This window comes from Pseudoneobacillus rhizosphaerae (assembly GCF_917563885.1).
GTDB lineage: Bacteria > Bacillota > Bacilli > Bacillales > Cytobacillaceae > Pseudoneobacillus > Pseudoneobacillus rhizosphaerae.
Window position 1 is genome coordinate 1 of sequence record NZ_CAKJTG010000012.1, and the last position, 57,671, is coordinate 57,671.

Below are 57,671 nucleotides of genomic sequence, written 5' to 3' on the forward strand. Positions count from 1 at the left end.
CGACTTGCATGTATTAGGCACGCCGCCAGCGTTCGTCCTGAGCCAGGATCAAACTCTCCAATAAAGTGTTTGATTAGCTCATAAAGTTTACTCTGGCTTAGTTCCAACTTCCTAAAAGAAAGTTTTCACTTAATTTGTTATTGTTTGGTTGTTTAGTTTTCAAAGAGCAATTTGTTACAAAATCTATATTATTATATTTTTTCGTTTTTGTCAACTTCTACGAAATGACATTAAATTGTTTTTCCGTTATTTCGTCTCGGCGACATATATTAATATAACATCCAATTTCGCAGAAGTCAACTTCTTTTGAAATTATTTTTTAATAAATGTTTCTTCAATCTCCCTCCGAAAGATAATGGGAAGGTAGAAAAATAAGATACCATAATTATTGCTAGTACTTCAAATGTAAATTTCCCCAATCAGTAAGCTGATCTCTAGTACTATTCACTACATTTTTTCTGTTCACGCTTCACTTGAACATTTATACCTTTAAAAATTTGAAATCTAAACTCAACAAAGCGCCAGGAACCCCAGCGCTTTGAAGCATTAAACCATTATTTTGCAGATGTCGTTTGTAAATTCAACGGGATCGTTGATTGGAAGTCCTTCAATAAGTAATGCTTGGTTGTATAACAAAGTTGTGTATAGCGTTAATTTTTCTTTGTCATTTTCAAATGAGTTTTGTAATGATTTGAATACTTCATGATTTGGATTAATTTCTAAGATTTTGTCTGCCTTAATATTTTGATTGTCTGGCATCATGCTAAGAATTTTTTCCATTTCAATCGTTAATTCACCGTCAGTTGCAAGACAAACTGGATGGGTTTTTAATCTTTTTGACACTCGTACATCCTTTACTTTCCCTGCTAAAGTATTCTTCATATGGTCAAATAGGTCTTTATATTCTACAGAGTCCTTTTCTGTTTCGTTTTCGTCTGCTTCAATACCTAAGTCTCCACTTGAAACCGATTTGAATTCTTTTTCTTTATAGTTCATTAGCATGCGGATGGCGAACTCATCTATATCATCTGTAAAATATAAAATTTCAAAGCCTTTTTCAGAAACCAACTCTGTTTGTGGAAGCTTTTCAATTCTTTCAATGGACTCCCCAGAAGCATAATAAATATATTTTTGCTCCTCTGACATTCTAGATACATACTCATCCAATGTTACTAACTTGCCCTCTTTAGAAGAGTAAAACATTAATAAATCCTGCAGTTCATCTTTATGAGTTCCGTAATCACTATAAACTCCGTATTTTAATTGTCGACCAAATGAGTTGTAGAATTCCTCATATTTTTCGCGATCATTTCTTAATAGTGCTACTAATTCACTTTTGATTTTTTTATTAATGTTTTTCGCGATAAGCTTCAATTGACGATCGTGCTGTAAAATCTCCCGCGAAATATTAAGAGATAGATCTTCTGAGTCTACCATCCCTTTGACAAAACTAAAATAATCCGGAAGTAAGTCCGCACACTTATTCATAATTAAAACACCATTTGAATATAACTCTAACCCTTTTTCAAATTCCTTTGAATAGAAATCAAATGGAATTTTCTCAGGAATGTAAAGAATCGAATTATATCTTATCGTTCCATCGACTGAGATATGAACATGTTTAAGTGGCTTATCAAATCCATAATGCTTTTCCTCATAGAATTTTTGGTAATCCTCATCGGTAAGTTCATTTTTATTTTTTCTCCAGATTGGTACCATACTATTGATAATTTGCTCTTCTTGATAATCCTCAAATTCAGTCTCACTATCTTCTTTCGGTCTTCTACCGGAAATATCCATTTTAATTGGATAACGTATGAAATCAGAATATTTTTTGATAATCGATTTTAATCTATATTCATCTAAATACTCATCATAACTTTCATCTTCTGTAGTCTCTTTAATTTTTAAAATAATTTCGGTGCCGACTGAGTCTTTTTCTATTGGCTCGATTGTATATCCCTCAGCACCCTCAGATTCCCATTTATAAGCCTGATCACTGTTTAGAGCTTTACTTACAACCGTAACGACATCAGCAACCATAAATGCTGCATAGAATCCTACACCAAACTGACCGATAATATCGTAGCCATCTTTCAATTCATTTTCTTTTTTAAATGCTAATGATCCACTTTTAGCAATCGTTCCAAGATTGTTTTCTAACTCTTCCTTCGTCATTCCTATCCCAGAGTCCGTGATCGTTAATGTCCGGTTTTCTTTGTTCGGAACTACTTTTATGTAGTAATTTTCTTGTTCAAAATTTATAGAATCATCTGTTAACGCTTTATAATAGAGTTTATCAATGGCATCACTTGCATTCGATATTAACTCTCTTAGAAAAACTTCTTTGTGAGTATAAATAGAATTAATCATCATTTCAAGTAATCGTTTAGATTCTGCTTTAAACTGTATTTTTGACATAAAAAATCTCCTTTCCATGTTTATTAGCACTCCACCTATTCGAGTGCTAATTCAATATTATTTTAAACCATATTATATTATTCGTGTCAATACTATAATGATTTAAATACTATTAAACCAACCTATGCTCCTTTTGTTGTTGTTACAAAACTCTCGACTCTTCTGTTTGAAACATAACTATGCAAAATCATTCCAACGATAACAATAAAAATACCTATCCAAGAGAATGATGAAGGAAGTGGGATAGACAGAATAATCATTTCCCCCATTAAAGCAAAAACCACTTCAAATGATTGTGTTGCCTCAACCGCAGCTAACTTTTGCATATTTCCTCTTACCTTATCTGTGGCCATGAAAAATAAGACAGTAGCAATGACCCCAGAAAAAAGTGCCACTAACAAGGACTGAATACTTTGCCCTTTGCTTGGTAGTCCGACTGTAAACAAGCCATACAAGGAAAGTAAAAACCAGAATGGGAGACTCGCTAATGTCATTCCTAACACACGTTGATAAGCATCTAAACGCCCTTCACATATATCCATCATTTTACGATTTCCTAAAGGATAGGCAAATGAAGCTAGTAAAATGGGAACAGCTCCTAATAATAGAATTTCAAAAGAAAGTTCCTTTGCATGTTCCATTTGCATGAGGACAATACCTAACACTATGATCATGGACATGATTAGACCTCTATAGGGAATTTTCCCTCTTACTTTTAATGGTCCATTCTTTGTTTGTACCGTTTCAAAGAATAACGGTGCAAGTAATGCACCTGAAATAATGGTTATTTGCCATGTACCAGCAATCAGCCAACCAGGTGAATACGCAGCGGCAAAACATAATGGTGCGTAAAATAACCCGAAGCCAACGAAGCTCCATATCATCCATGGTCCTGGTTTTTCTCTCATTTCTTTTAAGAGTGGTCGCAAATTCTTTCTTATGATGACAATACACAAAAGAAAAGGGACCATAAAGATATAGCGGAGTGAGGCACTCCAAATCCAACTACCACCAGTCAACTCCATCGATGCATTAAGGACAAATGTAAAAGCAAAAAAGAAGGATGCACAAATCCCAATAATAATTGATTTCAACTTAGCTCACCACAATTCCTTCTGTCGTAAAATAGATAGCCAAGAATCAGGCTGTTTCATCTCATTGCGAAAATACTACTCCTTGAACCAAGGTATGTTCTGTTCTTTACCAAATTAAAGTTTTGCCATTTTTCTTATTTGTTCTTTTAGATGGTTCTCGTATTCTATTTCAAATGGAATATCGTAAATTCCATTTTCTTCATTTCGTAGGAAGAAGAGTTTCATAGATTTTATCGTAACATCATTTTTATTTTCATAGGCTAGTTTGTATAAATAGAGCTGTGGTTTGTAGTACTCTATTAGAGTATGGATATTGTCTTCGGTTATATAATTTGTCTTTAAATCTATCACATGATAACTGATTTCTGTTTTAACGACCTTATCAATTTCACCTATAATGGACACTCCATCAATATCCAAGGTAAATTTCCATTCATTGGCGATTGGATCTCCAAGCTTATCTTGACTCCTTTCATAATGCTGTAAAAACATCGATAGTTTATCTAAATACAACGGTTGTTCATCTTCACGAAGAGACATTTCTCTTAAAGCTAAGTTCATTGCGTCGTTATTTTGATATCCAAGATCAATAAGTTCGCATGCTCGATGAACGAGTGTTCCTAGAATAGCGGGACTATATTTAGGCGTTTCTTCGTCTAACCATTCATCATATTCCTTTTGGCCTTCCTCTTCATCTAAGTTAACATCTAGCTTTAATACATGCTTCCTATAATAGGAAGACGGATCATGAATAAAACTCGTTACTTCTGACACTGAGAAAGAAACAGGCAAATCCTCCCGCATTTGGTAATTCGGAAGCTCATATTCCTTTCGATTGAGGACAACTCTTTCTTCATTCTGGAACGTATCGATCATTTTTATTTTATTTTGTAACAGATTATCCATTTCCATGACCGTATTTAATTGATCTAACCAAGACCCTCTCCCCTGTCCATGAGCTGTTAAAACAAGATAGTCCCTTGCTCTTGTTACGGCTACATAGAACAGTCGTTTCCATTCCTCTTCCCCTTGCCTTTTACTAATTTCCTCGGTCTGGCTAAAACTCAATGGCTTAATTTCAATAGGACTCGCTAGTAAGTCTACCTCATTTTCTACTTTACACTTTGCGACAAGACCAATTGTTTCATCAAATCTAACATCTCCTGAATCTGCCCTTGGTGTTCCATTTAGATTTGTTACAAACACGATAGGAAATTCAAGCCCTTTTGAAGCATGCACGGTCATTATGTGAAGGGAATTCTCATCTGTAAGCTCAACCTCTGCATTTCCTTCTTTTTCGGAAAAATCCATCACAACCGTTAACCGATTAATCATTTCTTCGAGTGAAAAGGTGTTAAAGCTAGCCAAAATATCAATTAATTTCTCTACGTTACGGACTCGCTGTACATTGTTTTTCTGAAGTAAACAAATTGATTCCAAACCACTTTTTTGAAAAAGTTGCCGTAAACTTGTTTTGATACCGGCACTTGGAATAAAAGGGATATACTCTAAAAAAAATCGGCTGAATTTCATTAATGCTTGTTTAGCATTATCGCTTAGTGAGTGATCGTTGATAAAGTGATGTTGATATAAATAGCTTGCTACATCCTTTTTACTAGATTGTTTTATTTTATATAAATCATCGAGTGTTAGGCTGATTAATGGGCTCTTTAGAAATGCAAAAATATAAAGCTCTTCATACGGACGGTTTAACCATTGCAATAACATGATCATATCACGCACTTCTGGCTGATCATAAAAACCTAATCCACCGTAAACCGTATAAGGAATATTTTTAATCTGAAGCTCTCTTTCAAGCTTTAATAAATTTGTTCTCGTTGGAATAAGGATGGCTATGTCATGCCAATCCAAATTTCTCCATACTTTTGTATCCTTATCATATATTTCTTGTTTCGTTTTCTTCATTTCAACAATTCGATTAGCAATAAATTGATATTCAGAATCTTTATCAGATGCCACGTACAATTCAACTCGGTTCTCTTGTTCCCTATCTCCAGTACGAGCACTTTCTAACTTTTCATACTGAATTTTATAAGGAATTTGTACTTCTGACAGATCCACCTTCATTAGCTGCTCAAATGTTAAGTTAACAAAATCAATAATACTCGCACATGTTCTGTAATTAATATACAGGTTTATATACTCTCCATTTTCACTGTCCTTTTTTGCTAGCTCAGACATTTGCTTAATTAAGCCAACATCCGCTCCTCTGAATCGATAAATAGACTGTTTACCATCACCCACAATGAATCGATAGGTTGGGTTAATTCTCTCTAGTAAACTCATTTGCAAATGGTTCGTATCTTGAACTTCATCTAGCAAAAAATGCTTATATTGCTTTCGACAAAGTTCTTGAATATGCTCGTTTTCCAATAACGAAATGGCTTTTTGTTGTAAATCGGAAAAGTCCAAAACATTCAACGCACGTTTTTCACGAGTGTAAACCTGATCAAAATGGAGGAGAATATCCGCAAATACCTTCATGATTTCATTCATGATTCCTATTTGATCATTTGATAATAACTGTTTTTTGAAAACGGCTATTTGCATAAGTTGACGATTGATTTCCTCTTTAAAAGGGAGTAACTCGTGTTTATAAAATTGATAAAGAGCTGGTGCATGTTTTTCTGCTGTATTTGGTACATTGATTTTGATGATAGATTGATACCAGTTTAACGCCCCAGTAAAGGGAGAATCTAAGATATCGATTATTTCTTTTAATCTAGCTTGCACAGCGCTTGCTCTTGTAATCGATTCAGGAGCGGGAAATCCACTGCGATACTCAATAGCCACTAACATAAATTGTTCAATTTGGTTAATGATACTAGCTTCTACATTTAACACTTCTTGTTCCAGAACACTTTGGTCCAGGACAGTTGCCTCAGACAACCAATGTTGTATAGGCGTTTCAAATTCTCTCATTTTCCCATAAACCGAAATAACTAAATCTTTAATTTTACTTCGTGGATAATATACATATATAGACTGCCATTTTTCTAGATAGTTAGCTTCTTCCAGTAAATCGTTGATCACCTGCTTTTTCAGTTGAGAGGATTGAAGGTCATCCATCAACGAAAAATCAGGATACACATCCGCTTCAAACGAATATTCCTTTAACAGCTTCATACAAAAACTATGAAAGGTAGAAATGGTTGCCTGTTCAAAATCTTGAAGCTGTGTCATCCAGAATTGTTTAGAGGCACCATTAGTGGATTCTACCATTTTCTCAATTTGGGACCGAATTCGATTTCTCATTTCTCGAGCTGCTTTTTCAGTGAAGGTTAATGCGACGATTTCTTTCACATTTGCCCCAAATGAATTGGAGTGTAAGCATTCTTCAAGGATAAAACGATAACGCTCTGTTAAAACACTTGTCTTCCCAGATCCAGCTCCAGCTGAAACAGTAACGAATGGTTTTTTACTAAAAATAGCCGCTCTTTGTTGTATATTTCTTTCCATTTTATCCTCACTCCCCTTCAAACGTTTCTGGCGTTACTCGACACACAGCATGGTATGTACAAAATTGGCAAGACTTTGTCCCATATGGATTCACTCTAAATTGCTGTTTAGAATCCTTTACAAGCTCATTTAATTTTGTATGTAAACCAAATCGATTAAGATGTTCCCCATCCTTCATTTCCACCTTCATCGCTTTAGAATGGACATTGAATCTTTTTTGAGTGCTTTCGTTAGCTTCCCACATACTATTAGAGGCACGGCTCTTTGGATTATCTATATTAATATAGCTTGCTCCATAAGGTCTAAGTGGTCTTCCTACTTTTTCTTTCAAAATATCCTCTAATGCGTAAAGATAAAGTGGTAGTTGAAGAACTTTTCCATCCATCACTTCGTTTTCTTTAATCATTTTATTACTTGACTTATAATCGTAAATGACAAAGCCATCTTCATCAATATCCACTCGGTCTGCCTTAATATTGATCTCAAGGTCATTATTTAACGTGAACGATAACCCCTTTTCCATCATATAAATTTGCATGTTCTGTAGTTGGCCATTTTGGAAAAGAAGCTTCTCTGAAGCCCACCATCTTTTTATTTTTTTCATCCAGGAAAGCTTTTCTTCCTTTACCACTACTTCCGAAAGTTCGATTAATAATTCTTTTTCTAAGCCAGCCCATTCTTGTTCAAAAATTTCAAGAAGAATCCTATCTTTTTCCTCAGTCAATTCTCTCGCACAATCCAAAAAGGATTTCTCGATAAATCCAATTTTTTTATAAAACTTTTCAATCACATTATGAAGGAGAATACCTGTTTTTCGGCGATCAACAGAAGTAACTCTCTCCATTACTGGTTTTACTTTTAACACATAATCCATTGCAAACTTAAAGGAACAATCCACATAGCTTTCAATGGCCGTTACCGAGCGCCTTACACCACTTAATGGTTCACTCAAAGAATGATTACCAATGGCAAGCGTGATTAGTAGATTTTGTTTCTCCATTAGCTCTTCCGGTGCATTCTTTACTAGATAGTCCCTCCCGATATGGTAAGCTACTTTATTCATGAGCTCTTGTTTTTCTTCGTAAAAAGGAATTTGAATTCTGTTTTGAAAAGAGGCTTGGATCTTTTCTACTCTATTTATTAAAGGTGCAATATACTTTGACGGGAGTAATGGCTCGTGTGAATCAACACCAATACAATAGGAATAGGAAATCGTCTCGGCAAGTACTTCTAGCTGATTGAAAAGAGCTTCGGCTTTTTTTTCAAAAATCTCAACGGTGGGAGCGCCATAACGAATCTCTAAATTCTCTAAATGCTGAGGTTGAAAATACCCAGATAGCGAATAAGCTGGCGGGTATACACCTTCATTTAAACCTAAAACAAAAATTTCACTTCCTTTAAATAAAGCAATGTCTCGAAACGTATAGATTCCAACTCCATCTTGTGGAGTTCGTTTCAAATACAATTCTTCTCCTTCTAATTTAGTAAAGAACCATAAGAGAAAGTGCGTTCCTTCCATCTTAATGGAAGGAAGATTCTCTAGGTCTACTATCCATTTTTGTAAAAATGACAAAATCGTTTCAAACGTTCGCCACTCAAAACTAATCTGCAAGCTCGATTCCCGATGAAGATTCTCTGAAAGCATGTTCTTCCATCTCGATAATAAAGGTAGAGTTTGTAAAAATCCAATAAAGTTTTGGCAGTGTTTAACAACTGTTTGTCCACTAAAGATTGTTTCTATAAAAAGCTGAAATTGGTTATGTATTTGCTCCACTTCTTCAATGCAAATTAGTTCTTTTTCGATGAATATTTGTTTCAACTTCGTATATTCAGTCGCTTCCAAAAAAAGCAATTTACTGATAGATGAAATTTCTTCTAGCCTGTCCCATTTGGTTGATGATTTCTTTTCTACTAATAATTGTTTGAGAGTTTGAATGATTAATGTATGCGAAAGCGACTTTTTCTTCGCTCTTTTTATCGGAATCTTTTTTTCCTCTGCAATTGACATTAGCTCTTCTAAGCTTGCTTCATTTGCTAAAACAATGGCAATTTGATTATACCTACCTAATGATTGTTTTTTTTCATAAATCAAATCTAAAATTCGATGGATTTCTTCCTCAGGACTTACCGCTTGTATGATGAATTGTTTCTCCACTCTCTTGAATGGTTCGGGACCATATTCTTGAATATGAAAGCCGATTTCATCTAAATCCTTTGTTGTATGCTGAATTAACGATGCGTTTATTTTTGGTAAATAAACAGTTATTGGAATGTCTTGGTTAAATAACGCTATAAGAAGTTCATATTGTAAAGGTGTGAAATCTAAGTAGCCTTCGATGACAATATTTATACTTGGAAATGTATACTTTTCTCTAAGCAATTTGATAGCGGTAATTAGTTTATTTTCTGAATCTAAATACTTCTTTTTTATGAAATTATCCTCGTATTTTTCAAAGGATGCTTGTAGTGACTGTAATGTTTCAGGTAATTGTTGAACCGTTAATCCTAATCGCTTTAATTGACCATATGTATCACCATAGGTTTTAGCTTGGTAAGGTATTTCACGTACATCCGATACGGTAGGATTTTTTTGCAAATCATCCTGAAAAAATAAATACCGGTAGTCATTAGGTAATACTGAATACTCTATAGACAATTCTCTTAAAATAACATCTGCCAGGTCATCAAACGTCATGAAGCTTAGTCCTGGCTGATTTGCCCTTGCCGTTGTTAGCCACTTTGCTGAAGGTAATAAATAGACTACCTTTTTCCTATGATTGACTTGATATTTATACCATTCATCTAGCTTCTCGTCTGACACTATTTCATTCACATTACTGAACATGACTTGATGATGCCCCACACCAATCCCCCCTTAATGTTTCGTCCCATTACAACTATATTCTAGGTAAAACCGCCCAATCCCTGTTATTATCTAACTTTGGAGCAAAAGTTTTATGTACGTCATTTGATATTAAAATAACTCATCTCTATCTCCTCACAACCTACACGATCGGCTTACTCCTTCCTTTATTTTCTAAAAAAACTATACTATACATAGAAAAAGTCAGGTGCTTCGCACCTGACTTTGCTTAAGCTAAATACGCTTCCTTAATTTGATCGTCTCTAAGTAGAACGGAACTTTGTCCACTCATCAGAATTTCTCCCGTTTGGATGACATACCCTCTGTTAGCTATTTGTAAAGCTTGATAAGCATTTTGCTCTACTAAAAGAATCGTCATCCCTGATTCGTTTAGTTCTTTAATGATTGAAAAAATTTGTTCGACAATAATTGGAGCTAGACCCATAGAAGGCTCATCAAGCATTAACACATTAGGGCCACTCATTAATGCACGACCCATGGCCAGCATTTGTTGCTCCCCACCACTCATTGTTCCTCCACGTTGACTAAGGCGCTCTTTGATTCTAGGAAAGTAGTGAAATACTTTTTCCATTCTTTCCGCTACAACCTTTTTATTTTTTACCGAAAAAGCACCCATTTCTAGATTTTCCTTCACCGTTAATCGTGGGAAAATTCTTCTCCCTTCTGGAACTTGAGCAACTCCTGAAACGGCCGTCTCATGAGGTAATGCACTCGTTATATCCTTACCATTCAAAAAAATATTCCCTTGCTTTGGTTTTACTTGACCACTAATCGTTTTTAACGTGGTCGATTTTCCTGCACCATTGCTCCCGATTAAGGTAACGATTTCACCTTTATCTACATATAAATTAACGCCTTTTAATGCTTGGATTCCTCCATAAAACGCATGAATATCCCTTAACTCTAATATATGCACGCCTATACCCTCCTTACGATGCTGTCGAAGCAGCACCAGTACCTAAGTACGCTTCAATGACTTTAGGATTATGTCGAATTTCTTCAGGGTTTCCTTCGGCAATCTTCTCACCATGATCTAGAACAATAATATGCTCTGATATTTCCATTACTAGCTTCATATCATGCTCGATTAGGATAATCGTCAAATCTAGTTCTTCTCTCATTTTAAAAATAAGGTCCGTGAGCTCCTTCGTTTCCCTCGGATTCATACCTGCAGCAGGTTCGTCTAAAAGTAATATTTTAGGTTTAGTCGCAAGGGCTCTTGCAATTTCTAATCTTCGTTGAGCACCATAGGAAAGACTTTGTGCTTCATCGTTTAAAAATTCAGCTAAACCGACATATTCCAAAATACGATACGCCTCTTCCTGAGCAAAAGTTTCTTCTCTTTTACTAGAGGGAAGGCTAAGCATGATTCCAAGTAGACTTCCTTTTAAGTGATTATGCAAGCCAACCATCACATTTTCTAGAACCGATATGCTCCCAAACAGTCGAATATTTTGAAAGGTACGAGCAATTCCTTTTCTAGAAATCGTATGGGGCTTCAAGCCGACAAGGGATTGACCCTCCATCATAATCGAGCCTTCAGTTGGCTTATAAACACCAGTAACCATATTGAAGAAGGTTGTTTTCCCTGCGCCATTTGGACCAATTACAGCCGTAATCGAGCCCTTTGCGACATCAAAACTAATATCCTGGTTCGCGACAAGTCCATCAAATCGCTTCGTTAAATTTTTAACTGTCAAGATTGACATAACTTGCACTCTCCTTTTTAAGGCTAACTTCTTGTTTTTGTTTTTCCTGTCCTTTAGGTGTAGAACCATTTTTTAATTTAGCCGCATTAAAAATTGGATTTTTCGCAGGTATCAATCCTTGTGGTCGATAAAGGGCGAACAGAATTAAGATGGCTCCAAAAATAAATCGTTGCATTTTAGCAGGTGAAAGTGCATCAGGAATGCTAATAACATTATTCAAGCTCAGTTGGTTTAGCCAGTTGGTCAATTCAGTGAGAACTTGCATATTCAAAATCGTCATAATAGCTGCTCCCAAAATAACACCTGGTACTGATCCCATTCCACCTAAAAGCACCATTACTAATATTGTAATAGATTCTAATAATGTGAAGCTGGTTGGATCGACAAAGGTTTGTTTTGCCGCAAAGACGACACCCATCATTCCTGAGAACGAAGCACCAATAGCAAAAGCAGTCAGTTTAGTTCGAACTAGATGAATGCCCATCGATTGAGCAGCAATATCATTTTCACGTACCGCTTTCCAGGCACGACCAATTTTAGAGTATTCTAATCTTCTTACTACAAATATAGTAAGAACTAAAATAACTAAAGCAATATAATAAAATTGACTTGGAAAAGTAAAGGTTAGACCGAATAATTTTGGAGGTGTAATAGATGATAATCCCATTGCCCCGTTTGTAATGTTGATAGGTCTGTCCAAATTATTAAAAACAATCCGAATAATTTCCCCGAACCCTAAGGTTACGATGGCTAAATAATCCCCTTTCACACGGAGCACGGGTATCCCAAGTAGGATTCCAAATATTGCCGCGACAAAGCCTCCTATTAGGATAAATACCCAAAAGTATTCCCCACCAAGTGGAAAGGTTCCAAAGCTAAGGAAATTGGCTGCCTGAGGTGTTGCGAATATACTATATGTATAGGCACCTACCGCAAAGAAGGCAACAAAACCTAAGTCAAGTAGTCCAGCTAACCCAACTACGATATTGAGCCCAAGTGCCATCGCTACATATATCCCAACTAGGGTTCCTACCTCCATATACGATTGGTAAGCATCTCCTTGGCTAGCTGATAGAGGTAATAGTACAACCAAGACTAAAGCCGCAATTCCCCATTTCGTATTTCGACCAAGCTTAGTAAAATGTAGTAACAATAAAGAAGCTAGTAAAAGCAAAAAGGCAATAACTGACTTACCTGATAAATAAAGGCTAAGTGTAGTGACTAAAATATATGTGCCAAGCAAGATACCTTGTGCTAATTTATTATCTTTTACTTTGTCGGTATAACTTTTCATTAGATCGATGTATTTTTTCATCCCATATCACCTACACCTTCTCCATTACGACTTTCCCAAAGATGCCCTCTGGTTTGAATAATAATACAAGAATTAAGATAGCAAATGCGAAAACATCCTTATATTCAGCACCAAATACTCCGTTTGTCATTAGTGTTAAATTGGCTGATGCAAACATTTCCAGTACTCCTAATAAAATTCCTCCAAACATTGCTCCCCTTATATTTCCTATTCCACCTAATACAGCTGCTGTAAAGGCTTTCAATCCTAGAATAAAACCAATGTAAGGATCAATCGTGCCATATTGTATCGCAAATAATACACCTGTAGCTCCACCTAATGCGGAACCAAGGAAAAAAACCAGTCCAATGACTTTATTAACATTCACGCCCATTAACGCTGACGTATCACGGTCCTGAGCAACTGCACGCATCGCAGTACCCCATTTTGTTTTATTAATAAAGAAATCTAGGGTAATCATCATGATTGCGGCTACTACGAAAACAATGATAAAAGACTCCTTAAAAGAGGCATCATTAAACACAGATAATACCGAGGAGGTTTTTACTTCAACTCGATCAGTAAACATGCTCGGACCAGTTAGAATATAGTTACCACGTTTAACCTCTGTAATGAAACGAACAAGATCTTGAAGTAAAAACGAGACCCCAATTGCCGTAATTAAGGTAATTAATTTTGGCGCCTTTCTCAGGGGGCGATAAGCAATTCTTTCAATCCCCATTCCAATAAATCCTGTTAAAACAGACGTTATGACTAAAACTAACAAAAGAGCAAGTAACGCTGGCATAACTGCAATCCACCCTAATCCTGTTAACGTGATTAGAATCGCGGTTCCAATAAAAGCACCAGTCATGAATATCTCACCATGGGCAAAATTGATCAATTCTAGTATTCCATATACCATCGTATAGCCTAGTGCAACAATGGCATAAATAGCTCCAAGCGCTAAACCATCTATTAATACCTGTGGCAATGTGTGTAATATTTCTGCTAACATATTGTGCACCTTCACCTTCCTTTTTTTAAAAGCCGTTTTCTCAAAGATTGTAGTTTTCTAGAACAACATTGCTAACGAAAAGTACCTTTTTTAAAAAAGAGGGTATGAAAATGGTTCATACCCTCTTCCAACTTTAATTATTTGCTTATGACTGCATTTTGTTTTGGAGGATAAGCAACTTCAGTAAACTCATAAATGAAAACTTGAGCGTTTTCATTATCACCTTTATCATCAAAAGTAACCGTTGTAACTACACCTTGGAAATCAGTTACAGCACGTACAGCGTCTCTAACTTGCTCACGTGATGGTAGCTTTCCATCGTTTCCATTAATCGCATCTTCAATTCCTTTTAACACAACACCCATAGAGTCATAGCCGTATGCAGAATAAGATTCTACATTTTTTCCATACTTATCTTTATATTTTGCAGCGAACTCTTTACCAGCTTCAGTAGCCGTTGTGTCCCCAGCTACTGATGTGATGAACGTGTTTTTCACTGCATCACCAGCAATTTCAACTAATGTAGATGAATCAAGACCATCTCCACCCATGAAAGGTACATCAAGTCCTTTTTCACGGCCTTGTTTTATGATTAATCCCCCTTCAGAGTATAAGCCACCGAAATAAACTAGATCTGGAGCCTGAGCAACAACATGATTTAACACTCCGTTATAGTCTTTTTCGCCTACAGTAACACCTTCAAAACCAACAATTTCAGCACCTAACTCTTCAGCAGCCGCTTTGAATGCTTCTGCCAAACCAGTACCATATGCTGTTTTATCTTGAATGACAAAAATTTTCTTTGCTCCAAGTTTGTTTACTGCGAATTCTGCACCTGCAGGACCTTGGAAGTCATCTCTTGCAACAATTCGGTTTACAGCAGCTAATCCACGGTCTGTTACATCCGTAGCAGTGTTAGCTGGAGAAACCATTGGAATTTTGTACTTTTCATAGGTTACTGATGAAGGAATAGCTACACCTGAATTTAAGTGTCCAACAACTCCTAAAATTGCTTTATCTGCTCCAATTAACTCAGCGTTGGCAACCCCTTTTTTCGGGTCCCCTTGATCATCATATGGAACTAGCTGAATATCGAAGCCTAAATCTTTGAATTTGTCTTTTTGCTCGTTTAATGCTAATTGCGCTCCTAGTTTAATAGCTTCACCAAGAGTTGCACTTCCACCAGATAACGGAGACTGTGTCGCAATTTTTATAACACTTGCGCCACCATCACCTTTTTTGCCGTCATCCGTAGATGCCTTTTCCCCACTACATGCAGCAAGTAATCCCATTGCTAGAGTTGCAGTTGCAAAAAGCGATAATACTTTTTTTCTAATCATTCTTGACCCACCCCTACTTTTTTATTATATTTCTAATTTTTTGAATCTTAGGAATAATATAAATTCTTTACTAGCAATTGACAATATATTTATTTGAAAATTTAGAAAATATTTTTATTGACAAGTTGGTTTCTACTATATCTTTAGAACTATTGGTGAAATCCTCTTGCGAATCTGTTAGGTCTATTTTCATTCATAAAATTTCATGGAGTATATATTAATATGCCAGACTTTCTAACAATTCTTAAGGATTCGTACATTGGGCTAATGTAAGCCAGTAACTTTCTATAAAAGAATGTCACAAGATATTTTTATACATTTATTTATTAAACCTGATTATTTCCTATTAACTAGCATTTTTGGAATCGAAAAGTTGCAATATTTCTCTAACTTATTTCTTACATGTTTATTAGAGAATTTATATAGAGATGAAAATAAAAATATTCTTTCATGAAGGATTTAATAAGAATATCATCTAATGTATATTGTGAAATAATATGATTAATAGCCAAAAAAAATGCCTTTGGTTTCTAAACCAAGGCATTTTTTATATTATTCTAATTATATCGTTGTATTAACGCTTTAAACCAATAAAGATTCATGTTGAATTAATTCGTTTATTTGAAATTGATGCTCTAAAGCAATTTCCTGCATAATTTCAACAAGACGCGCATGGTGAGTAAAAAAGATGATTTGAGTTTGATTTGATAGTTCTAGTAAGATTTTCAGCGTTTCCTTCGAACGAATATCGTCGAAATGAACAAGTATATCATCGAGGATAAATGGAATTGGCTCATTATCACTCGAATATTTTTCAATACTCGCCACTCTTAGTGATAAATAGAGCTGATCCGTTGTACCATCACTCATGCCGTTTAATGGTACTTTATCTCCAGTTTCCCGAATCCCCATTAAAACGGGTTGGTCCTTCTCATCAAAATCAACCATAAGTCCCGTAAATGAATGTAGCGTTAGCCTTGCAAATAATTCGCTTGCACGTTTTAAGATTGGATCTTGATTTTGATTACGATAATGTTCAATTCCTTTTTGTAATAAAGTTGAAGCAAGTTTTAATTGGATATATTGATCAGTTAGATTGGCTATTTGTGCTAGTAAACTTTCCTTTTTTTGTTCAGCTAACACCGAAGCTGTGCTAGCCCCTTGAATTTTGTCTTCAAATTCCTTTTTGACAACACCGTGTTCCTGCTCTAACTGGGAGCGTTTAGGTTCGATTTCCTCTAGCTCCCGTTGTATTTCATCTAATTCTACCTGAATTGAATCTTGGTCGATTTGGTCCGCTTCTGCAATTAATTCTTGTATGGATCTGCCGCCTCCAAATATTAATAGCTCTTCTTCAGTCGCTCTAATGGTTGCTTCATAAACTTTCTTTTGGTAGAATGTTTTCTCGATATCGATTAACTCATCCATATCATTACAATTAGCTGCGTTCATTAGTGCATTAAGTGTAAATTCTGCCGATTCCATTTCAGAGATTGCTTCGATAATATTTTGATGAAGCTTTTTTAATTGAGACTGAATGCTAGTAATCAATCCTCTATCTTGTTTAGCCTGTACAAGTGCCGTATTTAGCCAATTTACTGCAACATCTACATTTTGTTCATCTAGGTTTAAGTTTATGTTTTGAAGAACGCCTACTACTCTATTTTCAAAAATAGTAATTTGTGCTTGGATTGCATCCTGCTCTTTTTCTTTAAATTTAAGTTCATCAAAAGCCTTTATACCAGATTCGTATTTGCTCAGTAAACTTTCTGCTACACTTGTCGGGGTCGTTCCTAATAAACTTGTACCTTGAATAGCACGTTTCCAATCATTTTTCCAGTTGATTATTTTATCTTCGATATCATTTAAGTTTAGCGCATTGTTTTTTAACTTTACTTTAATTTCAGTAATACTTACTTCAAGATTATCCCGCTTGTATAAATCTTCTCTAATCTTTTTTTGGTACTTCTCCGCCATATTCAATAGTTCTTCTAACGATATTTTTTCCGAAATCGTAACATATTGGGTCATAGCTCCACGGAGTAATTGGCTGTAATGTACCTTTTTTCCTTCTAACTCGTTAATGGTATCCTGCGATTTTACAAGTTCCTTTACGAAGGTTTTGATTTGACTGTATTTCACAAGCCATTCTTTCATTTCTTCAGGTGTTAAAGGTGTTATAGTTGAAGGTTTCCAAAGCTCTACCCAAGCTTCCTCCCATTTTAAAAACTGGGATTTTAAGCTGGCTTCCTCTAACTCTAGCTCATTTATTTTCTTCTTGCAGCTTTCGATATCAGATAATAGCTTATTTTTTTCACCAACTTTAGCAGCTTCCAATCTCATTTTATCTGCTATAGTATCTGCATCTCGAACACTATCCTCATAAACGTTCTCGAGTGCTTGACCCTTAGTATAGGATACAATTTGTTCATCTGAGCATTGATTTTGAAGCTTATTCCGAATGATTTGCCACCCTTGCTCCCGTCGATTTCTCACTTTAATCAACTTATCCTCAGATGGAATTTCGGCTAGTGAATCTAAAGTACGAATTCGCTCCTCATGTCTCTCAATGGCATCTTTTTGAGTATTTACTAGATCTTGCACTTTTTGTAAACTTTGATCAAGTAAACTACGTTCTTGTTCATATTTCTTAACGGTTTCCGCTAAACCTGGAACCGGTAATTGCATTAGCTCCTGATAGGTACCCTCCCATTGTGGTAAGAAAGCAATTTCATCTATTATTATTTGCTCCTTATGTTTACACTCTTTAATTAAGGATTTAAGAGATTCCTCAATTTGACCTGCACGCTTTACTGAATCTATTACAATTTCAAGATCTTGAATGTCAGGTAGCTCTGATAAAGTATCATATTCTTCTAATTTGTTTTTTAAATCTTCATTAATTTCTTTTTGTTCTTTTCGTAGAGTCTCATGGGCTTGATCTAACAATGGCTTTTGTTTTGAGAGCGCCCGAATCGTTTCCTTTTTTTCTGCAGATAAGCGATACCGATTGATATTGTCCAAATCAGACTGCGCCGTATCCATATCTTTCAAGAACGAAATGGCTCTATCACGCAGCTGTTGCTTTTCACCTTCAAGTCTTGGAATCTGCCTTACATAGTTCTGATAGCTTTGCAGTTCCCGATATAGGGCATCAATAAGGGTCTCCTGTTCTATCAGCCCCTCAGGTATTGTGATTGCATTTACTTCCATCTCTAATTCAGCAATGTTTTCTTCAGCTTTTTTCTTGTCTTTTTTTGCACTCTCAAGCTTCTGTTCAGTAGCTTTCCGTTGCTCTTCACTGTTATCAGCTAGATTGGGTACATTCCCTAGCTCATAAAGCTTTGTTTGTATATCCCTTAATTTAGCGATTTTCGGTAATGTCAATTTGATTCGCTGAAGCTTCTCTTGATGGCTGCGTAACGAACGTACTTGTTTAATTAAGTTCTCAATTTCTTCTTTTCCTTCATTATATTTTGCTTCAAGTTCTTTCCAGGCTTGAATTTTTAACTGGTATTCGGAAATTTGCTTTAATAATTCCTTCTCATCTTTCAATAATTTATTTAGCTTAGGATTTGATGCCTTTTTCTTATATATTTCTCCCGACTTTTTCTCCAAATCTTCGAAAACTTTTCGTAGTAGTGTAATTCCTGAAGCAGCCGAAAATAAGCTTTCTCCTAGATTTCCCCCACTTTGAAGCAGGCTCTCTCCACCTTCACGGAGGCGAACATGATCTAAGGCGAACATATTAATAAAATGACTCTCTGATATACCATTAATAAAATGATTGACTAGGTCTTCATTAAGCGCATTTCCATTTTCATCTAGTACGGTGTTTTTATTCCCTTTTCTCCGTGCAAATTGGAAGGTTTCTCCCTTTGAATTTTTTAGTTGACCTTCTATTCTAAGCTTGCTATTACTGTGTAGAAATGAATCAGACGTTTGAGTTGGGAATCCGTAAAGGAAATGAGTAATAGAACGCAAGGCAGTACTTTTTCCCGCTTCGTTTGGCCCATAAATAAGATGAAAGTTTTTCATTTGATCAAACTTAAGTTCATAATCCGTAAAGTGACCTACTGCCCGTAAATTTAAATAGTCAAATCTCATTACGCATTCACCTCCGTTTTCGTTAAAAAGTATAGAATTAAATCCTCCACATCTGTTAATCGCTTCTTGATCACTTCTGTATTATTAAAATTAAAGCCTTCTTCCCCATTTCGCATTTCAAAAGGAAGTGACTGCTGAATGTCCTGGAACTCAATAAGTAGTTCCCTTAACATTTCTTCATCCATTCCCACGTCTTTGATAAAATCTAATATGACGGCAATTGGGGTATGCTGCTCCTTCAATTCATCTATATTAATCATCCGAGTTGTTTCGATTTTAACCTTTTCAACCCATACGTCTCCAAGGCCAACCTCTAGAGATAAGGATCTAATATTATTAATAAAATGATCTTTATCAACAATAAGCTCTTGGTGAATCTTCGTTGCACCATAAATTCGAAATCTAACAGCTAGAAAACGACCATCAACATCCTGATATTTTTGCTCTAATACTTCACGAGCTTTATCCATTATTTCATCGAGACTTTCTAGCCCACTTGCATCTACTTCACAAAGCTCCCAGCGAAGTACATCTAGGGAAAGATGAGTTAGTGACTGGATGGATCCGTCCTCAACAGTAACTAGTGTACAGCCTTTGTCTCCTGTTTCCTTAATGTGACGACCCTGGATATTTCCTGGAAACAGGATAACAGGATCCATCTCATTTAATGCTTCACGTAGATGGATATGACCTAAAGCCCAATAGTCATATCCCTTTTCCTTCATATCGTCAATGCTACATGGTGCATAGTTTTCATGTCCTTCTCGGCCAGTGGCACTTGTGTGTAGAATTCCAATATTAAGGTAGCCATCTTTTCGTTTTGGGTAATTTTTCACAAGATTTTCTTCTACCGAGCGTGAAGCAAAGCCTTGTCCATGAATCGCCACTCCCAAGGAATCGATTACAAATGATTCGGGTTGTCGAATTGAAAACTCTATGACATTTTCAGGTAGCTTAAGCTCCTTAGTGATTAAACTTGCGGCATCGTGGTTCCCACGAATAAGAAACACTTTGATTAGTTCTTTCTGCAAACGAACCATTTGACTAGCAAAAAATAACCCAGTATTGTAATCCTTCCAGTCGCCATCATATAAATCACCTGCAATAATAACGAAGGCAACCTTTCGCTCTATCGCTGTATCTACTAAATTCTTAAATGCATCACGTGTTGCACTACGAATCTTGGCGACTGGCGCACCTTCATATTGCTCCAATCCGGTTAACGGACTATCAAGATGTATATCAGCAGCATGAATAAATGTATATGACAAAACTACCCCTCCTACATTTTGTTTAATAGAACAAATTCTAGTTATTTAAGTGAACTCCTTTAACGTTCACACAGATTTAATATTTATAAAAATAAAATAGATATAATCATTTTAATCTCCTATTCTATTTTATCTCTTTATTTAGCAGACATTCAAGTTCATCAAAATCGAACATGTTGATATATAAGGATTTGTGATGTTTAAAGAATTTACTGGAAGAAAAATGGATGGTACAAAGTGCACCATCCATTTTCTTCTATATAAATAGTAACAAGCTGATAGCCATTACCGCCATACCTGCAATCAATCCATAGATGGATAAATGAGTTTCATCATATCTTTTGGCTGCTGGTAATAATTCATCAAGCGATATAAATACCATGATTCCCGCCACAGCTGCAAAGATGATTCCGAACATAACATCGTTTAGAAATGGCATTAAGAATAACCATGCAACTATCGCTCCAACTGGCTCAGACAAACCCGATAAAAACGAGAGCTTAAAGGCTTTTTTCTTATCACCTGTTGCAAAGTATACTGGAACAGATACAGCAATTCCTTCAGGAATATTATGAATTGCTATCGCGACTGCAATGGCAATTCCAAGCCCTGGATCGTTTAAAGCTGCGGTGAAGGTTGCAATTCCTTCAGGAAAGTTGTGGATCCCGATAGCTAAGGCAGTAAACATCCCCATTTTTAGTAGGTCTGGCTGCTTTGTTCCTAAACCTGTTGAATTCATATCCTCAACCTTTTTCAGTTCATGTGGGTTCCCTTGTTTAGGAATAAATTTGTCAATCATCGCAATTAACAACATCCCAGCAAAAAAACCACCAACTGTTAACCAATTTCCTGCGACATTTCCAAGCGAATCAACTAATGCTACCTTCGCCTTGAAAAAAATTTCAATCATGGAAACGTAGATCATGACTCCCGCAGAAAATCCAAGACTAATAGATAAAAATTTTGTATTCGTTCTGGAGGTGAAAAAAGCAAGTATGCTTCCAATACCTGTTGCAAGACCTGCAAATAAAGTTAATCCAAACGCCAATAATAAATTTTCAGTCATATTCACAGCTCCTTAAATTAGGAAAATATTAATCGTTAAATTTTATGTGCTCTTAATCTATATTCAAAGCATAATATGCACCAAGTCAGAAATGTTTCCTTTGAGAAACATTTTACACCATCCGAAACAAAAAAGCAGTAAAGATGATTGAAAACTCAACAATAAAAAAAGCTTAAAATCCTCTGGGTCTCCAGAGAATTTCAAGCTTTTCCTGTTTAAAACAATTTTTCTTGTTTTGCCATTTCTATTATTTCTTTCAGTTCATTTGTAAACCCTTTTACAGCCTTATCTCCTGCAATGGTTACTGGAACACCTAAATATCCGTACTTTTCTACTTCTTTTTGATATTCGTGGTTTACCGAAATGTCCCTAACTTCAAATGGAATCCCCTCTTCAGTAAGAACCTGTTTGACCATCGTGCATTCAATACAGTCATTAGTTGTATAGACAATTATTTTTTTGCTCATGTTAACTTATGCTCCTCCTACCCTACCTGCCAGTAATCTAAGTAGTAATGATTTTAGGTTCTACCGAAAAATCTAAACTATTTCTTAACGTGTTAGAAATAAAACACTTTTCTTCTGCCCTAACCGCTAGCTCATGCAATTTTTCAACGGTGACATTCTTTTCTGAACCAATCGTAATGATTGGTCTATGAATAATTTGTTTAAATGTAAACTTACCTTCTTCTTTACCCAATACACCTTCTGATTCAACCTCTAATTTTTCAACCTGTATCTTCCGGTTACTTAACATCGCGGCAAGTGTAATCATGTAGCAAGTGTTAGCAGAGGAAATAAGCAATTCTTCTGGATTCGATCCAACTCCAGGTCCATCAAATTCCTTGGGAGCTGAAACAGCATTATTAAGTCCCCCATCTGATTTTATGAGGCCGGTTCCATTTCGGTCGCCTTCCCAAGTACCTTTAATAATAAAACCAAATTCTCCCATATACATCTCCACCTTTAAAATGAATGACTACTTATTTAAACCAACCTTTTCTCCATAACCAAATAATCATTGAAGAACCAACTACAAACATGACTGTTAACACAATATAATAACTCCATCGGTAAGATAGCTCTGGCATGTATTCAAAGTTCATTCCATAAATACTTGCGATAAAGGTTAGCGGAATAAACACAGATGTCAAAACAGTTAATGTTTTCATAATCGCATTCATGCGGTTTGAATTAATCGAAATGTAACTGTCTCTTATATCTGCCGTCATCTCACGATTTGACTCAATCATTTCAGACAGCTTTAACAAGTGATCATAAATATCCATAAAATAAACTCGGTCTTCCTTTGGTATAATGACCCTTTCCGAGTTTAATATTCGATATAGTAACTCTCTCATTGGAAAAATCGTTCTTCGTAATTTGAGCAGCTGACTTCTAATCGTATAAACCTCTTCAATTAAATTTTCATCTGCATCTTGTGCCTCTAATTCATTTAAACTATCCTCAATTCGATAAAGACTAGGGAAATACTCATCAACTATTTTGTCCATGATATGATAAAAAACTGACTTAGAGCCATTAGCTAAAGTCAATTTGTCTGATATGATTCTTTGTCGAACTAATTCCAATTCGGATGCTTCTAAATAGTGGAAGCTTACAAGAAAATTATGGCCAAGAAATATGTCAATCTCTTCTGGTAATAACGTATTTTGGTTGATATCATGAAGAACGAAAAAATCATATCCGTCATAGTAATCAAGCTTCGGTCGCTGAAGAAGGTGTAAACAATCCTCAATGGCCAGTGGATGAAAATGAAAATGAGACTTTAAAAGAGAAGCTTCTTCCTCAGTTGGGTCATCAAAATCTACCCAATACCAATGTATATCTGGATCTGATAAACGACTTAACGGTACATCTATTAACACATTTTGATCTTTTGTTACGATAAGAGTACGAATCATAATGGCTACATCCCTTTAATTTATAAATATACACTATTTTAATTCCAATCAGGAAAAATATGTATCGTACAAAATCCTTAGTGCGAATTAAGATAAAAAGAAGTAATCACCTTTACCTTTTATAAGGCTGTAGTGATTACTATCTATACACTTTGATCAATTTGACTCTAATACCTGTTCGACATCTTTAATAATTTCACTAGCGTGTTCATAGCATAAATCTAATTTAAGTAACTTCCTTATAATCCGTTTTGAATCGTTTCCAATATCTAGCTCTTCCTCCCAGCTTCTATTCTTCAATGAAGAAGCTTGATAATCAGAATAAAGAAGAAAAAGGACAAAATGGCCAAGGGCATAAAAATCACTTGCAAATGATATTTCTCTGAATAGCCTTTTTTCTAGAGGCATTGATTCGTACGGGATTGGGTCTTTTTCATCACAAAATACGGCAAGACCGAAATCAATGATAAATATTTGTTTATTCTTGATTAAAATATTTGGTAACCGCAAATCCCTATGAATAATGCCTTTCTCATGAAAATATTGAATAATCCGTAATACCTCCAAAAGAATTCGAAAACTAGCTCTTTCATTAAACCTTTCATTTTGATAAAAAATTAATTCTTCGATATTTTGGCCCTCTAAAAATTCCATAATGAGGAAAGATTGTTCTTTTTCCTCAAAAAAATCCAGACATTTAGGAATAGCCGGATGATCTAAAGCCTTGAGCATTTTAGCTTCGCGTTCAAGCAGACCTCTTCTTACTTTCCACTTTCGTTTCCTAAATTGCTTTACCAAAACCATTTGGTCGCTAAGTAAATCTATAGCTCGATACGCCAAACCATAGCTACCCTTGGCGATAAAATGAATAATTTTATAACGTCCTTTTAGGATACAACCAACTTTTATCGGCCTCTCAAGAATGTCTGTTAAATTAGCAAACATCTTGAATCAACTGCTGCTAAACGATTTAAAGAAACCAAAACCAGATTTATATTTCTTTTTAAAGTGATGATGTCCGTACTTTGATGGATGATGACCGTGGAGTTTTTTTTTATAAAAATCACTGCTGGAATAATGATGATGACTACTTTTCATTTTGCTTTTAATTAGTGCTTTTATAATTTTCTTTAACATTCTATCACCCTTTCAATGTTAAATTCCTTTATTTAAAAGAGGCCGAAAGACTTCTCTTTTAGATTATCACAAGAACTTTTAATTTAGAATTAATTTGGTAAGAATTGAAAATAATATAAAGTAATGACATTATTTTTACAAAGGTGATGCAATTTCATAGGAGTGTATAAGTTGAAAAATAATGCCCCAACTTACCGCAGAAATCGAGCATATATATCTCAATTTACAGTTCAACAATTACATTTAAGAAACCCGTATGTAGTTGCTTTTTTTTCATTCTCATATCCTGGATTTGGACACTTACTTCAAGAGAGATACTTATCTGCCTTCATCCTTATCCTATGGGAATTATTTATAAATAATTATGCCAATGTTAATACAGGTATTTATTATTCTTTAATAGGTGATTTTGACAAAGCCAAAGATGTTCTGGCAGAACGTTGGTTAATCCTATATGTCGGAATTTACATGTTAGGAATCTGGGATAGCTATCGTACAACCATTGACATGAATAAGCAATATATTCTTGCAGACAGGGAAGATGCTCCAATTGGTCCTTTAGTATTTGGATCATGGGATATCAATTTTTTAGATAAACGAATCCCTTGGGTGGCAGCCGTTTGGTCTGCCTTAGTTCCAGGACTCGGTCATTTATATTTACATAAAATCATCACTGGGTTCTTTATTTTCGGCTATACCGTGGCCATTTTATATTTTGGACATATTCCAATGGGGATTAAACATACGATGCTGGGTCATTTTGAAAAAGCTAAAGAAGTTATGGACGTCCAATGGTTGCTTTATCTCCCCTCCATTTATCTTTTTATTATATACGATGCCTATACATCAGCAGTTGAAAACAATAAATTATTCGAAAAAGAAATGTCCAAGCATTTGCGCCAAAGATATCAAAATCGTGAATTTAAGTTCCCTGTATAATACTTAGGAGTGAGTGAAAATGTTGGTCATTTCTACATTTGAAAATTCCCTTTTTATCGAAATGGCCATAAGTTCTTTAGAACAAAAAGGGATACCTAAAGAAAACATCTTTGCAGCACCTCTCGATAAACCAAAAGAACAAAGGCAGCTTTTCGATACAATTCACCGCGCTGATGGTATTAGTTTGTTTGATGTTGGCGCGATACTTGGTACTTGTTTGATGCTATTAGGGGCCATATATGGGTTTGTCCTAAACTGGGGTCCTATTATTTGGGGAATCATTGGTGCGTTAAGTGGGTTAATAATAGGAATACTTATAAAAATTTGGATAGTTAAAAAAAACAAAAACGGAAATAAAAAGATTTCTTCCGAGATTGTCCTCATGATACGATGCGAAGAATACCAGTGGGAATCCGTACAACAGATTCTATGGGATAATTTAGCTTTGGGAGTTACGCATGTCTAATAGATATAAAAATGAATGCCGGGATTTTAGGAATTTTCCTTAACCTGGCTTCCTTTGTTTTGAATCAATATTTACATTTGCACTTTAAATAAAATTCTATCATTTAATTTTTAGCCTTTTTCCTTTTTTTAATGACAGCAACTAAGTATAGAAAAGCAGGTAAAATAATCCCAAAAGTTGCAGTGAAAGGAATCCACGTTTTCACATCCCACTCCGCTTCATAGACGACATCTGGATAGACAATAAGGGAAACAGCAAGCAAGATCATGCCAAAAGGCAGGCTCAATATTCGATAATCTTTCAATGATAAGAGCTGAGCAAGTCCTTTAATGGATGCATAACAATAAATGGACGTTTTATAGTAAATAGTTATGAACCAAAGAATCGCCATAATCACCTCGATTCGTTCAACAACTCCTTTAATCCCAACCTTTTTAGCCAACGCAAAGCTAGGATATAAGTTTCGTGCCGTTAATCCTGGCCCAAGAACTAAAAGGGTAAGGAGGGTAATCGAAATTAATACAACCCCCCCTATCAAACTACCTAGGTAAAAAGCTTTATTTGTATCTTTTGATCGTTGGCCATTTGGAACAATCATATGAAAGATGATAAGCGGAAGTGTCGCCACACTTAAAAATGATAAAGCGCCTCTTAAGATTGGCTTTACCTCACTATCAAACATCGGTTGTATGTTCTCTAGATTACTATCCGATATCGGTAATAGTACTAGCAACAGAAAAAATATACCTACCCATGGCAAGAATATTTCTGCACTTCTTGCGATTGGCTCTAACCCTAATCGAACACCCATAATAACGATTAAAACAAAAAAAGCATGAATGGTAATGACTGGGCTCTCAGGCATGATTTGTGTAACTAAAAAATTGCCAATTAACCAGATAAGAGTTGTAGCACCTATAAAAGAAAAGAAAATAAAGCCAATAGAAACGGTAATTCCCATCCACTTACCGAGAATTTTTTCACAATATTCAACGAGTGTCATTTGTGGGAACATACCACCTAATGAATTATACAAGCTAATCACCACTAGACCTAATCCTACTCCTAGAATAGCGGGAATCCATGCATCTTGTTTTGCCTCACTAGCTAAACCTGCTGGAACAATCAGGATGGTTGTCCCAATCGTATTTAATAAAACTAATATGGCAAATTGGCTACTCGAAATTATAACCTTTTGATGCAAGATGATTTCACCCCTTATAACTAATTAATTAAATTGGTCCTTTTGTTTTATCCACTTTTTTCCTTTTTGAATAAGTAAAATCAATAATGGTAATAGAAGACCTATTTGTAACCCAACGAATGGCCAAATATTACTACTAAAATCATTTAAATAAACAACATCCTCACCTGAAATAATAGCTGTACAAAAAATAATAATACCAAGTGGAAAGGCAAGAATCTTTTCTTCCTCAACTTTTAACAACCTACCGATGCTTTTTGTTAAACAAAAAGAACATAACAACAATTTGTAAAAGATAGTAAGTATCCAAAATATAGCGATAATCACTTCCATTCTTTCAAACACATGGGGAATCCCCATTTTTTTAGCTAAAATATAGGTCACATAAGATTGTCTTGCTGTCATCTCAGGACCTAAAACCATAATGGATAAAAAAATTGTTATTAGTAAAATAATAGCTCCTGCAATGGTTCCAAGTATCCATGACTTTTTTGCCGATGTTAAGTGGTTACAGTAAGGGAGTAACATTAATAGTAACAAGCATTCCAAATAGGGAAATCCTAAATAGGAAAATGTCCCCTTTAAAATTGGTTTTATTCCATTATCTAATATCGGAAATATCCGTACAAACTCAATGTCTGGCAGAATCATACACACACCAAAAATAAAAAGGAAGATAATCCAAGGAAAAAATATTTCTGCGGTTCTTGCAAACACCTCTACCCCATATTTTTGTGCATGTATGACAAGGAAAATAAACAGACCCATTATGATTTCGATTGGTGTTTCAGGCATAATTTGAGTTAACATGAAATCGCCAATTCCTCTTAAAATAAGTGCGGCAATGATTAAACAGTAAAAACAAAAGAAAATGGTCAAAACTTTCCCAAAAATAAACCCAAACACCGAATCATACATTTGAATCAAGTCTTTTCCTTGTGAGGCTTCAGCCGTTTTTATATATAAGAACACGATTCCTACACCAAGGAGTCCGCCTATTACTCCTACAATCCACGCATCTTCCTTAGCAGAAGCAGCCAAAACGGAAGGAATATATAATACTGAACTTCCCACAACAAACATTAGGACTAAAATAAAGAATTGAAAAGATGAGATTTTTTCTATTTTTTTCAACCTTTTCACTTCCTTTCTATCTTAGGAGCTTTCCAGACTTTTTGGAGCCTCTATGACAGAAGGCTAAATAGTACATCACTAAAAGGCTTATAGATGATTCGAATTAGTTCTAAAGGAGAAGGTATTTTTACATTTAAAACCACTAGGCTAAGTAATGCTGTTGCTATGAATTGAAAAATGGAAAACATCCATATTTCCTTCTTTTTATTCTGTTTCTTCATTGGAGGAATCTCTATCCAAATGATTAATAAGGTAATGACTACAACCCCTAATACTTTTAACATTGAAATTCTCCTATTTTATAACTTTTTGAAATGAATTCGATATAGTGCCAATCCGTCTGATTTCATAATTCATATCAAAAGAAATCTCTAAATCTTGAAAAGTTTCATCCCAGTTCCCCTTCAATTTTTTCCATGCTTTAGGATGCTGACGATGTATCGTTTCTCCAAAGCCAAAAATATCGCTCTTCAAGTCCTCTTTCGCTTTTGTAATACTATGCTCCATTAAGGATTGAACTTGTTTAGCAGCATCCTCTTCAATTTGTTTTATGACTGACGTTTTACTTAAGTCCATATCGCATTGAATCTCACCCAAATCAGCTTCTATATTGGTTTTTATCGTAATAGAAGGCTTTCCACTCTTAACGTTTGTCTTTAAATCCGTTTTTATTTTTTTCACATCTAGAGCGATAATCCCACTATCTTCACAGGGTATCGATCCAACAGTGGATTTAATATTATTTATGATGTAGTTATATCCTTTACTTTCATTTTCCGTTAGCCAACCAACAAGCTTATCATTTCTAAAAGCTGCAAATCCCGTAATCTTTGTTACTGCAGCAGGTTTTATTTGCTCCAAACTAGACACAGTGTCACCTCTCTCTTTATCACCTCTTACTTCTACACCTGTTAATACTGGATGTTTTCCCTCTGATACTAGCGTATTTAATAGTTCATCCAAATGAACTCCTTTTGTAGGTGCCCATATTTTCTCAGAAACATTGATTGAAGAATAAAGACTAACGGATGGAGAAGCCTCTGTTGGTGTTAGAACATTTAAGACCTCTTCAGCTTTACCATTTTTTGAAACGAGAATAAAGAAGTCCGTTCGAAACTCATGATTTCTTGAAATAAAATCCAACGTCTTACCTATCCCTTCTTTAGCCAATTCCTCTCCAAAAATAACTAATTGAATGTGGGCTAAATACATCCTCCTCGGGACTTTTGTTGAGAATCTTCTCATCACTTCATATATACTTTCACCAGTTGTTTGATAGGTGGTAACTTCTAATCTCTCTGTCTTTGTCTGTGAGGCAATTTCACCTGGGTTTATGATTTGCACTGTTACCTTATATTCACCAGTATCAGAATCTCGATCTATCCCCATACCTGTTACAATCATTAATTCAGTAATTTCTTTACTGCTCCAACAACCAGAAAGCATTACTATACAGTTGCCGATCATTACCAAAAGAAGAATTTTCTTTATCATGATTGATACTCCTTAATTTTCGATGCGTTACTTCTTTTCTTCATATTGATCAACTGGGGTCTGACGTACGTTATTAGCTGTACCAATTAACTTTGGCCGAGTGAGCATTTTTTTCATTGGCAAACGAAATAGACTATCCTTCTGATCTTGCTTATTAAAAGGACCGAACGACTCCATGTAAGGTACTCCGAAAGAACGTAAGCTACACATATGGAGAACTAATGCCATAAGTCCAAGAATGATTCCATACAAACCAAATGTAGCTGCAAGTCCAATGTAAAGAAAACGAAGCATTCGTACCGCCATTGTAAAATTGTAAGATGGGATGACAAAGCTTGTAATCGCTGTGAAAGATACGACAATAACCATCGCAGATGAAACTAAACCTGCTTGAACAGCCGCTTCACCAATTACTAATGCCCCAACAATAGAAATCGCTGATCCTACTGCACGAGGGAGACGAACACCAGCTTCCCTTAATATTTCAAACGTTATTTCCATAATAAGGACTTCAACGATTGCAGGAAACGGTACACCTTCTCTTGCAGCCGCTAAACTGATTAACAACCTTGTTGGAAGCATCTCTTGATGAAAGGTGGTAACTGCAATGTAAGCTGCTGGAACTAGCAATGTTAATAAAAAGGAGCTTAATCGCAATATACGAACAAGTGTACTAAAGTCAGCCCTTTGATAATAATCTTCACTAGCATGGAAAAATTCCGTAAATATAGCAGGAACTGTTAAAGCAAATGGTGTACCATCAACAATAATCCCTACTCTGCCCTCTAATATATTTGCTATAATTACATCTGGACGTTCTGTACTATAAACGGTTGGAAATGGGGTATAGGTTTCATCTTGTATTAACTCCTCTATGTATCCACTTTCCAAAATCGCATCAATGTTAATCTTATCGATTCGTGAATGAACTTCTTTAACAATTTCAGGGTCGGCAATCCCTTCAATATACATAACGGCAATATCCGTTTTTGTTACTGTACCAACATTTTTTGAATCGACCCTTAAGTTTACATCTCTAATTCTTCTTCGAATTAATGCAGTATTTGTTCGTAACGTTTCGGAAAATCCGTCCTTTGGTCCACGGACAATGTTTTGAGAGGTCGGTTCTGTTACTCCCCTGTCCTGCCATCCCTTTGTTCCAGTAATGATTGCTACGGCATAACCGTCAATTAATACAGCTGAATCACCTGACATGATTGAATTTGAAACATCTTCCCATGTATTAACTGTCTTTATTTCACCGATTGTTATGGCAAAGTCTTTGATAATTGAAAACTCTTCTGCTCTTGGAGATTGTTGTAGTTTTTCCTCACATTTAAGCATCATCGATTCTAAAATAAAATGTTGAATCGATTTCGAGTCTGCAAGCCCATCTATATAGATGACCGCTAAGTGAATACTACGTTTTCCAGATAAAATGAAAGTTCGGGAAACTACGTCGGAGCTATTCCCTAGCAAGTTCTTTAATTTAGTTAAGTTGTCATCAAGGTTTGTTTGAATACTTTCTTTTAAAAAATCTTTCTGTTGATTATCTTGATTTTGGCTCGTTTGATTGGATTGGTTTTGTTGGCCTTGGCTTGGTTGTGATTTCGCTTTGAAAAACTTTCCAGATAAACTCACCTAATTAATCCTCCTAAATTCCCTTTTGAGAACATTATTTACCAATATAGCTATTAATAACCAAAAAAAGAGCAATGCTACACGCATTTGCTCCTTTCGTCGGATATTTTATTATTTTGTCTGTAAAGCCTCATAATTGGTGGAAAAAATCGGCTTTAATTCCTTACCTGGCTCAATAAATGCCTTTGCACTATTTACTGCAGTTGGACCTTCCGTAAACCCACCAGCAATTAAATGTAGTTTATTTTGATAGCTGGCGATATCCCCAACAGCAAATACCCCATTGATACTCGTACCCATTGAGCTATCAACTTTGATACTACCATTCTCAAATTCAAGTCCCCAGTCTTTAATCGGACCTAAATCGATGGAATATCCATGATTAACAAGAACTTCATCTATATCGATTTCTATATTTTCTTCTGTTTCTACATTTTTCAAACTTACACTTGTCATTCGTTCGTTTTTTCCGTGTAATGAATCTAATACGTATGGTGTCATGATTGATGCAGAGGATTTTCGTAAATTTGATAGGTTTCTTTCCAAACCGGAAAACTCATTTCGACGATGAACGACTGTAATCTTTTTAGCTATCGGTAACAGCTCATTTGCCCAATCTACAGCTGAATTTCCACCACCGGAGATTAACACATGTTTATCTTTAAAGTCATTTAATCTCTCAACTGTATAATGTAGGTTTTTCCCCTCATATTTTTTAGCATCAGCTAAATCTAACTTGCCACTTTTCAATGTACCAAAGCCAGTAGCTAAAATAATTGAACGGGTATGATGCCTTTCACCAGTGTGACTAATTAATAGGAACGTACCGTCCGATAATTTCTCCAAACCAACAATCTGTTGTTTTAAGACAATCGTTGGTTCAAAGGTGTTTGCCTGTTCTTCCAATTGTCGAACTAAATTTTCTCCTGAAATACTCGGAATACCACCGATATCACGAATCATTTTTTCAGGATAGAAATAACTGACCTTTCCACCCAAATAAGGTAAAAATTCAATGATTTTCGTTTCCATTTCTCTCATCCCACAATAAAAGGCCGTAAATAAACCAACAGGACCTCCGCCAATGATGGTTACATCGTAAAGTTTCATCATCATCATCTCCACTCATCCTGTTTCTAGAAATTCACTACTTTTTTATGATCCATCTTTTGGTCTTTTTGAATTAAATCATAGGATAAACATACTGGTTTCTTTGTTCGTGGATCCTTCACAATTTCTGCATCAATTTGAAAGACTTCTTTTAACACTTGATGTGTCATAACCTCTTCTGCAGTTCCTTCTTTTACTAACTTTCCACTACGAAGGGCAACCATATGATGGGAAAAACGTGCCGCATGATTTAAGTCATGGATGACCATTACTATGGTGCGTCCCTCTTCACGATTTAATTTTTCTAATAGTTTCAAAATTTCTAATTGGTGTGCCATATCTAAATAAGTCGTTGGTTCATCAAGTAGCAATAGTTCCGTCTCTTGGGCAATGGCCATCGCAATCCAAGCACGCTGTCTTTGTCCACCTGAAAGAGCATCGACCGCTTGGTTGGCAAAGCTAGTTAATCCTGTTACATCTAATGCCCAGTGAATTACTTGACGATCTTCATCAGTCAATCGACCAAAACCCCCTTGATGAGGAGAGCGTCCAAAAGAAATCAGTTCATACACGGTTAAACCGCTTGGTGCCTCAGGACTTTGGGGTAGGACTGCCATCTTTTTAGCAATTTCCTTCGTTGGAATTTTATGAATCATTTTCCCGTCTAGATATACCACCCCAGAATTGGCTGCATGTACACGTGCCATTGTTTTTAAAATCGTTGACTTTCCACAACCATTTGCGCCAATAATCGTGGTAATGTCCCCTTTATTGATTTGCAAATTTAAGTTATCAACAATAATTTTTTCACCATAGCCAATCTGTAAATTCTCAGTAGAAAGTGAAGCCAACTTCCTCTCCCCCTTTTATTTTGCTTTCATTAATAAGTAGATAAAATAAGGTGCACTTAGGATTGCCACGACGATTCCAACTGGAATTTCAGTTGGAGCGAGAATATTTTTACCGAGTGTATCAGCTACTAACAGTAGTAAAGAACCTAATAAAGCGGTGACAGGTAGAAACATTTGATGCTTTGGACCCATTAACCGTTTGGCAATGTGTGGTGCTACTAAACCTAAGAAAGCAATGCCTCCCCCTGCTGCAACACCAAAACCAGCGAGCGCAACAGCGACTAACAATAAAAAGCGTCTTTCCCGCTCGACTCTAATTCCAAGACCAATTGCCACTTGATCACCTAAGTTGAGAAGGTTTAACACATGTGATTTATAAAAGGCAAAAGGAAGCAATAGAAGGATTAAAGGAGAAATAATCGAGACAAATTTCCAATTTGCTCCCCAAATATCACCAGATAACCAGACTGCTGCTTGCATAAAATCCTGTGGATTCATTTTTAATTGAAAAATAATGATTACTGCTCCAAACCCTGAGTTTACACCAATCCCAACTAAAATTAAGCGTACAGGGTCAATCCCTTTTTTCCATGCTAAAGCGTAAATTAGAAATGCTGCTGTTACAGCTCCCATTAAGGCGAAAAGAGGCATAAGTAATATACCAAATGTGCTCACATTGTTCATTGAACCCTGAAAAAAATAAATAAAAAGAATGACTGCGAATCCAGCCCCCGTGTTAATCCCTAATATACCAGGGTCTGCAAGATCATTTTTGGATACACCTTGAAGAATCGCTCCTGAAACAGCCAATGCCGCACCAATTACTAATGCTAAAAGCATCCTTGGTAACCGAAAATCAACTAGCACAAGCTCATCACGCGGTGAGCCCATCCCAAACAACGTTTTAAATACATCCAACGGAGCGATTCGAACAACACCCATATTTAGACTAATAATAAATAGAATCAGTATTAAAATGGCTAATAAACTCATTGTGAAAGTAAATCTTTTTTGTTTTAATTTCTCATTATTCATTACAGCCCTCTCCTTTCCCCACGTGCTAGGTATAAGAAAAAGGGAACACCAATTACAGCCGTAATCGCTCCAACGGGAGTTTCAAATGGGGCATTCACTATTCTGGCTGCAATATCTGCCAGTACTAATAATAACGCCCCCAAAACAGCTGAAATAGGAATAATCCAGCGATAATCCGAACCAATTATAAATCGAGTAATATGAGGGATTACTAGTCCAATAAAACCAACTGCCCCTGCAACAGATACAGCAGCCCCAGTCAGTAGTAGAACCACAATAATACCAAGTACTTTTACTAAAAAAGTATTTTGTCCAAGTCCCTTTGAAACCTCTTCGCCGAGACTAAGGATTGTAATCGACTTTGAAATATACATGGCCAAAAGTAAACCGATTCCACCGGCTATTAATAAAATTTTAATGGATAACCAGTTGGTTGAAGTTAATCCACCTGCATACCAAAAGCTCATATTTTTCGCTACTTGAGTATGTAGGGCAATAGCAGAAGAAATCGCACTAAGCATGGAACCCACTGCCACCCCAGCTAAGGCAAGCTTTACCGGAGTTAACCCCCCTTTTGAAAAAGAACCAATCATAAACACAAGGATAACTCCTAAACCAGCTCCGATAAAGGAAGAAAAAGAAAGCCCTACAAGGCTAGCAGCGGGATAGAAAGCCAATGTCACTACAAGTGCAAATGCAGCTCCGTCTGTCACACCCATTATCGATGGCGAGGCAAGTGGATTACGGGTTAAACCTTGCATGACTGCTCCAGAAACTGCTAAAAAAGCTCCAACAAGTGAAGCCCCTATTGCTCTAGGCATCCGAATTTCTCGAATAATTTGATGTGACGCTACGTTAGCATCAAATTCTGAAAAAGCATCCCAAACTGTAGATATTTTTATATCTGCCGCACCGTAAGCAATAGATAATCCAACTGATACAATTAACGATAGCATTCCCACTATTAAGATAATTGCTCCACTAATCGATGTGTTTAAAATAGTTTTATTCGTATTATGTCCATGTTGAAATCCATTTTCACTCAAAAAAAACACCCTCTCCACCCATACGCAAAACAAGACATTTTATAAATTATAGTTCATTTTATGGAGACTTTAAGGAATGATAATGATTATCACTACTTCAGTATAGATTTATAGCCATGTTTTTTCAATATAAATACGCGAGAAATCTTTATTTCCAAAAATATCCTTCTGTATTTCTTCACAAAGTATAGTGAAAACCCAATTGACAGATTAAGTGAAAATGATTATCATTTGCATTATCACAAGTATTTACTTTCTCTAGGAGGAAAAAACTAATGTTACTAAAACGAACTTATTTATCAATTACACTTTTATTCATGGTTCTATTCACTGCAGCCTGTGGTAATACACAAAACGCTGATTCAGGTAAGGAACCGACGGGAAAAAATGCGGAAAAATCGGAGATTACAATAGAGGATGCAATGGGTGAAGTAGTGATTCCAGCGAATCCAGAGCGAATTATTGCTCCTTATTTAGAAGATTCACTAGTAGCATTAGGTGTAAAACCAGCTGCTCAGTGGTCCATTGGGGATACGGTGCTAGATTATTTACAGGCTGATTTAAGTGAAGTTCCAAAGATTGGTTGGGACATGCCATTAGAACAGGCTATTAACAATGATCCTGATTTAATTATTTTCAGTTCACCATCTGCTGTACAAAATGGTCAATATGAGGAATATAAAAAAATCGCTCCAACTTATGTGTATAAGGACGAAGTCTATGCTGATTGGCGTGCTCAGCTAACTCAGATGGGTGAAATATTAAACAAACAAAAAGAAGCTGAAGTGGCTCTTGCTGAATATGATGAAACTGTTCTAGATGCAAAAACCAAAGTTCAGGAAGCTATTGGTGATGAAACAGCTGCTATCATGTGGGTTATGGGCGAACAAATTTATCTTTTAGAAAACAATCGCTTCTCTGCTAAAGTTCTTTATGGAGATTTAGGAATTAAACAACCTGCTTTCATTGAAAATTTAGGTCCTTCCGGAGCAGCTTGGGATCCACTATCACTTGAGAAACTACCTGAAATCAAAGCAGATCACATCTTCCTTGTAGGCAAAAAAGGCGAAGCGGCATTTGACATTTTAGCAAAAAGCTCTATCTGGAATGGGTTAGATGCTGTGAAAAATGGTCAAGTTTATGAAATGAACGATCCGTCTTTCTGGACAATTAACGGGTTAATTGCAAGTGAAATGGCGGTTCAGGAAGTTGTAAATGCTTTAACTAAATAATTATTTTTAAAACAAGGTCTAGTTAATGGACCTTGTTTTTTTATTTTTCATATATTTTTGCTACAATAAGGCTTACATTAAGATGAGGAGACTAATTATATGTGCGGTAGATTTACCTTAACTGCAACCATTGATCAGCTTATGGATCGCTTTAATATTGAGTACTTTCTAGAGCAAGATAACTTTCAGCCATGCTATAACATAGCACCCTCTCAATCCGTTTTAGCGGTGATTAATAATGGTCGCCACAACAAAATGGGATTTTTAAGATGGGGATTAATTCCACCTTTTGCTAAAGACGTATCTATCGGAAATAAAATGATTAATGCCCGCTCTGAGACATTATTGGAAAAACCTAGCTTTCGAACTGCCTATAAGAAAAAGCGCTGTTTGATCATAGCCGATAGCTTTTACGAATGGAAAAAGCTAGATGATAAAAAGAAAGTACCTATGAGAATTAAACTGAAGTCTGAAGAGTTATTTGCAATGGCAGGATTGTGGGAGAATTGGAAATCGCCTGAAGGTAAATCGATTTTTTCATGCACTGTCATTACAACAACACCTAATCATTTAGTCGAGGATATTCATGATCGCATGCCCGTTATTTTACGACCAGAGGATGAAAAAATTTGGTTGGACCCTACGATTTCTGACACCCGTTTGTTGGACCCGTTACTAGTTCCACTTGATGAGAATTTAATGGAAGTATATGAAGTGAGCCCGCTTGTAAATTCGCCGAAAAATAATTCGATTGAGTTGATACAGAGGATTTGTTAAAGGAATACCTATATGAAGGACATTTTTGGTTTTACTCGGCCTCCTTTTGTCCTTCATACGCCTTATGAAGGACATTTATCGTGTTACTCGGCCTCCTTTTTGTCCTTCATACACCTTATGAAGGACATTTATCGTGTTACTCGACCTCCTTTTGTCCTTCATACGCCTTATGAAGGACATTTTTGGTATTACTCAGCCTTGTTTTGACCTTCATACATATATTAATGGTCTTTTAGTTTCAATTCCCAAGTTTCCCCTACTAGATCATGCCCAAAGCTATGATGAGGTTCTTCGGCAACTAGCTCAAATCCCTTTTTTTGATAGATATGGCGAGCTTCGAATAAGTTACTATTGGTCCACAAAACCAATTTCTTGTACCCTACCTTTTTGGCAAATTGAATACACTCTTCAACAAGTCGAGTCCCAAGACCAAGTCCACGTGCTTTTGGGTCCACTAAGAGCAATCGTAACTTTGCAACCTCTTCACTACCGTCCACAACGAAAATAGAACCGACAACTTCATCATTCATTTCAGCGATCCAGCACCGTTCTCTATCAGGATTAAAGTTCTTTACAAAATCTGCTACAATTTGTGCGACAAGTGCTTCAAAATACTCATCCCAGCCATACTCTTTATCATAAAGAGCTCCATGTTTATGAACAACCATTCCCATATCTCCAGGTTTGGGTTGACGAAGTATATATGTTTCATGCATTTGATATTCCCCCTAAAGTATATATATATTCTGACTTACATTACAATTCTATTTTTTGTATCTACTTTCCTTTAAATTGAGAACGAAAAAAGGTCAACCAGAAATTTCTGGCTGACTCTTCATTCTATTCAACAGGAGCTTGCTCCTTCAATTCAAAATAAGCTTTAATAATATCCTGCCCAATTAATTTATTAATTGGATGTTTATCCGATTTCACATAAGGAACAACAACTGAAAAAGCAACTTCTGGGTTATCAAATGGTGCATATCCTACTAAGGTTAAGTTAAAGGTAGGTTCATCCACATACAATTTTTTCTTTTCTGAATCATAGTAAAAGGATTGGGCCGTACCCGTCTTACCGGCCAAATTATAATCAGAATATGGCTTGGAGCCAAAGTACGAGGTTGCTGTTCCGCCACTTTCTTGATAAACCTGTCTGAATCCTTCTTGTACTCTCTTAATATATTCATCCTTCATATCCACTTGATTTAATATTACGGGTTCGAAGGAATGTTGAATTTGGCCTAAATCACTTTCTAAATTTGGTTCCCTAATTTCCTTTACCATCTGTAGCTTCGCACGGTACCCATCATTAGCAATCGTAGAGACATATTGAGCTAGTTGCATTGGGGTGTACGTATCATACTGTCCAATCGTGAAATCCAGTAAGAAGTTAGGACTATTCGAACCAGGTAGCCCAGCCGCTTCGCTTGGCAAGTCTATTCCTGTTCTAACACCTAAGCCGAACTGATTAAAGTAATATCGGTAGGTGTCAAAAGCATCGTAATTAAGAGGTATTTTCATCATATGATAGTATTCAGACCCTAAAGAACGTATCGCTGTTTTAAACATATAAACGTTAGATGAACGTCTAAGCGCTTCTAAATCATTAATTCGACCCATTGTACGCCAAGACTTTTTTATCGGTGTACTAGCCAATTGAATCGGTTCATCCACTAAATAGGTGTTAGGTTGGATAACTCCTGTTTGGTAGCCTGTTAAAATGGTAGCTCCTTTTACAACAGATCCCATTTCGTAAGAGGATGTAAAGGTACCTAATGCATAATCATCCACTTCATATTTACCATTCTTAAACGTTAATTTTTTTCCGGACATGGATAGAACTTCTCCTGTTTTAGGATTGGTCATTACAACAAAAGCTCTATCTAAAAACGGTCCGCCTCCGTTTTGTTTACCCGATACTAATTGTTTTTCAAGGATTTCTTCTACCTTTTTTTGTAATTCTAGGTCAATGGTCAGAACTAAATCTTTTCCTCTTTTACCTTCTGAAATCATTTTTGATTGTTCAATTTTACCTGATTGACCGACTTCATATTCCGTTTTTGCCTTTTGACCACTTAATACATCTTCATATTGGAGTTCAATTTGACTTTTGCCTACTCGATCATTACGGCTATAGTCTCTTGATAAATAATAATCTAATAAATTTGCTGGTAAGCCTTCTTCGTCGGTACTGATATTCCCTAAAATAGAACGAAATGTATCACCATTTGGATACATTCTTTTCCAATCAGTAAATACATCTACTCCTGGAAGACTTTCTAAATTCTCACTAACTCGTGCTATTTCGTCTACTTTTACATCATCATTTTTTACAATCTGAGGTGTTAAGGCATACCCCTTTGCCATTTCTCTAAAAATAGACGCTACTTGCTTCTCCTTCATTGAGATTTTCGAAAGATCGGCCGTACTAATTCTTTCTAGCTGTAGTTTATATAGATCTTTGCTTTCAAGCTTTTTATTAGATAGCTCAGCCTTTGTTAATTTAGCAACTGCCTCTTCTGGTCTAGTCAAAATCCAATAATCCTTTAGATCTCTTTCTGTCAGTTTATCTGTTTTAACTACTATCAATTGAGATAGTTTTTTCGCCACTTCTAAAATTTCATCTTGTTTTGTGTCCTTAGCCTTTGTATAGGAAATGGCATTTTTCCCATCATTATCAACGACGATTCGACCATTTCGATCATATATTTTTCCTCTTGGCACTGGTTCTCGAACAATATGATTCTCGGTTCTACTAATTTCTTTTCTAAAATCTTCACCTTTTACGATTTGTAAGGTACCTAATTTAATTACTAGAATACTAAAACAAATAAAGACAATCAAAAATAGTATATTTAAACGAAAAGGTAATGTTTTCTTAGTATTTTTTTGAGTTTCCAATATGTTCACCTAATTTCTTTAAATCTAATTCAATCACATAGTCCTAATTTTAACATGAATCTAACAAACTTACATCCTATAAAAAACCAAGAGCCTTACCCATTTGTTGGTAAGACTCTTCATTTAGGACTAATCTAAATGTGTAATTTTGTTATCAATCTTAGTGCGGTTTTTTACTAAAGGTATTTCTTCTGGATAACCTACTCCAAATATCCCAACTACCTCATAATCATCTGCAACATGTAACATTTTCCTAACGGATTGCGCAACACCGATAGATGACCATGAAGTTCCTACTCCATTTGACCAGGCTAAAAGCATAAAGTTCTGGATAAAGCACGATACTGCTACCATGTTTTCATTTTTTTCGATTTCTGTTGATCCATGTTTTGAAAGTATAGCTATCGCAATGGGTGCTTGACCAAAATTTGTCTTATGATTAAGTTTAGCTCTCGTATCTGGCCCTAAAAATAAAACTTCCCACGGCTCGGTCATTCGATGATTTGGAGCCCACGTTGCTACTTGTAACCAAGATTTTAACAAGTCTAAATCAACAGGATCCTGTTTGAATTTTTTTATGATACGACGATTTTCTATTATTTCTTTAATTTCCATCTACTATCCCTCCGATTTATTCCTATTTCATTTAAACAACGAATAAGAAGTTCTTTATCAATGTTATTTACTATGTAATATTTCTCATAATAGATAGTATGAATTATGTTCCTTACCTCTTCCTTATTTAGATAATCCTTTTCCTTTACCTTCATAAAGAGATTGAGGGGTATACTTTTATCATCATTATGTAAGGGAGGTTGAACATATTCCATTTCAAGGTATTGCTTATAGCCATTTTTTCGAAAAAATCCATTTCTCTTTAAACACTCTTCTCTATCTATTACTGTCTCTGCCCAGTTTGGTGATTCGGTTTCCAAAATCATTGCTCTTAACGACGAATTCCCTGCTAAAACTGCATCTTTATTTAATATTTCCTCTATTTTCAATAACGTCTTTGTTCCAATACCATTAGTACGGAATAGTGGATTGGTTGCAATATAAACAACAAACCCTGTGTTTACATCTGCTAAATAATGTCCAGTCGCGAATGATACAAGTGCTTTCCCACTTAATCCAACTAATAATCGGAAGTTATTCGGATAAGCCTTCGTCGCATACTTAAGACTTTGTAAGAAAATATCATGTGGTTCCCTCACTTCAAGTGGAAAGGATTGATCATATAGCTCAAAGACCTGGTCTAAATAAAATAAGTTATCGTTCGAAATTTCTTTCCAGCTGATTTCCACTTCCATCACCTCGTCTATAGAATTTATGCAAATTGTAGCATGATTCGTTGAAAAAGTTGCATTCAACCTAATCTACTGGCAAACTAATAAGAAGTACTTCAAAGAAAAAATACGAGAAGGTGACTAATATGATTGAAATCAAAACTTCAACACTTAGCGATGGAGAGTTTAATAGAGGAGTTTTTGCGAAAAGAGATATAGCTAAAGGGGAATTAATACACGAAGCACCCGTTATTTCATATCCAAATGCTGAGCATGTTCATATAGAAAAAACATTACTTGCTGATTATGCGTTTGAATATGGAATTAACCATACGGCGCTCCTTTTAGGATATGGTATGCTGTTTAACCATTCCTACACGCCAAATGCAACGTATGATATTAATTTCGATAACCACACTTTTGACTTTTATGCTTATAAGGATATTAAAGCTGGTGAAGAGATTCTAATTAACTATAATGGAGATGTCGATGACGAAGAACCATTGTGGTTTAATATGGAAAAAGAGGAATCTAAGAAGGATGAATCGAAATAATTTAGAGTTTATTTTGACTATAAATTGGACAAGAAAGGATGTGGAATCATGGCAGTCCTATTGCCTCATATAGAAGATTCCCATTTAACCACCTATCTTCCCCCTAAAGGTGAATTTGAACGATTTCAGGATCAAGCTCATTACGCTGAAAAAGTAAAAGAATGGGGACTTAGTGCAAAAAAAGAGTTCTGGTACAAGGAAAGAACCCATCAACGTCTCGTTAAAATTGTAGGATATGAAATTTTTGGAGTTAAATCTGAGTACAATACATTAGTGATTGAATTTCAGGACGGGAATCTAACTTGCATACACCCAGCCTATTTGAAGGAAATGCAATCATCCGGTTTTGGTAAAGAGCTCAAAGCGCCAGCTGGGGGCGACGTGGCCAAAGAAGTGGCAGTTGAAAACGCTGATACCACAGGAGCCACAGCAAATATAGAGCTTATTTCTGAGGATACATTCGAGGTTCAAGACATCCCTGCTCCAAAAGAAACAAAAGCAAAAACACCAAAGCCCAAAAAAGAGAAACCAGCAAAACTAGTTCTTCCTGAAGATAAAGTTCATTTTTCAGGAAGTGTCAAACAACTTGCACTTAGCTGGAATCATTTTAATGAAGAAAACGATGAAGTAATTGTGCTCGAAAACGTTAAAATTGAGCAAGATGACCCTGTCGAGATTGGATTAGCATGGTGTGCACATAGTAAAACACTGAAGAAATTTGAACTCTCACCTGGTGATCAGCTCGAATTCGACGGAAAAATCGTGAAAAAAAGTCTTCCTAAGGGTAAGGAAGTTGAGGATGAGGCATTCCTTTTAGAGGTATCTGTTCCTTATAAAATAAATAATCCTTCGAAATTGGTGAAGAAATAAAATAAAAAACTACTCCATCGCTTTGGAGTAGTTTTTTATTTTCGATAATAGCTCAATAAAATTAAAATTCAATTAAGAATGGGTGTAGTTTTTCATCTAAACAATACTCAATTCTTTGTCTGAAATTTTTCCAATTGACCATTTCCAAGGCTTTCTCGATCGGAAAAAAACCTACTTCCAAACTCTCTGGTGAAGTAGTTGGTATACCTCCGACAGGTCTAGCCAAAAACAGAGTGTTACAAATAGACGCACTAACATTTTGAAAAACTCCACAAAATTTAACTACTTCAATCTCTATTCCACTTTCTTCTAATGTTTCCCTGATTGCAGCGTCCTTCAATGACTCCCCTTCTTCGACCTGTCCACCAGGCATTTCCCAACCTCTCCGAGGACCTTTTATTAACAAAATTTCATTTTGATCATTAAGTACGATTGTTGCAGCAGAAACAATATGCTTTGGTGGTGACATTTCAATACCTCACATTCAATTTTAGGATTCATAATTTTTTCGCTACTGTTCTTTCATTCCCTTCTTTCAATAGCGTTTTATTTTGGAATTTCAACATCATTATTATCCTTTTACATAAATTAATTACCATTTTACCGTTAACTAAAATAGCTATTGTTCTAATTTCCTTCCTTTCCTAGGTAACAGCATAAAAAGGAAACTAATTAAATAGATAAGACTCAAGACTCCAAACAAAGCAAAAATCGAAGGTGTACCGATTAAATATAAACTAATTGGAAATGACCATAGAAAAGCAATTAACATTAAGAATTTTCTTGATGTAAATGAAGCAACGATGGCTAAACAAGAAGGAAGAAATAACATAAGGAATGTAATTACCGCAAATTCATAAGTTGGCGTAGAATAAGGATTATAAAAAATTAATACTAACCATAAAGAAATACTGAAGATACCTGCCATTATTCCTAAAAATAGTCCTGTTTTTCTAATTTACAACACCCCATTTATAACTTTTTTAGTTCACAAAAAAACCTCCCAATAAGAGGCAGCTGTTTTTTCTCACCTAACGAGCAAACTAACTACGAGGTGTTGCTAGATGAAGAAAAAAATCATGATAATACTTTTTTCAATCGTTTTTTTATATAGCCCCTCCAATAACGCTCAAGGAATTAAAAATGTAGAGCTTTTTGATATCCAAAAGGATACGGTTACTCAAGTGGTACCTTCAAATACTTTTTTTCAAAAAGCAGCTAAGGATTATCTAAATGGAATTAACGGTATTTTTGTGAAAGTTAAACCAATCCCAAATCAAGGTTACATGATTAAAATACCATTAGAACCTTCCGTTCAAATTAATAATGAATGGATCACTGAATTGGTAGATGAAGTCATCATTATCTTTACCAAAGATGAGACACCTTATTTAATGGTATTTGATGATGAAAATAATCCCCATTTCTTCCACTTTAAAGGTAATACAAATAAATTAGTCAAAACCTTCATTTTAACACACTAAAGCACTGAGGGACTGTCCCTCAGTGCTTTAGTGTGTTAAAATACTTTTAGTTTAAAAAACGTATTCCAGATGGCATAAAAGAAGATGCCTAATCCACCTAAAAATATTCGCAAACAGGCCCTGCTTAATATTTCTTTATTTTGGATATATTTCCTTCTAATTTTAATTACCTTTAGGAAATTCATTCTACATGTCCTCATAAATTCTAATTGCTTCTAGTAAAAATTCCTTCCTAAAACCTGTCATTTTATTAATCCTTTCTACCCATTCCTCTACTTTCCCTAAAGGTGAATCATGAAAAATCCCATCAGTTGTACTTAAAAAACTTTGCCAATTATAAAACTCCCAGTGTGCTATTTCATTTTTATAAGGCTTTCTGACTTCTAAAAGTGGTTTTTCATTTACATGATTTTGGCAGTATTCTGCTGCCTCTAAAAAGATATCCCTATCAATTGGTTCAATTACGTATACTTGCTTAGAAATCTTCCCATTCGGTCGATGATAGATGACTTCAATTTCCTTCTCTACTGGAACAATCTGCACTTCTGCAGCTGGAAAAAAGCCTCTGCACTTTTCATTAGAATAGTCTTCACTTTCAACATCAATTAATATCGGATTCAACCACTGATCTCCCAAATCACATAAATAACGCTGGCCATTTTCATCAAGAGCCATAACCGCTACATGTGCATCTTCTGTTCCAATGTCATGACCGATTGGATACGCCTGAATCCCATCCCGCTGAAATTCATCCAAAAGCCAGAGAGCCAAATCAAAACAATTACCACTAATGCCATATTGCATTCGGTGCTCCCTCATTTGAGAAACAGACCGTTGTCGAAGATTATCCGCTCTATGGTAAAACCAAGCCTTTGTTAAAGTTTCCATTGGAAATTCATCAAACTTACGCCATGTAGTAAGGATTGATTGTGGAGCCTTCATCCTTCCCCCTCCTTTATAAGTTCATATTGATTTTATCCTAACATCAATTTGAAAATATTTCTAATATTCTTTACAAGCCCAACATTTCCATTTACCATAAATAATGGAATGAAAAACATTCCTAATCTAAAAAGGAGGAGATGCACGATGAACACACCAAAAAATCAAATTACTTTTGACAAAAGGAACGAAGTCACGTAGTTGGAGGAGAAAAATAATGACTCATGTAAAAAATGCAATTGAAATCATCCAGTACAATGAAGGCTGGGCAAAAGAAGTTGCTAAAATGTGGAATTTAAGCCGTGACGGCTGGGGTGGCGATACCCGTGTCATGACAGAAGAACAAGTGAAAAAGAAGGAAGCTAATTCCGATAACATTGAGCTTTATTTGGCAATTGATGGTGAAGAGGTAGTGGGGTATTGCGGATTATCTGAATATAAAGAGGATTCAGGTTCTCTCTATATTCCCCTACTAAACGTACGATCGGACTACCATGGGAAAAAGATTGGAAAAATGCTTCTTTTACGTGCACTAGAAAAGACAATAGAACTAGGTTGGCCTCGTCTTGATTTATATACTTGGCCAGGTAATACGAAAGCAGTTCCACTTTACAAGAAATGTGGTTTCTTTTGGGAAGATCGTGATGACACGACACATCTGATGAACTTTATTCCACAGGTACTTAACACGCCTTTATTACGTCAGGTCTTTTCCGAGTTAGATTGGTATAATTCAAGTGATCGTATTATTGAAGTAAAGCCTGATGGCACGAAAGAAAATGGTTTTACTTTCTATGAGTACAGCTGGAAAAATGAAGATAAATTTGCCCGTGTTCAATTCGAACGAACAGGTCGTGGAATTAGTCTGATTGAAACGGATGAATTCATGTTACAACTGAGCTCCAAAGACCATGAATTAATTGAACAAGTTCAACAGACTTTCGAAATTAAATTCATTAATAAAACAGGTAATCCAGTTTCCTTTAAAGCTGCTGGTTCAAGTAATGAACGAGTTCAATATTCAGTAGAAACTGAAATAATGGTCGAAAAGGAAGCAGTCATTTCAGAAAACGTTTTGATCAAACCTGGCGAAGAGCCAAGTGCCTGGAGAACGCATCCTTTCGTAAATATAACAGTTTGGATTGATGGGCAGGAGTGTGAACTAAGACTAGGTGTCTTCCCTGTTCAACCTGCTAAAATTGAAGCATCCTATTCAGGGAATCTATGTTATTTAAATAAGGAAACTGACATTGAATTGGTTGTTAAGAACAATTTAAAGGAAGAAGCAGCGTTTGAAATCCTTTTTCCAACGAGTGACCAGGTTTCCCTATCAAGCAATCATATTTCCGCCCAAATTCCTGCAGGGGCACGAAAAAATATCAAGGTACCTCTCGTAGTTAAAAAGCATGGTTTTTTTCAACCGACACTTCAAATTAAAGCGCAACAACCCGATGGGACTGAGCTACAGTTTGACCAAGAAATCAGCATCGCATTTAAAGGGTTAGGTGAAAAATTCGGTGGCGAATCGAAAGATTATTGGCATATTTATAATGGCTTGCTCCAAGCGAATGTTCGAAAAAGGGATTTGCTCATGACTGTTGCAAAGAATTCTCTTAAAAAGCAGCCACTTGCCTTCTTCCCTCCTAAATTAGGTAAACCATATGCGAACGAATTTACAAAGAAAAAGCCAAACTCTGTATCTTGGGAGACTACCGAAACGTCTATTTTATTAAAAATGGAACTTGAGTCAGGTGAAATGGAAGGATTATTTTTAACTCAAATGGTCCAACTGTTTGGAGATGGAATTGTTCACAAATGGATTGAAATTGAAAACCGAGGATTGAATACTCATAATGATGTTGCGATTAGCATGCCACAATTTCATGAGCTAGGCACGACCTATTTTCCACTTGACGACCAGGTAGTTTATTTTTCCGAAAAAAGAATCATTGAATTTGGTGATTTGAAGCCAAACAGTTTAACTGGAAACTGGTATTTCTCAGAAAACACACCAGAAGCAATCGGAATAGCTTGGTCCGAGAACAGTAAAGGAACACCAGATGGCTGGCAATTTGTAATTGAGGATGAATTGGGTTCTCTTGCTCCGAATGAAAAGAACGAAACGGAAAAGGTTGTTTTGAGCATTGGTGCCTTTACGAAATGGGAAGACTTTAGAGCATTTGCTAATGAAGCTGATATTGTTGAAAAATCAGAAATAAGTTCTGAACACTGTTTTGAGAGTCAAGATTTGATTGTCAATTCAGACTTAAGTTTTTCGCTCAAAACACATCGAAATAGTTATTTAGATGGTCAGTTACATGTTACTTTAAATGACCATGAATTATTAAATGATACGATTTCTGCAGAGGCTGAAACAACAGACTATTCCTTTAAAATCCAATCCAATGTGTATCCTGTCACCATTATCGAAGGAGAATTTAAAGAGAAAAGTATGACAACTCAGTTTAAAGAGCTGATTTTGTCTCCTACAAATGAGACTGTTACAAGTAATACTTCTGTTGTAGATGGTTTTGAAATAATTGAAGTGAGGAACGGATCGATTTCTATTAAAGCTGCTCCTGATTTTTACCCTGGGATCTATTCACTAAACGTGAATGGCAAAGAATGGCTTGACCATTCGTTTCCAAACCTAACCGCTAAGAGCTGGTGGAACCCTTGGGCAGGTGGAATAAAAACAGCACCTACTGGAGCTAATACATTTTCACTCAAAAAGGAAAAACATACAGCTTTCTCAGTAGAGAAATTTGATCAACAAGGAAACAAATGGAGTGGTATTGCCATTCACACGGATATTCATGAGCATCCCCAGTGGAAAGGTGTTCGTTATATCCAATACTACCTTATGCTCCCTGGTATTCCAGTTCTAGCTTCTTATCTTGAAGTGAAAGACAGTGCGGGGAAAAATCTAAAAGAAGAAACATGGTCCACTGATTTCTTTATTGGCGGAGAAGACTTACCGAATTTATCGGTCAACGTTAACGGTGACCAACAGACAAAAAATTATGTTACTGGAATTCAAGAGCATCCTTTTCATTTTGATACCGATAGCTATATAGCTTCAGTAACAAAACCTGAAAAGCTTTATCTTGTTCCAAGCCTATACTCCCAGTATTCGGAAGCCTATACAAATAAGGATGCATTCCAATTGCTTGCTGTTCAATCTGCCATTCCTAATAAGAATGGAACGAAAACAGCTCCATTATTTTTGTTCTTTGACGAACGAGTGCTTTCTGCTACACTACTTAAGAAGCTTAGAAGAATTCAATTTTAATATTTGTGGTGGTGTGAACGATTTGTTCCCCCACCCTTTTTTTAAAAAAGGAGAAAAAATGAAAATTATCGATGCCCATATGCATTTATCCAATATTAAATCGTTTTATGAAACAGCTGAAAAGCTTTCATTTGTAGATTATTCGAACAAAGGGATTGTGAAGGAATATGATGAGGCAAACGTTGTCCTTGGAATTGGAATGGGTGTAACGGAAACAGATAAAATGGGATTTCCAGATTATGAAGCTATCACACCTATGGGTTTAGACCTTGAAGCGGATATTCCAGCAAATATTGTTTTTTGTGCGGGGGTAAATCCTTATGACCTAGGCACAGATGCATTAGCACGTTTGGAAAATGAAATTCAGAAACCAAATGTGGTTGGTATCAAAATCTATCTAGGCTATTACCCTTTTTATGCCTATGATGAAGTTTATGAGCCTGTCTATAGACTTGCAGCAAAATATCAACTGCCAGTCGTATTTCATACAGGTGACACTTATTCAGAGCGTGGTTTCCTGAAGTATTCCCATCCGCTCGCAATTGATGAAGTTGCCGTGAAAAACCGGGATGTCAATTTCATGATGGCTCATTTCGGTGATCCTTGGACAATTACAGGTGCTGAAATCATTTATAAGAATCCAAATGTGTACGCGGACCTATCAGGCTTAATCGTAGGAACAGAAGTGGATCTGAAACAAAAAAGTGAAGGTCGTTTTTTAGACCATTTGCGCCATGCGTTAGTATTTGCTGATTCTTACGATAAACTATTGTTCGGAACCGACTGGCCGCTTATTCCAATCGCTCCTTATATTGAGTTTATAAAAAAACTCATCCCAGAGGAATTTCATGAGCAAGTATTTTACAGTACAGCATTAAAGGTTTTTCCAAAAATCAAGCCATTTTTGAGTAGAGAATAACGGTTATAACTTCTGCAGGAAAACCGCAGAAGTTGTTTTTTACTAGCCTATTTAATTTCATATAACAAAAGAAGGTTTAAGCATATTTTTATCGAATTCTTAATAGTGTAATTATTGTGGAACTTTAACATAGAAAGGTAGCGATACATATGGAAACACTGCAATCATTTTTACAAGATTTTAATATCAAAATGCAATCATTATATAAGGATGCAACTCAAGCCAGCTGGATGGCACAAACAACTGGAGATCCTGAGTGGGCGGCTAAATTAAGTGATGCTGCAACCAAATTTAATTTGTTATTCTCTTCAAAGGATACATACGAAAAAACAAAGCAATTTCTAACTACTGAAAACTTATCGGAGATCGAAAAACGTCAGCTTCAACTACTTCTAAGTGAAATGGAAGGCAACCAACTTCCTGAAGAAGTGATTGCTGACTTATCAAAGCGCTCTTCAGAACTAAACTTATTATTTAACACATACTCGCCTGAAGTAGATGGCAAGAAGTATTCTGCCAATGAAATTCGCGACATTTTAATTAATAGTTTTGACCAAGAATTACGCAAAAAAGTTTGGTTTGCAAGTAAGGAAGTTGGAAAAGTCGTAGAAAAAGACCTGCTTGAGCTTGTGAAAAAGCGCAATGAAGCAGCACAACTTCTTGGTTATGATAACCATCATCAAATGGGCTTTGCCCTTCAAGAACTGGACCGTGATGAAGTATTCGCTATTTTCAACGAACTCATTGCTCAATCAGATGAATCCTACCGCTCGATGAAGAAAGAACTAGATGAGCGTTTAGCAACTAAATTTGGCATCAATACAGAAGACATTCGCCCTTGGCATTATGTCGACCCATTTTTCCAAGAGGCTCCACCATCTGATTCCACCAATTTAGATCCTTTTTACAAAGGGAAGGATATTGTTCAAATCACAACCGATACATTTAACTCATTAGGGATTGAAATTGATGATTTGTATGCAAAAAGTGATTTGTTCCCAAGAGAAAAGAAAAACCCAACGGCCTTCTGCTCGGATATTGACCGCGAAGGCGATGTTCGTGTCCTGTGTAACTTACAGGAAGATGCTTATTGGATGGAAACGAACCTACATGAATTTGGCCATGCGGCTTATTTCAAGTATGTAGATTCAGCCCTTCCATTCGGATTACGTACAGTAAGTCATACGTTAACAACTGAAGCAATCGCGATGTTATTTGGAAAAATGGGCAAAGACCCACGCTGGTTAAAGCGCTTCTTACAAGTAGATGAAGCAACCGTAAATGAACTTGCTCCTGAATTAGCAAAGTACCAACAGTTACAAATGCTGGTTTCAGCTAGATGGATTATTACTTTTGTATTTTTCGAAAAAGAGTTATACGAAAATCCTGATCAAGACTTAAATGCATTATGGTGGAAAACCGTGAATGAAGTGCAGCTCGTCACTCCTCCTGACTCAACAGATAATCCAGATTGGGCTGCTAAAATTCACTTTACACTTGCCCCTGTTTATTATCAAAACTATTTACTAGGAGAATTAATGGCGGCACAGCTTCTTCGTTACATTGAAACGAATATTTCTCCTGAATTTTTCACTAAAGAAACTGGAGAATTGCTCATTAATCAATTCTTCAAACCAGCTGCACTCTATGACTGGAATGAAAAAATTAGCCGTGTAACAGGTGAAAAATTGAACCCTGCTCATTTTGTTGATGTTTATTGCAAAACTGAGGTAAAAAGTTAACCAAGTAAAAATAGATAGCTAAGACCAATGGTCTTAGCTATCATTTTTATAGTGGCCGACATTGTCTATTGCGAGATTATAGAAGGTCTGCTTGACTTAATCTTGCTAGATTTTCGCTTCAACCAAAACTCCATAACTACTAGATTCCCAATCAAACTAACCCAAATAGCTACTGTATAACCGAGTTGAAAATTATCAAATGAATAGCCTATAACTGCTGACCAGAATCGAAAGGTTATAGCAACGAATGTTACTGCATAGCTACGGTACATCCAATTTTCATGTAGTTTGAATTGCTTATTTCGTACATGTCTATATGCCAAATAAGTAGTATATAGCCAAGCTATCGATAATGTAAAAAAGCCTATCTTTGAAATGATGCCTCCAAATGCATAAAAGGATAAATAAACACCAGTAATCCCACTTATAAGAATAGTAGTGATATAGATTTTCCCAAGATTTCGATGTAAGTTCTTCCTTTTAATACGAATCTTCTTAAAGAATTGAAACGGACCTATTACGATAGCAAGTGAAGCTGTTACAATATGAAACAATAAAACGATATTCCAAGGTTGATAGTGAAAATCATATAATTCCATTCCTTGTTCAATTAGTGTCTTATTTGTGCTAGCAGGATCCAATAATAAATAACGAATAATAGCAGAAATGGCTAACCCAAATGCTAAAAAAATAACAAGTCCAAGTCCAATCCGTTTACTAACAAGCTTCAATAATATCCCCCCAAAGTATAACTATTAATCCATATTATTACATAACAGGAAATTCTTTAAAAGGTTTATTCAAAAAAAAAAGGGCCCGCTACTAGCAGACCCTACTCAAAACGTTCCTATCGAACAAACTCAAAAAACACCCCATCACCAATCTTAACAGATTGCTTCAGCAATTCCTTTAAATCCTTACTCACCCAATAAGTTTGCAAACTCTCACCAATATATACTGACACACACCAAGCATCGACTTCCCGCGCACCATCAAATATTTTTTCTAAACCTAATACCTCGATACGGACGATGACTGTATCGTTAACCATATGGTTAAAAGCCTTTATCTCATTTTTATAACCATTTTCCAAAGGCAAAAGTCTAAGTATCAATTCAATCGAAAATAAATCAAATACTCCATCCTCTAAAACATGTTTGTTTGTATTTTCGATACCTTCTTCTTCAAAAGCTACTTCTACCTCATTTGAATGATAATCTAGATAAACATTTCTTTGACCATGGTCAGTGCAGGCAAGTGGTTCAAAGGTTGGTAAATGAAGCGTTACATTCACCGTTCTATTTGGCTTATTTGGATTTAAAAATATCAACCTTTGTTTTCTATACAGCAGATCTTTACCTTTATCTACAACCACTTCTTCAGAAGTAGAACCAATAACGGTTTGAATGCCATTTTCAATCCAAACCACCTTTTTCAGATCAGAACACTCACTAAATGAATTCCAAGCAATAGAACCTTCACCCGTTTTTATCATTCATCTCTCGTCCCCTTTGCCGATATCCTACTATTTTATTTTTGCTATTTCCTCTAGAATCAATTTAATCGCTTGACCCTGCACTGATTTAGCCATAGTTTCCTTAAATTGGGCTCTGTTTTTCTCTAATTTTTCTAAGGTTTGTTTCAAAGATTCTTTAGTTAGACTTTCTTCTTCTAATGTCAGGGAGTATCCCTTCTCTTCAAAGCTTTTTGCATTTAAGATTTGATCTCCCCTGCTTTGTGCTTTACTTAATGGAATAATTAACATCGGTATTTTCAATGCTAAAAATTCGAAAATAGCATTGGAGCCGCCTCTTGTAAGAACAGTATCGGTTACGGCCAAAATATCAGGAAGCTCTTCATGTATATATTCGAATTGTTTATAACCAGGTAATCCTATTAAGCTTTGATCAACATTCCCTTTTCCACACAAATGCACAATTTGATATTTTGAGGTTAAATCATGAATGGATTCCCTGACAGCTTCATTGATTTTTTTAGCACCTAAGCTTCCACCCATAATAGTCAAAACAGGTAGCTTATGATGAAATCCTAAAAAACGTCTACCCTGTTCGGGTGAACCATTTAAGATTTCTTTTCTAATAGGTGAGCCAATTGCCCTTGTTTGATTCTTCGGGAAAAATTTTTCTGTCTCTTCGAATGAAGTAAAGATTTTCGTTGCAAATCGTTGTGATATTTTATTTGCTAAACCAGGTGTCATGTCACTTTCATGGATAAAAATAGGAATCCCAAGTGATCTAGCTGCCACAATAACTGGTACGGAAACAAATCCACCCTTTGAGAATACTAAATTAGGTCGCATCTTTTTCAAAATCTTCCTTGCCTCTAGACATCCTCTTAAAACTCTAAATATATCCTTTACATTTTCGAAATCAACATATCTTCTTAGCTTACCACTGCTAATTTCATGATAAGGAATATTTATTTTTGTAATCAATTCCTTTTCAATTCCCTTTTTCGAGCCAATATATTTAATATTCCATTCTTGATGATCCAATTCATTAATAATCGCTATATTTGGTGTAACGTGACCTGCTGAACCCCCACCAGTAAAACAAATAGTCTTTTTAGTCATACTTCCTCCTGTTGGTACCTAAATTATTCATTAATTAAATTATATCTTATCTTAGTAAAAACATGCCAAAAAAGCGTGGTGCCAGAGGTCTTCCAAACTAGTTGGATAACTTCTGGCACCTTACCTATTATATCACTTCTTTTAATTGTGCGTTATTAAATACTCGTTTCTGAATGTAAATGAGTCTTATTGATAAGCATATTCCAGCCGCTAATAATCCAACCGTCAACCCAATCCAATAGCCCGCAGCACCAAGGTTGGTTTCATGGGCTAAAAAATATCCGACTGGTAAACAAATCAGCCAATAGGCAATAAGGGTCATAATAAAAGCAATATTAACATCTTTATATCCCCGTAATGCTGCTAATGCGGTTGCCTGAATGGCGTCTGATATCATAAAAAACAGCGCATAGATCAGAAATTTCCCAGTTAATATTATAACTGCCGAGTCATTTGAGTAAAATCCAGCTACTTCAGTACGGAAAATAACAACGAACAATCCTGCAACAATGGCAATGACGATTGATAAATAAATTCCGAGCCAAGCATAGGATTTAGCATCCTTATAACGCCCTGCACCAACTTCGAATCCAACTAAAACAGTCTGTGCCATTGAAATACTCATCGGTATCATATACAAAAAGGCGACAATATTTAAGGCAGTTTGATAGGCTGCAATCGTCGTAATATTAAATTTACTAATTAAAAAGGTTACTACTGCAAACATACTCGTTTCAAAAAAGATGGAAAGTCCCATCGGTACACCTATTTTTAAAATTTCCATAGATTTGGAAAGCTCAAACTTTTTAAAATTGGACAAACTCGCATAATTCGAAAAAGGATGTTGGGTTTTAAGAATAAATGCGGTCATTCCAGCTATGAGCCAAAAGGTAATCGATGTTGCATAACCTGCCCCTGATCCACCTAGTTCTGGAAACCCAAAGCGCCCAAATATAAAAACATAGTTTAAAATGAAATTGATTGGTAATGAACATAGTAAAATCACCATCACCACTCGCGTTTTTCCTAACGCATAAATAAAGGACCTTAATACATTAAATACAAACAGCGGAATGATACCAAAACTTAAACCAATCAAATATTCATATGCCACTCCTCGTACAGTTGATGGCAAATTCATTAGATCTAAAATAGGATTCAACAAGAAAAATCCGATTAGGAGTACTATTACTGCTATAATTACCGCAAGATAAATACCATGTGACAGGACCGAGGAAACCTCTTTATTTTTCTTTTCTCCAAATTTCTGTGCCGCAATCGGTGAAACCGCTAGAAGGATTCCACTTAACCCCGTAAAGACGGGATTCCAAATAGCCGAGCCAATAGCTACACCAGCCAAATCGGTAGCATTATATTTCCCTGACATGATGGTGTTAAAGAAGACCATGGAAAACATACCAAGCTGCGTAATCAAAATCGGAATTAATAATACAAATAAGAGCTTTATTTTTTCTTTTGTACTATAAGTTTGTTTCATTCAAGTTCCCCTTAGTTGAAAAATATGAGAATAGCAAACTTTATTATATGCTATGAGTGCAGGAAAATGCCACAAAAAAAGAGGTTAACATATCGAATCGCGGTTAACGATCCATAGTCAGCCTCTTTTTATTTTTAGTCTACCTTAATAACTCCTATCACATATCCTTCATAGACTACCTCATTTTCCACAACTTCAGGTCCCTCTACTTGATCAGCTCTAATGGAAATATTAGCTAGAACCTCTACCTTTTCTGCTGGGAATTTACCTGATCTTGACCCTGAATGAATCATCTCTCCATCCACTTTATATGGCTCAGGTGAATAGGTTACATTTGTTTTATTAGCTTTTGTAATCGTACCCGTTGTCTTATCTATTTCTACAATGACTTGCATCCGAATCGTTGTATGTGATTTTTCGGAAATAACCTCCCTAAACACCAATTTTTCATTCGAATCACCTAATGACTCCCCATATCTATAAAGAAGTTCATTTGTTTTTTTATCACGAATATCGACTATTGTATAGTCCCCTTCTATTCTTCTATCAATAAACACTTCTGCTTTTTTGAAAGGAATTCCAAAATATACATCCTCTATTCCTATTTGATGTTCAGGCAATGCTAAATCAATTGGATCAAGAGTCTGACTTTGAGTAGGTGCCTTAGTATTAAGATCTGTTTGTTCGGTTGGTGCCCCTGGTTTATCGGAATTGATACTATCTTCAACGAAAGCATTATTAAAAGTAAAAAACGATATGGCAATTACGGCAGCTGCTGCGGTTGTTGCCAAACCAGCATATACTTTCATCATATTTTTTTCCCACCTTTTTCTCTTTTCGTGTTTGGCAGAGAACGAATGGATTTCAACAAGCATTTGCTCCTGAACCTGCTTTTGCAAAATAGGCTTCGGTAGTTCTCTTAGCTCGTTTAGTAAGTCATTGTGTTTTTCGTTTGACATTACATAAACCTCTCTTTCTCTTTTTGTAATGCTTTTATGGCCCTATGAAAGGTTAATCTCACTTTTTCATTCTTCCAATTCAGGATCTCCGCCGTTTCCTCTACTGATAATTCTTTAATCCCACGTAGTATGATGACATCTCGATAGTTTTTCTTTAGTTGTTGAATAGCATCGTATAAATCTTTATTTGTCTCACTCAATTTTAGAAAACTTTCTGGGGATTTGGATTGGTGCGATTCTTGATTCCCCATTAAGATTAAATTTTTAATTTTCAACCTTTGTTTTCTCCTTATTTCATCTATGGCTATATGTCTGGCAATACTAAATAGCCATGTCTTCGGACTCGATTTCTCTTCAAAGGAATCCATATTCTTAATTGCCCTAATAAAAACTTCTTGTACTAAATCCTCGACATCACTGGATCCAATGTAATAAATTAAAAATTGATATAGATCATTACTATATTGATGAAACCAATCACTTATTCTAGTGTTAGGCATGATAAAATCCCCCGGGTTTTTTTAACTACTCATTAGTCGACTGAAACATCTTTTCGTTTCACTTTTTTTAAAATTTCTCCAAAAAAAAGTAAGCTACTTGTGCAGCTTACTAGTCAATATCTTTTTTATTTTTCCCTTTTACAAATCTATACAGTAAATAGGCAATGTATAAAGGTATAATAATATAGATGAGATAAGGAAATTTTTCTTTTGTTTCTCTGTATATAACAAATAGTAATGAGCCTACAAATAACGTAACGATTGTGCCATACTTCGGTAGAGGTATTTCTTTAAAGCTCGGAATTCTTATTCTACTAACCATAAGGAAGCAAAGCCCTGTGAATACAACCGTTGTGATGATATTCGGAATTTTGTCTCCAAATAAAGTAAGTAAGGCAAGGATACCTCCAGCTGCCGTTATCGGGACACCGATAAAATAATTTAAGGAAGTTTTATC

The 57,671-nt window shown here is 35.8% G+C and carries 49 protein-coding genes and 1 rRNA gene (1 of these 50 running past the window's edge); 10 read left to right on the forward strand and 40 right to left on the reverse strand.

The window, feature by feature from the left end; all coding sequences use genetic code 11:
• From LRP83_RS12000 to LRP83_RS12080, 17 genes are all read right to left on the reverse strand, one after another.
• Positions 1–64: ribosomal RNA gene (locus LRP83_RS12000) — 16S ribosomal RNA — on the reverse strand; the annotation flags it as partial.
• Positions 65–546: 482 nt separating this feature from the next.
• Complete coding sequence (htpG, locus tag LRP83_RS12005; protein ID WP_230496934.1) at positions 547–2,421, reverse strand: molecular chaperone HtpG; 1,875 nt, start codon at positions 2,419–2,421, stop codon at positions 547–549.
• A gap of 122 nt (positions 2,422–2,543) precedes the next feature.
• Positions 2,544–3,515 carry a DMT family transporter gene (locus LRP83_RS12010; protein ID WP_230496935.1) on the reverse strand — a complete coding sequence of 324 codons (972 nt, stop codon included), beginning with the start codon at positions 3,513–3,515 and terminating at the stop codon, positions 2,544–2,546.
• 114 nt (positions 3,516–3,629) lie between these two features.
• Complete coding sequence (locus tag LRP83_RS12015) at positions 3,630–6,995, reverse strand: UvrD-helicase domain-containing protein (RefSeq protein WP_230496936.1); 3,366 nt, start codon at positions 6,993–6,995, stop codon at positions 3,630–3,632.
• Positions 6,996–7,002: 7 nt separating this feature from the next.
• On the reverse strand, positions 7,003–9,858 hold the full coding sequence (locus LRP83_RS12020; protein WP_230496937.1) for a PD-(D/E)XK nuclease family protein: 2,856 nt from the start codon (positions 9,856–9,858) through the stop codon (positions 7,003–7,005).
• A 229-nt stretch (positions 9,859–10,087) separates the two neighbouring features.
• A complete protein-coding gene (locus LRP83_RS12025; RefSeq protein WP_230496938.1) occupies positions 10,088–10,795 on the reverse strand; it encodes an ABC transporter ATP-binding protein in 708 nt (235 codons plus the stop codon).
• A 13-nt stretch (positions 10,796–10,808) separates the two neighbouring features.
• Positions 10,809–11,588 carry an ABC transporter ATP-binding protein gene (locus LRP83_RS12030; protein WP_230496939.1) on the reverse strand — a complete coding sequence of 260 codons (780 nt, stop codon included), beginning with the start codon at positions 11,586–11,588 and terminating at the stop codon, positions 10,809–10,811.
• Positions 11,569–12,882: a branched-chain amino acid ABC transporter permease gene (locus LRP83_RS12035; RefSeq protein ID WP_230497034.1), complete on the reverse strand. Its 1,314-nt coding sequence runs from the start codon at positions 12,880–12,882 to the stop codon at positions 11,569–11,571. The genes LRP83_RS12030 and LRP83_RS12035 overlap by 20 nt, the downstream gene beginning before the upstream one ends.
• Before the next feature lie 31 nt (positions 12,883–12,913).
• Positions 12,914–13,900: a branched-chain amino acid ABC transporter permease gene (locus LRP83_RS12040; RefSeq protein ID WP_230496940.1), complete on the reverse strand. Its 987-nt coding sequence runs from the start codon at positions 13,898–13,900 to the stop codon at positions 12,914–12,916.
• A 137-nt stretch (positions 13,901–14,037) separates the two neighbouring features.
• On the reverse strand, positions 14,038–15,240 hold the full coding sequence (locus LRP83_RS12045) for a branched-chain amino acid ABC transporter substrate-binding protein (protein WP_230496941.1): 1,203 nt from the start codon (positions 15,238–15,240) through the stop codon (positions 14,038–14,040).
• Between the two features lie 582 nt (positions 15,241–15,822).
• Positions 15,823–19,347, reverse strand: coding sequence for a YhaN family protein (locus LRP83_RS12050; protein ID WP_230496942.1), 3,525 nt, complete (start codon positions 19,345–19,347; stop codon positions 15,823–15,825).
• Positions 19,347–20,618, reverse strand: coding sequence for a metallophosphoesterase family protein (locus LRP83_RS12055; RefSeq protein ID WP_230496943.1), 1,272 nt, complete (start codon positions 20,616–20,618; stop codon positions 19,347–19,349). The genes LRP83_RS12050 and LRP83_RS12055 overlap by 1 nt, the downstream gene beginning before the upstream one ends.
• Positions 20,619–20,874: 256 nt before the next feature.
• Positions 20,875–21,684 carry a zinc transporter ZupT gene (zupT, locus tag LRP83_RS12060; protein ID WP_230496944.1) on the reverse strand — a complete coding sequence of 270 codons (810 nt, stop codon included), beginning with the start codon at positions 21,682–21,684 and terminating at the stop codon, positions 20,875–20,877.
• A gap of 215 nt (positions 21,685–21,899) precedes the next feature.
• Entirely contained in the window at positions 21,900–22,151 is a 252-nt protein-coding gene (locus LRP83_RS12065; protein ID WP_230496945.1) for a glutaredoxin family protein, read from the reverse strand.
• Between the two features lie 37 nt (positions 22,152–22,188).
• Entirely contained in the window at positions 22,189–22,635 is a 447-nt protein-coding gene (locus LRP83_RS12070) for an OsmC family protein (protein WP_230496946.1), read from the reverse strand.
• 31 nt (positions 22,636–22,666) lie between these two features.
• Positions 22,667–23,608 carry a magnesium/cobalt transporter CorA gene (gene corA / locus LRP83_RS12075; RefSeq protein WP_230496947.1) on the reverse strand — a complete coding sequence of 314 codons (942 nt, stop codon included), beginning with the start codon at positions 23,606–23,608 and terminating at the stop codon, positions 22,667–22,669.
• A 156-nt stretch (positions 23,609–23,764) separates the two neighbouring features.
• Positions 23,765–24,553 carry a serine/threonine protein kinase gene (locus LRP83_RS12080; RefSeq protein WP_230496948.1) on the reverse strand — a complete coding sequence of 263 codons (789 nt, stop codon included), beginning with the start codon at positions 24,551–24,553 and terminating at the stop codon, positions 23,765–23,767.
• A gap of 363 nt (positions 24,554–24,916) precedes the next feature.
• Here LRP83_RS12080 and LRP83_RS12085 point away from each other — a divergent pair, with 363 nt between their 5' ends.
• Both LRP83_RS12085 and LRP83_RS12090 read left to right on the forward strand, forming a co-directional pair.
• Positions 24,917–25,684, forward strand: coding sequence for a hypothetical protein (locus LRP83_RS12085; RefSeq protein ID WP_230496949.1), 768 nt, complete (start codon positions 24,917–24,919; stop codon positions 25,682–25,684).
• Between the two features lie 19 nt (positions 25,685–25,703).
• Positions 25,704–26,150 carry a hypothetical protein gene (locus LRP83_RS12090; protein WP_230496950.1) on the forward strand — a complete coding sequence of 149 codons (447 nt, stop codon included), beginning with the start codon at positions 25,704–25,706 and terminating at the stop codon, positions 26,148–26,150.
• Positions 26,151–26,253: 103 nt separating this feature from the next.
• Here the strand turns inward: LRP83_RS12090 and LRP83_RS12095 are convergent, their stop codons facing one another.
• From LRP83_RS12095 to LRP83_RS12135, 9 genes are all read right to left on the reverse strand, one after another.
• A complete protein-coding gene (locus LRP83_RS12095; protein WP_230496951.1) occupies positions 26,254–27,354 on the reverse strand; it encodes a GerAB/ArcD/ProY family transporter in 1,101 nt (366 codons plus the stop codon).
• A 24-nt stretch (positions 27,355–27,378) separates the two neighbouring features.
• On the reverse strand, positions 27,379–28,488 hold the full coding sequence (locus tag LRP83_RS12100) for a GerAB/ArcD/ProY family transporter (RefSeq protein ID WP_230496952.1): 1,110 nt from the start codon (positions 28,486–28,488) through the stop codon (positions 27,379–27,381).
• 50 nt (positions 28,489–28,538) lie between these two features.
• Positions 28,539–28,772, reverse strand: coding sequence for a hypothetical protein (locus tag LRP83_RS12105; protein ID WP_230496953.1), 234 nt, complete (start codon positions 28,770–28,772; stop codon positions 28,539–28,541).
• Positions 28,773–28,782: 10 nt separating this feature from the next.
• Complete coding sequence (locus LRP83_RS12110; RefSeq protein WP_230496954.1) at positions 28,783–29,982, reverse strand: Ger(x)C family spore germination protein; 1,200 nt, start codon at positions 29,980–29,982, stop codon at positions 28,783–28,785.
• Positions 29,983–30,009: 27 nt separating this feature from the next.
• Positions 30,010–31,623, reverse strand: a complete 1,614-nt coding sequence (locus LRP83_RS12115; protein ID WP_230496955.1) for a spore germination protein — start codon at positions 31,621–31,623, stop codon at positions 30,010–30,012.
• Positions 31,624–31,734: 111 nt separating this feature from the next.
• Complete coding sequence (locus LRP83_RS12120; RefSeq protein ID WP_290369549.1) at positions 31,735–32,739, reverse strand: NAD(P)/FAD-dependent oxidoreductase; 1,005 nt, start codon at positions 32,737–32,739, stop codon at positions 31,735–31,737.
• A 20-nt stretch (positions 32,740–32,759) separates the two neighbouring features.
• The gene (locus LRP83_RS12125; protein WP_230496957.1) at positions 32,760–33,584 is read right to left on the reverse strand and encodes an ABC transporter ATP-binding protein; all 825 of its coding nucleotides are present in this window, start codon (positions 33,582–33,584) and stop codon (positions 32,760–32,762) included.
• Between the two features lie 15 nt (positions 33,585–33,599).
• Positions 33,600–34,619 (reverse strand): FecCD family ABC transporter permease, encoded by a 1,020-nt coding sequence (locus LRP83_RS12130; RefSeq protein ID WP_230496958.1) that lies wholly within the window; start codon positions 34,617–34,619, stop codon positions 33,600–33,602.
• Entirely contained in the window at positions 34,619–35,575 is a 957-nt protein-coding gene (locus LRP83_RS12135; protein WP_230497035.1) for a FecCD family ABC transporter permease, read from the reverse strand. The genes LRP83_RS12130 and LRP83_RS12135 overlap by 1 nt, the downstream gene beginning before the upstream one ends.
• A 365-nt stretch (positions 35,576–35,940) precedes the next feature.
• On the opposite strand from LRP83_RS12135, the gene LRP83_RS12140 reads away from it, so the two are divergent.
• Together LRP83_RS12140 and LRP83_RS12145 are read left to right on the forward strand one after the other, a co-directional pair.
• A complete protein-coding gene (locus LRP83_RS12140) occupies positions 35,941–36,897 on the forward strand; it encodes an ABC transporter substrate-binding protein (protein ID WP_230496959.1) in 957 nt (318 codons plus the stop codon).
• A gap of 99 nt (positions 36,898–36,996) precedes the next feature.
• Entirely contained in the window at positions 36,997–37,674 is a 678-nt protein-coding gene (locus LRP83_RS12145) for an SOS response-associated peptidase (protein WP_230496960.1), read from the forward strand.
• Positions 37,675–37,895: 221 nt separating this feature from the next.
• Here LRP83_RS12145 and LRP83_RS12150 read toward each other — a convergent pair whose 3' ends face one another.
• The 4 genes from LRP83_RS12150 to LRP83_RS12165 form a co-directional block, all read right to left on the reverse strand.
• Complete coding sequence (locus tag LRP83_RS12150) at positions 37,896–38,390, reverse strand: GNAT family N-acetyltransferase (RefSeq protein ID WP_230496961.1); 495 nt, start codon at positions 38,388–38,390, stop codon at positions 37,896–37,898.
• A 124-nt stretch (positions 38,391–38,514) separates the two neighbouring features.
• Positions 38,515–40,584 carry a peptidoglycan D,D-transpeptidase FtsI family protein gene (locus LRP83_RS12155; RefSeq protein ID WP_230496962.1) on the reverse strand — a complete coding sequence of 690 codons (2,070 nt, stop codon included), beginning with the start codon at positions 40,582–40,584 and terminating at the stop codon, positions 38,515–38,517.
• Positions 40,585–40,704: 120 nt separating this feature from the next.
• Positions 40,705–41,190: a nitroreductase family protein gene (locus LRP83_RS12160; RefSeq protein WP_230496963.1), complete on the reverse strand. Its 486-nt coding sequence runs from the start codon at positions 41,188–41,190 to the stop codon at positions 40,705–40,707.
• Positions 41,172–41,885 carry a GNAT family N-acetyltransferase gene (locus LRP83_RS12165; protein ID WP_230496964.1) on the reverse strand — a complete coding sequence of 238 codons (714 nt, stop codon included), beginning with the start codon at positions 41,883–41,885 and terminating at the stop codon, positions 41,172–41,174. The genes LRP83_RS12160 and LRP83_RS12165 overlap by 19 nt, the downstream gene beginning before the upstream one ends.
• Before the next feature lie 122 nt (positions 41,886–42,007).
• Here LRP83_RS12165 and LRP83_RS12170 point away from each other — a divergent pair, with 122 nt between their 5' ends.
• Both LRP83_RS12170 and LRP83_RS12175 read left to right on the forward strand, forming a co-directional pair.
• Entirely contained in the window at positions 42,008–42,415 is a 408-nt protein-coding gene (locus LRP83_RS12170) for an SET domain-containing protein (protein WP_230496965.1), read from the forward strand.
• A gap of 48 nt (positions 42,416–42,463) precedes the next feature.
• The gene (locus tag LRP83_RS12175; protein WP_230496966.1) at positions 42,464–43,285 is read left to right on the forward strand and encodes a hypothetical protein; all 822 of its coding nucleotides are present in this window, start codon (positions 42,464–42,466) and stop codon (positions 43,283–43,285) included.
• 61 nt (positions 43,286–43,346) lie between these two features.
• Here the strand turns inward: LRP83_RS12175 and LRP83_RS12180 are convergent, their stop codons facing one another.
• The gene (locus LRP83_RS12180; protein ID WP_230496967.1) at positions 43,347–43,754 is read right to left on the reverse strand and encodes an NUDIX hydrolase; all 408 of its coding nucleotides are present in this window, start codon (positions 43,752–43,754) and stop codon (positions 43,347–43,349) included.
• Positions 43,755–43,904: 150 nt separating this feature from the next.
• On the reverse strand, positions 43,905–44,213 hold the full coding sequence (locus tag LRP83_RS12185; RefSeq protein ID WP_230496968.1) for a hypothetical protein: 309 nt from the start codon (positions 44,211–44,213) through the stop codon (positions 43,905–43,907).
• Between the two features lie 136 nt (positions 44,214–44,349).
• Between LRP83_RS12185 and LRP83_RS12190 the strand changes: the two genes are divergently transcribed.
• On the forward strand, positions 44,350–44,769 hold the full coding sequence (locus LRP83_RS12190; RefSeq protein WP_230496969.1) for a hypothetical protein: 420 nt from the start codon (positions 44,350–44,352) through the stop codon (positions 44,767–44,769).
• Between the two features lie 186 nt (positions 44,770–44,955).
• On the opposite strand, the gene LRP83_RS12195 is transcribed toward LRP83_RS12190, so the two are convergent.
• Positions 44,956–45,711: a hypothetical protein gene (locus LRP83_RS12195; protein WP_230496970.1), complete on the reverse strand. Its 756-nt coding sequence runs from the start codon at positions 45,709–45,711 to the stop codon at positions 44,956–44,958.
• Between the two features lie 217 nt (positions 45,712–45,928).
• Here LRP83_RS12195 and LRP83_RS12200 point away from each other — a divergent pair, with 217 nt between their 5' ends.
• The 3 genes from LRP83_RS12200 (at position 45,929) to LRP83_RS12210 (ending at position 51,664) form a co-directional block, all read left to right on the forward strand.
• On the forward strand, positions 45,929–49,003 hold the full coding sequence (locus tag LRP83_RS12200) for a GNAT family N-acetyltransferase (RefSeq protein WP_230496971.1): 3,075 nt from the start codon (positions 45,929–45,931) through the stop codon (positions 49,001–49,003).
• A 58-nt stretch (positions 49,004–49,061) separates the two neighbouring features.
• Entirely contained in the window at positions 49,062–49,922 is an 861-nt protein-coding gene (locus tag LRP83_RS12205) for an amidohydrolase family protein (protein ID WP_230496972.1), read from the forward strand.
• A 149-nt stretch (positions 49,923–50,071) separates the two neighbouring features.
• Complete coding sequence (locus LRP83_RS12210; protein WP_290369544.1) at positions 50,072–51,664, forward strand: M2 family metallopeptidase; 1,593 nt, start codon at positions 50,072–50,074, stop codon at positions 51,662–51,664.
• Between the two features lie 65 nt (positions 51,665–51,729).
• On the opposite strand, the gene LRP83_RS12215 is transcribed toward LRP83_RS12210, so the two are convergent.
• The 7 genes from LRP83_RS12215 to pssA form a co-directional block, all read right to left on the reverse strand.
• Positions 51,730–52,395: a DUF2306 domain-containing protein gene (locus LRP83_RS12215; protein ID WP_230496974.1), complete on the reverse strand. Its 666-nt coding sequence runs from the start codon at positions 52,393–52,395 to the stop codon at positions 51,730–51,732.
• 116 nt (positions 52,396–52,511) lie between these two features.
• Positions 52,512–53,159: a DUF3108 domain-containing protein gene (locus LRP83_RS12220; RefSeq protein ID WP_230496975.1), complete on the reverse strand. Its 648-nt coding sequence runs from the start codon at positions 53,157–53,159 to the stop codon at positions 52,512–52,514.
• 30 nt (positions 53,160–53,189) lie between these two features.
• Complete coding sequence (gene murG / locus LRP83_RS12225; RefSeq protein WP_230496976.1) at positions 53,190–54,257, reverse strand: undecaprenyldiphospho-muramoylpentapeptide beta-N-acetylglucosaminyltransferase; 1,068 nt, start codon at positions 54,255–54,257, stop codon at positions 53,190–53,192.
• A 127-nt stretch (positions 54,258–54,384) separates the two neighbouring features.
• Positions 54,385–55,755: an MATE family efflux transporter gene (locus LRP83_RS12230; protein WP_230496977.1), complete on the reverse strand. Its 1,371-nt coding sequence runs from the start codon at positions 55,753–55,755 to the stop codon at positions 54,385–54,387.
• A 134-nt stretch (positions 55,756–55,889) separates the two neighbouring features.
• Positions 55,890–56,714 carry a hypothetical protein gene (locus LRP83_RS12235; RefSeq protein WP_230496978.1) on the reverse strand — a complete coding sequence of 275 codons (825 nt, stop codon included), beginning with the start codon at positions 56,712–56,714 and terminating at the stop codon, positions 55,890–55,892.
• Positions 56,714–57,214 (reverse strand): RNA polymerase sigma factor, encoded by a 501-nt coding sequence (locus tag LRP83_RS12240; RefSeq protein WP_230496979.1) that lies wholly within the window; start codon positions 57,212–57,214, stop codon positions 56,714–56,716. The genes LRP83_RS12235 and LRP83_RS12240 overlap by 1 nt, the downstream gene beginning before the upstream one ends.
• Positions 57,215–57,323: 109 nt before the next feature.
• Positions 57,324–57,671, reverse strand: partial view of a CDP-diacylglycerol--serine O-phosphatidyltransferase gene (gene pssA, locus LRP83_RS12245; protein WP_230496980.1) — the 3' portion only. Its footprint extends 348 nt past the window's final position; 348 of the gene's 696 nt are visible here — the last part of the coding sequence; its start codon lies off the right edge, out of view; it ends in the stop codon at positions 57,324–57,326.

Coding starts and splice junctions, on each gene's coding strand:
- htpG (WP_230496934.1), bottom strand. CDS start 2,421: ATGTCAAAAATACAGTTTAAAGCAGAATCTAAACGATTACTTGAAATG.
- LRP83_RS12015 (WP_230496936.1), bottom strand. CDS start 6,995: ATGGAAAGAAATATACAACAAAGAGCGGCTATTTTTAGTAAAAAACCA.
- LRP83_RS12030 (WP_230496939.1), bottom strand. CDS start 11,588: ATGTCAATCTTGACAGTTAAAAATTTAACGAAGCGATTTGATGGACTT.
- LRP83_RS12035 (WP_230497034.1), bottom strand. CDS start 12,882: ATGAAAAGTTATACCGACAAAGTAAAAGATAATAAATTAGCACAAGGT.
- LRP83_RS12040 (WP_230496940.1), bottom strand. CDS start 13,900: ATGTTAGCAGAAATATTACACACATTGCCACAGGTATTAATAGATGGT.
- LRP83_RS12045 (WP_230496941.1), bottom strand. CDS start 15,240: ATGATTAGAAAAAAAGTATTATCGCTTTTTGCAACTGCAACTCTAGCA.
- LRP83_RS12050 (WP_230496942.1), bottom strand. CDS start 19,347: ATGAGATTTGACTATTTAAATTTACGGGCAGTAGGTCACTTTACGGAT.
- zupT (WP_230496944.1), bottom strand. CDS start 21,684: ATGACTGAAAATTTATTATTGGCGTTTGGATTAACTTTATTTGCAGGT.
- LRP83_RS12065 (WP_230496945.1), bottom strand. CDS start 22,151: ATGAGCAAAAAAATAATTGTCTATACAACTAATGACTGTATTGAATGC.
- LRP83_RS12070 (WP_230496946.1), bottom strand. CDS start 22,635: ATGGGAGAATTTGGTTTTATTATTAAAGGTACTTGGGAAGGCGACCGA.
- corA (WP_230496947.1), bottom strand. CDS start 23,608: ATGATTCGTACTCTTATCGTAACAAAAGATCAAAATGTGTTAATAGAT.
- LRP83_RS12080 (WP_230496948.1), bottom strand. CDS start 24,553: ATGTTTGCTAATTTAACAGACATTCTTGAGAGGCCGATAAAAGTTGGT.
- LRP83_RS12090 (WP_230496950.1), top strand. CDS start 25,704: ATGTTGGTCATTTCTACATTTGAAAATTCCCTTTTTATCGAAATGGCC.
- LRP83_RS12105 (WP_230496953.1), bottom strand. CDS start 28,772: ATGTTAAAAGTATTAGGGGTTGTAGTCATTACCTTATTAATCATTTGG.
- LRP83_RS12110 (WP_230496954.1), bottom strand. CDS start 29,982: ATGATAAAGAAAATTCTTCTTTTGGTAATGATCGGCAACTGTATAGTA.
- LRP83_RS12120 (WP_290369549.1), bottom strand. CDS start 32,739: ATGATGATGAAACTTTACGATGTAACCATCATTGGCGGAGGTCCTGTT.
- LRP83_RS12130 (WP_230496958.1), bottom strand. CDS start 34,619: ATGAATAATGAGAAATTAAAACAAAAAAGATTTACTTTCACAATGAGT.
- LRP83_RS12135 (WP_230497035.1), bottom strand. CDS start 35,575: ATGCTATCGTTAATTGTATCAGTTGGATTATCTATTGCTTACGGTGCG.
- LRP83_RS12140 (WP_230496959.1), top strand. CDS start 35,941: ATGTTACTAAAACGAACTTATTTATCAATTACACTTTTATTCATGGTT.
- LRP83_RS12145 (WP_230496960.1), top strand. CDS start 36,997: ATGTGCGGTAGATTTACCTTAACTGCAACCATTGATCAGCTTATGGAT.
- LRP83_RS12150 (WP_230496961.1), bottom strand. CDS start 38,390: ATGCATGAAACATATATACTTCGTCAACCCAAACCTGGAGATATGGGA.
- LRP83_RS12160 (WP_230496963.1), bottom strand. CDS start 41,190: ATGGAAATTAAAGAAATAATAGAAAATCGTCGTATCATAAAAAAATTC.
- LRP83_RS12165 (WP_230496964.1), bottom strand. CDS start 41,885: ATGGAAGTGGAAATCAGCTGGAAAGAAATTTCGAACGATAACTTATTT.
- LRP83_RS12170 (WP_230496965.1), top strand. CDS start 42,008: ATGATTGAAATCAAAACTTCAACACTTAGCGATGGAGAGTTTAATAGA.
- LRP83_RS12175 (WP_230496966.1), top strand. CDS start 42,464: ATGGCAGTCCTATTGCCTCATATAGAAGATTCCCATTTAACCACCTAT.
- LRP83_RS12180 (WP_230496967.1), bottom strand. CDS start 43,754: ATGTCACCACCAAAGCATATTGTTTCTGCTGCAACAATCGTACTTAAT.
- LRP83_RS12185 (WP_230496968.1), bottom strand. CDS start 44,213: ATGGCAGGTATCTTCAGTATTTCTTTATGGTTAGTATTAATTTTTTAT.
- LRP83_RS12190 (WP_230496969.1), top strand. CDS start 44,350: ATGAAGAAAAAAATCATGATAATACTTTTTTCAATCGTTTTTTTATAT.
- LRP83_RS12195 (WP_230496970.1), bottom strand. CDS start 45,711: ATGAAGGCTCCACAATCAATCCTTACTACATGGCGTAAGTTTGATGAA.
- LRP83_RS12200 (WP_230496971.1), top strand. CDS start 45,929: ATGACTCATGTAAAAAATGCAATTGAAATCATCCAGTACAATGAAGGC.
- LRP83_RS12205 (WP_230496972.1), top strand. CDS start 49,062: ATGAAAATTATCGATGCCCATATGCATTTATCCAATATTAAATCGTTT.
- LRP83_RS12210 (WP_290369544.1), top strand. CDS start 50,072: ATGGAAACACTGCAATCATTTTTACAAGATTTTAATATCAAAATGCAA.
- LRP83_RS12220 (WP_230496975.1), bottom strand. CDS start 53,159: ATGATAAAAACGGGTGAAGGTTCTATTGCTTGGAATTCATTTAGTGAG.
- murG (WP_230496976.1), bottom strand. CDS start 54,257: ATGACTAAAAAGACTATTTGTTTTACTGGTGGGGGTTCAGCAGGTCAC.
- LRP83_RS12230 (WP_230496977.1), bottom strand. CDS start 55,755: ATGAAACAAACTTATAGTACAAAAGAAAAAATAAAGCTCTTATTTGTA.
- LRP83_RS12235 (WP_230496978.1), bottom strand. CDS start 56,714: ATGTCAAACGAAAAACACAATGACTTACTAAACGAGCTAAGAGAACTA.
- LRP83_RS12240 (WP_230496979.1), bottom strand. CDS start 57,214: ATGCCTAACACTAGAATAAGTGATTGGTTTCATCAATATAGTAATGAT.